General features: G+C 45.5%; 55 protein-coding genes, 1 other RNA gene and 1 pseudogene (1 of these 57 running past the window's edge). 37 read left to right on the top strand and 20 right to left on the bottom strand.

The window, feature by feature from the left end; translation table 11 throughout:
- Positions 1-7, top strand: the 3' portion of a protein-coding gene (locus JWH17_RS15305; protein ID WP_205223503.1) for a YfbR-like 5'-deoxynucleotidase. The gene continues 593 nt to the left of window position 1, outside the view; only the last 7 of its 600 coding nucleotides appear in the window; the start codon falls outside the window, past its left edge; the stop codon is at positions 5-7.
- Positions 8-16: 9 nt separating this feature from the next.
- Here the strand turns inward: JWH17_RS15305 and JWH17_RS15300 are convergent, their stop codons facing one another.
- On the bottom strand, positions 17-790 hold the full coding sequence (locus JWH17_RS15300; RefSeq protein WP_205223502.1) for a hypothetical protein: 774 nt from the start codon (positions 788-790) through the stop codon (positions 17-19).
- Between the two features lie 163 nt (positions 791-953).
- Entirely contained in the window at positions 954-1997 is a 1044-nt protein-coding gene (locus JWH17_RS15295; protein ID WP_205223501.1) for an OmpA family protein, read from the bottom strand.
- A 552-nt stretch (positions 1998-2549) separates the two neighbouring features.
- Between JWH17_RS15295 and JWH17_RS15290 the strand changes: the two genes are divergently transcribed.
- Positions 2550-3731: an aldo/keto reductase gene (locus tag JWH17_RS15290; protein ID WP_205223500.1), complete on the top strand. Its 1182-nt coding sequence runs from the start codon at positions 2550-2552 to the stop codon at positions 3729-3731.
- Positions 3732-3766: 35 nt separating this feature from the next.
- Here the strand turns inward: JWH17_RS15290 and JWH17_RS15285 are convergent, their stop codons facing one another.
- The 6 genes from JWH17_RS15285 to JWH17_RS15260 all read right to left on the bottom strand — a co-directional run bounded on the left by JWH17_RS15285 (position 3767) and on the right by JWH17_RS15260 (position 12303).
- The gene (locus JWH17_RS15285) at positions 3767-5497 is read right to left on the bottom strand and encodes a ParB/RepB/Spo0J family partition protein (protein ID WP_205223499.1); all 1731 of its coding nucleotides are present in this window, start codon (positions 5495-5497) and stop codon (positions 3767-3769) included.
- Positions 5487-6869 carry a YihY/virulence factor BrkB family protein gene (locus JWH17_RS15280; RefSeq protein WP_205223498.1) on the bottom strand — a complete coding sequence of 461 codons (1383 nt, stop codon included), beginning with the start codon at positions 6867-6869 and terminating at the stop codon, positions 5487-5489. The genes JWH17_RS15285 and JWH17_RS15280 overlap by 11 nt, the downstream gene beginning before the upstream one ends.
- 289 nt (positions 6870-7158) lie before the next feature.
- Positions 7159-9312: a response regulator gene (locus JWH17_RS15275; protein ID WP_205223497.1), complete on the bottom strand. Its 2154-nt coding sequence runs from the start codon at positions 9310-9312 to the stop codon at positions 7159-7161.
- A gap of 4 nt (positions 9313-9316) precedes the next feature.
- Positions 9317-10159 (bottom strand): HDOD domain-containing protein, encoded by an 843-nt coding sequence (locus JWH17_RS15270; RefSeq protein WP_205223496.1) that lies wholly within the window; start codon positions 10157-10159, stop codon positions 9317-9319.
- A 283-nt stretch (positions 10160-10442) separates the two neighbouring features.
- The gene (locus tag JWH17_RS15265; RefSeq protein WP_205223495.1) at positions 10443-10805 is read right to left on the bottom strand and encodes a molybdenum cofactor biosynthesis protein MoaE; all 363 of its coding nucleotides are present in this window, start codon (positions 10803-10805) and stop codon (positions 10443-10445) included.
- Positions 10806-10815: 10 nt separating this feature from the next.
- Entirely contained in the window at positions 10816-12303 is a 1488-nt protein-coding gene (locus tag JWH17_RS15260) for a lytic transglycosylase domain-containing protein (protein WP_205223494.1), read from the bottom strand.
- Positions 12304-12361: 58 nt separating this feature from the next.
- Here JWH17_RS15260 and JWH17_RS15255 point away from each other — a divergent pair, with 58 nt between their 5' ends.
- The 5 genes from JWH17_RS15255 (at position 12362) to rny (ending at position 16068) form a co-directional block, all read left to right on the top strand.
- Positions 12362-12850, top strand: a complete 489-nt coding sequence (locus JWH17_RS15255) for an NUDIX hydrolase (protein WP_369125063.1) — start codon at positions 12362-12364, stop codon at positions 12848-12850.
- 382 nt (positions 12851-13232) lie between these two features.
- The gene (gene zapB, locus JWH17_RS15250) at positions 13233-13559 is read left to right on the top strand and encodes a cell division protein ZapB (RefSeq protein WP_205223492.1); all 327 of its coding nucleotides are present in this window, start codon (positions 13233-13235) and stop codon (positions 13557-13559) included.
- Between the two features lie 14 nt (positions 13560-13573).
- Entirely contained in the window at positions 13574-13861 is a 288-nt protein-coding gene (locus tag JWH17_RS15245; RefSeq protein ID WP_205223491.1) for a cell division protein ZapA, read from the top strand.
- A gap of 63 nt (positions 13862-13924) precedes the next feature.
- Positions 13925-14095: non-coding RNA, 6S RNA (ssrS, locus tag JWH17_RS15240), on the top strand.
- Positions 14096-14502: 407 nt separating this feature from the next.
- A complete protein-coding gene (gene rny / locus JWH17_RS15235) occupies positions 14503-16068 on the top strand; it encodes a ribonuclease Y (RefSeq protein WP_205223490.1) in 1566 nt (521 codons plus the stop codon).
- A gap of 188 nt (positions 16069-16256) precedes the next feature.
- Here rny and JWH17_RS15230 read toward each other — a convergent pair whose 3' ends face one another.
- Complete coding sequence (locus JWH17_RS15230) at positions 16257-16679, bottom strand: Fur family transcriptional regulator (protein WP_205223489.1); 423 nt, start codon at positions 16677-16679, stop codon at positions 16257-16259.
- A gap of 82 nt (positions 16680-16761) precedes the next feature.
- On the opposite strand from JWH17_RS15230, the gene JWH17_RS15225 reads away from it, so the two are divergent.
- Positions 16762-17832, top strand: coding sequence for a tRNA dihydrouridine synthase (locus JWH17_RS15225; RefSeq protein ID WP_205223488.1), 1071 nt, complete (start codon positions 16762-16764; stop codon positions 17830-17832).
- On the opposite strand, the gene JWH17_RS15220 is transcribed toward JWH17_RS15225, so the two are convergent.
- From JWH17_RS15220 to glgP, 3 genes are all read right to left on the bottom strand, one after another.
- The gene (locus JWH17_RS15220; RefSeq protein WP_205223487.1) at positions 17810-19105 is read right to left on the bottom strand and encodes a radical SAM family protein; all 1296 of its coding nucleotides are present in this window, start codon (positions 19103-19105) and stop codon (positions 17810-17812) included. The two genes, JWH17_RS15225 and JWH17_RS15220, sit on opposite strands and share 23 nt — an antisense overlap.
- 11 nt (positions 19106-19116) lie before the next feature.
- Positions 19117-19539, bottom strand: coding sequence for a hypothetical protein (locus tag JWH17_RS15215; protein WP_205223486.1), 423 nt, complete (start codon positions 19537-19539; stop codon positions 19117-19119).
- Between the two features lie 154 nt (positions 19540-19693).
- Positions 19694-21901: an alpha-glucan family phosphorylase gene (gene glgP, locus JWH17_RS15210; protein WP_232371111.1), complete on the bottom strand. Its 2208-nt coding sequence runs from the start codon at positions 21899-21901 to the stop codon at positions 19694-19696.
- Positions 21902-22086: 185 nt separating this feature from the next.
- Here glgP and JWH17_RS15205 point away from each other — a divergent pair, with 185 nt between their 5' ends.
- From JWH17_RS15205 to rlmB, 7 genes are all read left to right on the top strand, one after another.
- A complete protein-coding gene (locus JWH17_RS15205; RefSeq protein ID WP_205223485.1) occupies positions 22087-22596 on the top strand; it encodes an OmpA family protein in 510 nt (169 codons plus the stop codon).
- 272 nt (positions 22597-22868) lie between these two features.
- Positions 22869-23402 carry an OmpH/Skp family outer membrane protein gene (locus tag JWH17_RS15200; protein WP_205223484.1) on the top strand — a complete coding sequence of 178 codons (534 nt, stop codon included), beginning with the start codon at positions 22869-22871 and terminating at the stop codon, positions 23400-23402.
- A 30-nt stretch (positions 23403-23432) separates the two neighbouring features.
- Positions 23433-24431, top strand: a complete 999-nt coding sequence (gene rfaE1, locus JWH17_RS15195) for a D-glycero-beta-D-manno-heptose-7-phosphate kinase (RefSeq protein WP_205223483.1) — start codon at positions 23433-23435, stop codon at positions 24429-24431.
- A 57-nt stretch (positions 24432-24488) separates the two neighbouring features.
- Positions 24489-25370 (top strand): YicC/YloC family endoribonuclease, encoded by an 882-nt coding sequence (locus JWH17_RS15190; RefSeq protein ID WP_205223482.1) that lies wholly within the window; start codon positions 24489-24491, stop codon positions 25368-25370.
- A gap of 49 nt (positions 25371-25419) precedes the next feature.
- Positions 25420-25728, top strand: a complete 309-nt coding sequence (locus JWH17_RS15185; RefSeq protein ID WP_205223481.1) for a DUF370 domain-containing protein — start codon at positions 25420-25422, stop codon at positions 25726-25728.
- Positions 25721-26317, top strand: a complete 597-nt coding sequence (gene gmk / locus JWH17_RS15180) for a guanylate kinase (protein WP_205223480.1) — start codon at positions 25721-25723, stop codon at positions 26315-26317. The genes JWH17_RS15185 and gmk overlap by 8 nt, the downstream gene beginning before the upstream one ends.
- A 195-nt stretch (positions 26318-26512) precedes the next feature.
- Entirely contained in the window at positions 26513-27328 is an 816-nt protein-coding gene (gene rlmB / locus JWH17_RS15175) for a 23S rRNA (guanosine(2251)-2'-O)-methyltransferase RlmB (RefSeq protein WP_205223479.1), read from the top strand.
- A 220-nt stretch (positions 27329-27548) separates the two neighbouring features.
- On the opposite strand, the gene rpsA is transcribed toward rlmB, so the two are convergent.
- From rpsA to JWH17_RS15150, 5 genes are all read right to left on the bottom strand, one after another.
- On the bottom strand, positions 27549-28706 hold the full coding sequence (gene rpsA, locus JWH17_RS15170) for a 30S ribosomal protein S1 (RefSeq protein WP_205223478.1): 1158 nt from the start codon (positions 28704-28706) through the stop codon (positions 27549-27551).
- Positions 28707-28741: 35 nt separating this feature from the next.
- A complete protein-coding gene (locus JWH17_RS15165; protein ID WP_205223477.1) occupies positions 28742-29287 on the bottom strand; it encodes a YfcE family phosphodiesterase in 546 nt (181 codons plus the stop codon).
- A 184-nt stretch (positions 29288-29471) separates the two neighbouring features.
- Entirely contained in the window at positions 29472-30182 is a 711-nt protein-coding gene (locus tag JWH17_RS15160) for a LolA family protein (protein WP_205223476.1), read from the bottom strand.
- Complete coding sequence (gene murI, locus JWH17_RS15155; protein ID WP_205223475.1) at positions 30175-30963, bottom strand: glutamate racemase; 789 nt, start codon at positions 30961-30963, stop codon at positions 30175-30177. Before murI ends, JWH17_RS15160 begins: the two co-directional genes overlap by 8 nt.
- Positions 30964-31044: 81 nt before the next feature.
- On the bottom strand, positions 31045-31482 hold the full coding sequence (locus tag JWH17_RS15150) for a Ros/MucR family transcriptional regulator (protein ID WP_205223474.1): 438 nt from the start codon (positions 31480-31482) through the stop codon (positions 31045-31047).
- 373 nt (positions 31483-31855) lie between these two features.
- Between JWH17_RS15150 and JWH17_RS15145 the strand changes: the two genes are divergently transcribed.
- Positions 31856-32155, top strand: coding sequence for an FmdB family zinc ribbon protein (locus tag JWH17_RS15145; RefSeq protein WP_205223473.1), 300 nt, complete (start codon positions 31856-31858; stop codon positions 32153-32155).
- A gap of 78 nt (positions 32156-32233) precedes the next feature.
- Positions 32234-32887 carry a DUF2959 domain-containing protein gene (locus JWH17_RS15140; protein ID WP_205223472.1) on the top strand — a complete coding sequence of 218 codons (654 nt, stop codon included), beginning with the start codon at positions 32234-32236 and terminating at the stop codon, positions 32885-32887.
- A 179-nt stretch (positions 32888-33066) separates the two neighbouring features.
- Here the strand turns inward: JWH17_RS15140 and queA are convergent, their stop codons facing one another.
- The gene (queA, locus tag JWH17_RS15135) at positions 33067-34227 is read right to left on the bottom strand and encodes a tRNA preQ1(34) S-adenosylmethionine ribosyltransferase-isomerase QueA (RefSeq protein ID WP_332468420.1); all 1161 of its coding nucleotides are present in this window, start codon (positions 34225-34227) and stop codon (positions 33067-33069) included.
- 131 nt (positions 34228-34358) lie between these two features.
- On the opposite strand from queA, the gene mqnB reads away from it, so the two are divergent.
- The 3 genes from mqnB to mobA are packed head-to-tail and all read left to right on the top strand — an operon-like array spanning position 34359 to position 36812.
- The gene (gene mqnB, locus JWH17_RS15130; protein WP_205223471.1) at positions 34359-35024 is read left to right on the top strand and encodes a futalosine hydrolase; all 666 of its coding nucleotides are present in this window, start codon (positions 34359-34361) and stop codon (positions 35022-35024) included.
- A complete protein-coding gene (locus tag JWH17_RS15125; protein ID WP_205223470.1) occupies positions 35011-35862 on the top strand; it encodes a 1,4-dihydroxy-6-naphtoate synthase in 852 nt (283 codons plus the stop codon). Before mqnB ends, JWH17_RS15125 begins: the two co-directional genes overlap by 14 nt.
- Positions 35862-36812, top strand: a complete 951-nt coding sequence (mobA, locus tag JWH17_RS24390) for a molybdenum cofactor guanylyltransferase (protein ID WP_205223469.1) — start codon at positions 35862-35864, stop codon at positions 36810-36812. Before JWH17_RS15125 ends, mobA begins: the two co-directional genes overlap by 1 nt.
- A gap of 51 nt (positions 36813-36863) precedes the next feature.
- Here the strand turns inward: mobA and extKL are convergent, their stop codons facing one another.
- Positions 36864-38075 (bottom strand): multiheme c-type cytochrome (seleno)protein ExtKL, encoded by a 1212-nt coding sequence (gene extKL / locus JWH17_RS15110; protein WP_350297502.1) that lies wholly within the window; start codon positions 38073-38075, stop codon positions 36864-36866.
- Between the two features lie 402 nt (positions 38076-38477).
- Between extKL and JWH17_RS15105 the strand changes: the two genes are divergently transcribed.
- The 14 genes and pseudogenes from JWH17_RS15105 to JWH17_RS15040 all read left to right on the top strand — a co-directional run bounded on the left by JWH17_RS15105 (position 38478) and on the right by JWH17_RS15040 (position 55300).
- Entirely contained in the window at positions 38478-41465 is a 2988-nt protein-coding gene (locus JWH17_RS15105; protein ID WP_205223466.1) for a PEP/pyruvate-binding domain-containing protein, read from the top strand.
- A gap of 177 nt (positions 41466-41642) precedes the next feature.
- On the top strand, positions 41643-42992 hold the full coding sequence (gdhA, locus tag JWH17_RS15100; RefSeq protein WP_205223465.1) for an NADP-specific glutamate dehydrogenase: 1350 nt from the start codon (positions 41643-41645) through the stop codon (positions 42990-42992).
- Positions 42993-43009: 17 nt separating this feature from the next.
- The gene (locus JWH17_RS15095) at positions 43010-43747 is read left to right on the top strand and encodes an arginyltransferase (RefSeq protein WP_205223464.1); all 738 of its coding nucleotides are present in this window, start codon (positions 43010-43012) and stop codon (positions 43745-43747) included.
- 288 nt (positions 43748-44035) lie between these two features.
- Complete coding sequence (locus JWH17_RS15090) at positions 44036-44842, top strand: ABC transporter permease (RefSeq protein WP_205223463.1); 807 nt, start codon at positions 44036-44038, stop codon at positions 44840-44842.
- Positions 44843-45016: 174 nt separating this feature from the next.
- Positions 45017-46390 carry an ABC transporter ATP-binding protein gene (locus JWH17_RS15085; protein ID WP_205223462.1) on the top strand — a complete coding sequence of 458 codons (1374 nt, stop codon included), beginning with the start codon at positions 45017-45019 and terminating at the stop codon, positions 46388-46390.
- Positions 46391-46440: 50 nt separating this feature from the next.
- Complete coding sequence (locus tag JWH17_RS15080; RefSeq protein ID WP_205223461.1) at positions 46441-49014, top strand: hypothetical protein; 2574 nt, start codon at positions 46441-46443, stop codon at positions 49012-49014.
- A gap of 117 nt (positions 49015-49131) precedes the next feature.
- Entirely contained in the window at positions 49132-50094 is a 963-nt protein-coding gene (locus JWH17_RS15075; protein WP_205223460.1) for a UDP-glucose 4-epimerase family protein, read from the top strand.
- 16 nt (positions 50095-50110) lie between these two features.
- The gene (locus JWH17_RS15070; protein ID WP_205223459.1) at positions 50111-50659 is read left to right on the top strand and encodes a sugar transferase; all 549 of its coding nucleotides are present in this window, start codon (positions 50111-50113) and stop codon (positions 50657-50659) included.
- Between the two features lie 59 nt (positions 50660-50718).
- Positions 50719-52296 carry a C39 family peptidase gene (locus tag JWH17_RS15065; RefSeq protein WP_205223458.1) on the top strand — a complete coding sequence of 526 codons (1578 nt, stop codon included), beginning with the start codon at positions 50719-50721 and terminating at the stop codon, positions 52294-52296.
- 36 nt (positions 52297-52332) lie between these two features.
- Positions 52333-52959: a hypothetical protein gene (locus JWH17_RS15060; RefSeq protein WP_205223457.1), complete on the top strand. Its 627-nt coding sequence runs from the start codon at positions 52333-52335 to the stop codon at positions 52957-52959.
- A gap of 285 nt (positions 52960-53244) precedes the next feature.
- Positions 53245-53589 (top strand): hypothetical protein, encoded by a 345-nt coding sequence (locus JWH17_RS15055; RefSeq protein ID WP_205223456.1) that lies wholly within the window; start codon positions 53245-53247, stop codon positions 53587-53589.
- A 460-nt stretch (positions 53590-54049) separates the two neighbouring features.
- A pseudogene (locus JWH17_RS24140) lies at positions 54050-54286 on the top strand (IS66 family transposase); the annotation flags it as partial.
- 282 nt (positions 54287-54568) lie between these two features.
- Positions 54569-54859: a hypothetical protein gene (locus tag JWH17_RS15045; protein WP_205223455.1), complete on the top strand. Its 291-nt coding sequence runs from the start codon at positions 54569-54571 to the stop codon at positions 54857-54859.
- Positions 54860-54988: 129 nt separating this feature from the next.
- A complete protein-coding gene (locus JWH17_RS15040; RefSeq protein WP_205223454.1) occupies positions 54989-55300 on the top strand; it encodes a hypothetical protein in 312 nt (103 codons plus the stop codon).
- Between the two features lie 200 nt (positions 55301-55500).
- Here the strand turns inward: JWH17_RS15040 and JWH17_RS24135 are convergent, their stop codons facing one another.
- On the bottom strand, positions 55501-55653 hold the full coding sequence (locus JWH17_RS24135) for an integrase core domain-containing protein (protein ID WP_438941066.1): 153 nt from the start codon (positions 55651-55653) through the stop codon (positions 55501-55503).
- On the opposite strand from JWH17_RS24135, the gene JWH17_RS15030 reads away from it, so the two are divergent.
- The 3 genes from JWH17_RS15030 to JWH17_RS15020 all read left to right on the top strand — a co-directional run bounded on the left by JWH17_RS15030 (position 55652) and on the right by JWH17_RS15020 (position 57489).
- Complete coding sequence (locus JWH17_RS15030; RefSeq protein ID WP_205223453.1) at positions 55652-56776, top strand: sulfotransferase family 2 domain-containing protein; 1125 nt, start codon at positions 55652-55654, stop codon at positions 56774-56776. The genes JWH17_RS24135 and JWH17_RS15030 overlap by 2 nt on opposite strands.
- A 97-nt stretch (positions 56777-56873) precedes the next feature.
- A complete protein-coding gene (locus JWH17_RS15025; protein ID WP_205223452.1) occupies positions 56874-57203 on the top strand; it encodes a transposase in 330 nt (109 codons plus the stop codon).
- 1 nt (position 57204) lies between these two features.
- Positions 57205-57489 carry a hypothetical protein gene (locus tag JWH17_RS15020; RefSeq protein WP_205223451.1) on the top strand — a complete coding sequence of 95 codons (285 nt, stop codon included), beginning with the start codon at positions 57205-57207 and terminating at the stop codon, positions 57487-57489.
- The last annotated feature ends 182 nt before the right edge of the window (positions 57490-57671 follow it).

The following is a 57671-nucleotide window of genomic DNA, read 5'->3' as shown; positions in this document are numbered from 1 at the left end:
ACCATAAGCGGCGCTCCTATTGCTTTGTGGAACCAAGTTCTTTGTTCACCTGAGTCCACCACCTTTGTTGTATCTTCGGTGAATAGTAGAGCGATGTGTCCTGATCGAATGTAGTATGTTGTTTCAGTATCTCTTCGTTATAACTGTTGATAATATCTTGAATCCAGACAATGGCAAGCCGTTGCGCCTCCATTGCCGTATTGCCCACGATGGGTAGCCCTTTGCGGTAATGGCTCTTTTCTTTGGTTATCTTTTGCGCTGTAATTTCCAGTAACGCAAAGTGAATTTGTTCGTGTTGAAGGACGTAGCCTTTTTTTGCTGCAGGTATGTTTGGATTCCACCAAGAATTTTCCGGTATGAAAACAGCTTCAAATGCAAGATTGTCGATGTCGGCAAAGTACAGCGGAACCCCATTGAAAGAGCTTTTCCTTACCATGATTTTCGTGGAACTTTTGGGACGTATTTGTACACTGGAACGGGCATTGAAATGTTCTTCCTGCCCGTTTGTGCCTTCTTGCAGCGATGGCGCACGAAAATCTTTTTGTTGCAGTTGCCGGTATGCGAAAAAAGTTGTGGGCTGTTTTGATGCCGGCCGAATCTTCGGGGCCGCATACTCAGGCAATTGGGTACAACTGGATAAAAGTGCTACTACAAAGAGCAGGGAGAAAAGGCGAGCTTGATTGGAAAAAGCAAAAGGCGTGGGAGCCCGCGAGCTGGTTGCAAGAAACAAGCGCAGTAGAGTGCCGGGATTGTCAGGGGGACGATTTGCTGCTTGTTTCCAGAGGAGCATTGGTCTAAGCTTGTACGCAGCAAAAGAGAGAAGTGATGTGTGTTAATTGAGGACAGTGCTTCTTTTTTTGATAAAAAAAAAGAGCGTAGAAAACAATCTACCAAACAGGCATTGTTAGCGCCTGCCTGGTAGATTAAAAAGGCTTTGGTAACGTAATGAGGTGTTACATGCCGGTTATGATACTTTCTACACGGCGATTCTTGGCACGTCCTTCTTCAGTGTCGTTACTGTTGGTAGGTTTAGCTTTACCGAACGAGCTTAAGGTGATTCTTTTGTTGTCAATGCCACCTTTTTCGACCAGGTAGGCACGCACACTTGCTGCGCGTCGCTGGGAAAGCTTGAGGTTGTACTCTTCTGAACCAATATTGTCTGTATGACCAGCCAGGGTAACGTGAGCTTTTGGATTTTCCTGAAGGAGAATTGCAAGTTCATTCAGTGCCACATAGTTTTCTGGTTTTACAACGTCTTTGTCAAAGTCAAAAAGAACGTTGTTGACGCTGGTGCCTACAACTTGTGCTTTGGGCATTTCTCCCTCTTTGACCATGAAAAGAGGGTTGGTCAGCCATTCCGGATGACCGAGAAGTTTGGAGAATTGAATAACTTTTCCACAATCACTGGCGCTAGCAACAGCGTTGACAGCTTGGTCACCGTTGGTATCGTCGTCGGTGTCAATAACGTAAAAGCAGACTTTATATTTTTCTGCAAGTTGTTTGGCGATCATTCCAGGGGCGGGAAGTCCACGGTTCGCTGTGAACTGGCCATCGGTAAAAAGAAAGACAACTGTTTCACCCTGCAGTTTGGCAAGGATAGGCTCCAGAGAAACGAGTCCGTTTTGGAGCAACGTTGTTCCTGAGGGCTTGGAAGGGAGCGTGTCGATGGTAGAGGTAAAGGCTCCTTTGTCGTATGTCTGCATGGGTAAATAGCTTTTGAATGCTTCTTTACCAAATCCGGGCGTAAAGGTATAAATACCAGCCTGCCAGTCAAGTGCGGGTAACGTAGAATTTTTTTCAGTTAGTATCTGCCGTTCGATGTCCAGTCGCATTTGATCGCCACTTTTGGCTTTCATGGAACTGGAAGAGTCATAAAGGATAATAAAGTTGTCTGCCAGTTTCACAAAGACCACTTCTTTTGCAAATGCCGTGGTGGATAAACATGAAGCAAGCAACAGGGTCAGGCCGACAATAAAACTCTTGTGGATCATCCTCATTGTGTTCTCCTTCGTTGATGTTGTAGAAAGTAAGATAACGATTTGACTATAAAAGAATAATGCAGGAGTGGAAATAGGTCAATCTTGAATTTACAGAAAAAAAGACCTGGCCTGTGAAGTATTGGCCCAGCTCAGGTTGATCGTAACTGAGCCATTGCCAAGCTTAGATATGGTGATACGATATACTCGTTTTGTGTGTTATATTGTTGTTGACAAGAGGTTGATTATATTTGCCCTATCTGACACACTTCACAATGCTGATTCTGATTACGTACAAAACTCAGCCAATTATCTACTGAAACAGACAGGGGACTGATTTTATTTCTCTTTTAAACCCGGGAGACAGATTAATTTTCATAAAAAACCATGAAAAAAATCAGTCCCCTACCTCAGTACTGAGAAATTTAATCTGTCTCCCGAGTCCCAAAAAAAAATGCTGAGTTTCATTGGTAATCAGAATGCTGATACCGTCTTGTACGCAGTGTTTTCATCATAACCGGAATGCTGACAGATTCCTCTGTTTTTTATTTTCATTAAATACGACTCAGTAATATGATTTATCGACGATTTGGAAAGACTGAACTGGAGATGCCTGTTTTTTCTGCTGGTGGGATGCGATTTATGCAATCCTGGCAAGATGTTGCACAGAAAGACATAGAGCAGGCACAACAAAAAAAGCTACAGAAAATAATTGCCGGGGCTTTGGATCTGGGGATCAATCACGTCGAGACTGCGAGAGGATACGGGTCTTCAGAACGACAGCTTGGTCTTGTCTTGAAAGAATATGAGAGAGAGAATTTTATTGTTCAAACCAAAGTCGAGCCTGTTGCAGATCCCTTACTGTTTCGTGAACATGTGCTTGATTCCTTGCGCAGGTTGCAGGTGGAAAGGGTAGATCTTTTAGCTTTACACGGGATTAATTCGCATAAACAACTGTGGCATGCTTGCCGACCCGGCGGTTGTCTCCATGCTGCAAGATTGCTGCAAAAGCAGGGGAAAGTGGATTGGGTTGGTTTTTCCGGGCATGCTTCAACTGATGTTTTGCTACAGGCAGTCAATCATGACCAGGATGGCGGTTTTGATTATATCAATTTGCATTGGTATACAATTTTTCAGCGAAATGAAAAGGTATTAGAGGCTGCTTCCGTACAGGACATGGGGACTTTTATTATTAGCCCTACCGATAAAGGAGGGATGCTGCACACCCCACCACTTCTTCTAGAGGAGCTTTCCGCTCCACTCACTCCAATGCAATTTAATGACCTTTTTTGTCTGCAGCATAAGGCGATACACACAATAAGTATTGGAGCCGCAAAACCTGATGATTTTACCGATCACGTTTTGGCTTTACAATATATAAAGGATCTTGATCTTGTCGGAAATATTTATCAAAGGTGGCAAAAGCGCATGTTGGCGGTAAGTGGTAATTGTTCTCCAGACAGCCATTGGGAGATGTTTCCCGGCTGTGGGGAAACACCAGGATGTATGAACATACCAATGATATTGTGGTTATATAATCTTGCGACAGGGTGGGATTTGCTGGCCTATGCCCAGGCAAGATACTTTATGCTGGGGAAAGGAAACCAGTGGGTGCCAGGCAATAACGCAGCCTGTATTGTGGAAGACGATGTACAGGTATTTGCAGAAAAGTTCCACCTACCGGCCCGTGAACTTTTGCTAAAGTTACAACAAGCTCATGAGCTGCTCGTGAAAAAGGAAAAGGAGAATGTGTAAGCACCTGTTTTTCGCATGCGAAAAGGTAACTTTTTTTATTCTGTAAACAGATCTTCTTGATGGAGTAGCCTGCTAACTTTATCAAGCATTTCGTGATAATTTTTTTGGTTGATCCGCAGGTTAAGGGTCAGCTCTCCATTTGCTGTTCCTGAATCAGGCGTAAGGTTGAAATCTTTCTTGCTTGTATGCCTGCCAAAGTATTGCTGCCTTATTTTTGTAATCTTTTTGGTGAACTGTTTTTGGTTGGTAACAGCTGATTGTGTTCCTTTCTGCTGCATGAGGCGGATAAAAGTCGCTGCTTTTTGCGGGGTATCCATTGCCTTGGTCAGCAGTAGTTGAACGTCCTTATGCGCGATGGCTTTACTCAAGCCTGTTTCCCTCTCTTTTAATAAGGTAAGTATACTTTGGAGTTGTGGTCGTGTAGGAGCAAGTGGTTTTATTATTTCCAGGTAGAGGCTGTCTCGGTCATGGGGGTCTTTGATTGGGGCGAGGATTTCAGCTGCTATGGAGAACTGGAGCTTTTCATTGATCACATCGTTGATAATCTCTGGTGATTCGTTGCGCGTTCGAATTTGATTAACTTTGCGGTATTTATGAATCGTAGTGTGGGAAACTTTCTGGCCTGGAGCACCAATACCCAATGTCTCGCCGAATTTTTCAGCAAGCATGGTGTTGTTCAAGTGCATGGTATCACTGGCAGTATCAAGAAAATTCCCTATTTCAACAGGGTTGAGGTTTCTTCTTTTGGTATTTTCGGCAAGTGAAATATTAAAAAAATCTTCAGTGGTGAAATCCCGCTCCTGAAAAATTTTGGCTTCTATCCACACTCTCCCTATGCGTTTGGCTGCTTGGAATCTTCTGAAACCACACAGGATTTTGTAATAACCATCATTTTTACGCAGTAAAACTAAAGGGTGGAGTAATCCGTTTTTTTCAATGGATCCTGCGAGTTCGTCAATATATGATTCTCTGGTGAGTTCATCGTACTGTGCGTCGTTATGAATACGGAAGATATATTGTAGATCCTCCTCCTTTTGTGTCTCTATACTTTTGAGCTGAACTTTTCTTACCAAAGGCATTTTTTGTTGAAACTGCTGCATAGCCCGCCACAGCTTTTCCGCCGTATGTTCGGCAATCCCTTTTTCTCTCACAAGTTCCGGAGCAAGAGTCAATAGTATTGAGCTTACATTGGTATTGTAAAAACCCTCGAGATAGTTTTTTTGGCGATAAAGTTGGTTGAGATGGTCGGGAGAGTGCCCGCAGTAGATGGATCCTGGAGGTGCCAGGTCTGTAGTTATTCCCTGGTCCTCGATGGCGACCCTGTATTTACTGATCTGCGAAGGGGAGATGGTTGGATTATGTGGTTTTTCAGGTACGCCTCGTTCTCCTTGACCATAACCGAAAAGGATGTGTTTCCCTTGCGGTAGTGTGGTGTCGGCGACCTGAACAATAAGAACCAGCGGCGCCATATCATTTTCCAGTATCTCGTCTGTGAAACGTTTGATATGGACTAGAAAGGTATCTGTAACTTTTTTTCGTGTTTTCACCGCCTGCATGTCTGTCAGATCAATAAGTGTTTTCTTGTATTTGTTATTAATAACGGCATAACTTTGAAGCTGTTGAGCCAGCACAAAGCCCAGATCGGTGAGAGAGTGTTGGTCCTCCTTGTTTGTGTGGCTCGGCAATCCGTTAGGCACGAGGAGCAGGATATTATTGTTGCCGAGAAAAGTGCTGATCGATCTGTTTTTTTGCTGGTTACTTTTCATCTTGTTCGTTTACCGGTATCTGGAAAGTTATTTGAGCAAGCGCCTTATGAGCCCCTTCAAGTGCAAGGTCTGCCAAGTGTGAGCCGTATGTGGAATTATTTGTACGACCTACTATTGCATCAAGTACTTCACCTGGCTTGACAAGCTCTGCGGAAGTGACCGGCAAAAAGGCAGGCTTGTCATTGTCATCGTTGCTGTGCAGTAAATTTGCGGTAACCAGGTTTGCTGCGATTGCCTTAATCACACTGGTTGGAGTGCCTTTGAGCCTGTCGGCCAGTGAAGTGACGGTAGTCGTGCGTCTGTTATGAAAGTCTGTATAAACATGGTGGAGAATATCAAAAGCAAGCTGCAACCGTCGCTGCGGCACAATGGTATCTGTAAAAGGGAGGTAATTGTTTCGATGTTGTATCCCGTAAGCGAGGGCCGCACCTGAAAGAATAAAATTCCATCCTAAGTAAACCCATACAAGAAAGAGGGGGACCGTCGCAAAGGAACCATAAATAGCATTGTATTTAGCTACCCCTACCTGAAGAATGATATATACTTTTTGGGTCAGAAACCAGAATATAGAAGCAAAGAGTGCGCCGGTGAATGCGGCGGATGTTGTGACCCTTGCCCTTGAAAAAAAGAGGTAAACCAGCATCAGGGTAATGATGATAAAAACAAAAGGCAAAAAATTAAACAAGGCGGCTATCATCCAGTCCAGTGGGATGATAGTTTGGATGTAGCTCATCATCCGTTCGCTGGCGAGAATGGTCTCACCGGCAAGTGCCATATTGATGGAAATTGGGAGCAAGATGAGCAGTGCCAGGTAATCCATCACTTTGCGAAACAGAGGGCGCCCTTTTTCTTCCCTCCATATATCATTCATGGCGTCTTCAATTGTGCTGAAAACCATTATGACAACTAGTAGAGTACCGCCAATACCAAAAATACCCAGCGCCGCAAAATTGGTTTTGTCAACATAGTTAAATATGGTGTCGACTGCTCGGTAAAGGTGTGCAGTCATCGTGTTTTGGACTGGTTTTTCAAGCAGATCAGGACTGGTGGACTCAGGTTGTGTTTGGTGAACAGTTGGGCGTGGCTCCACCTGCTCAATAAAGCGAATAGCTGCAACTCTCAGTTGGTCGCCACTCCCAAGCCCCTTGAGAACCGCAGTGCTCATGGCAAGTAAGGGCACCATCGACAAGATGACTGAGTAGGTGAGGGCGGATGCTCTAATGGAAATTTTCGCTCTGGTTGCTTCTATGCAAACAATGATGAGAATTCGTGCAGCGCAGCGTAATCCTCTGCTCAGGGCGGTGCTTGTAGCGGTCTCTGTGAAGGCCCATTTGATGATTGGGGTTGACCAGTTTTGAAAGTTACCTGTCATAGTGCTCCACTGACTAGCCCGAATCTCTCATGAACATTTTGTCATTTTCCGGAAAGATATGTAATTTCAGTTTGATACTATAAAAATAAATTAGATACAAAATTAACAAAATGTTCACCACAGGTCAGTCCATGCGGTACCATCTTCTTCAGTATTTTGGCAGTATATATAGCCTACTATCGGAGTCTGCGCTTACCTATTTACTACCAAAAACTTTGAACCTGGTACCGCCTGAACTGATGAGAAATCCGGGCTAGTGTCCCGTTAAAAGTATTACGTACTGGATGGCCTATTTACCCATTTCCCGGAAGAGCCATTTCTCTATGATTTCAAAAACTATTTCACGCTTAATAGGCTTGGAAATATAATCGTTCATCCCTGCATTCAAGCAAATTTCTCGATCACCTTTCATTGCATTTGCAGTCATTGCGACGATTGGAATGGTATTGAATCCACGTTCACGGATGATTTTGGTCGCTTCCAGTCCATCGGTTTCCGGCATCTGAACATCCATAAATATGAGATCAAATTCATCGGGTGCAGAGGTAAAGGTATCAATGGCTATTTTTCCATTTGCCGCTACTTGCACATTGTATCCGGCCTTGGTGAGAATGAGGGTTGCCAGCCTCTGGTTCACCGGATTATCTTCTGCCAGAAGAATTCGTATCGATTGTTTGAGTTCCTCGCGAACGCTATACTGGGTGATGAGTTGTTCTTTGGAAGGGTCTTTAGTCTCCTTCTGCTCTTCTCCCAGAAGTTTTTCCATGGTTTTAAAAAGAATCTCGCGACGGGTCGGTTTGGTAAGAAATGCATTAAATCCAGCCTCATTGCATTTTTGGGCATTACGATCATTTGATGAGGTGTAGGCAAGCAGTGGTGTCCTTTTAGCCGTTGGTATCTCATTGCGAATCATGTGCGCGAGCGCATATCCATCAGGTACAGGCATCTGGATGTCAAGAATGATCAAATCAAAATTTTTGTTTTGCGCTACGGATTTTTCCATGGCCGCACGAACCTGACTGCTATCGTGTATTGCAACAACATCAAGGCCTGCTGTGTCAAGGATATGCTTGAGGATATTGAGGTTTGTCAGATTGTCATCGACAACCAGTACCCTTTTTCCTGTGAGGGAAACCTTGCCGAAATTTTTTATGTGTTGCTGTTTTGATTTTTTGAGTTTGGTCGTGAAATGAAATGTACTTCCTTGACCAGGCTGACTCTCTGCCCATACATTGCCTCCCATCAGTGAGGCAATCTTACGGCATATGGAGAGGCCCAATCCGGTGCCGCCGTATTCCCGGGTGGTTGAACCGTCAGCTTGGCGAAAGGCCTCGAATATGGATTCTACTTTGTTGGCCGGTAACCCAATACCGGTGTCACGCACATGCGCATGAATCTCAATTTGGGTATCTGTTTCCCGGTCGACTCGTATTGCCAGCTCAATTTCGCCCTGCTTGGTAAATTTTACAGCATTGCCCATGAGGTTAACAAGGACCTGACGAAATCTTCCTGGATCCCCCATCACGTTTGCGGGGAGGTTGTTGTCAATTCGGCAAAGCACTTCAATCGGCCTGCTTTCCACTTTGGGCCGGATCAAGTCGCAGACATCCTGTGCAGTTATTTCAGGATCAAAATCAATGCACTCCAGGTCTAATTTTCCTGCTTCTACTTTTGAAAAATCGAGGATGTTGTTGATCAAAGAAAGTAGAGCGTCTGCACTACGCTTTATGGTTTGTGCAAATTCTTTCTGTGCTTCATTAAGAGGGGAGTCTAACAGCATGTCGGTAAAACCAATGATGCCATTCATTGGTGTCCGTATTTCATGGCTCATTGCAGCAAGAAATTCACTCTTGGCTATATTTGCTGATTCGGCAGCTTTTTTTGCACTGCGAAGTTCTGCTGTCTGTTGCCTAATTTCGGCCTGGAGGGTTTTAGAGTAATTGTGCTGCTGTTCTTGTATTTTCCTGTAATTCTCTTCGTTTTCGACCATTATATCCTGGAACTTTTTTTCGAGAACTCCGGATTTTCTGTCGAATTGTTTTTTTTGGATTCGCAGGCGGCTGATCGTGTCTTCGGTCTCTTTATGAGCAAGGAAAAGCCGGAGACTTAAGCGGACGACGGTGGTCAGCCAATGGGGGGGGAGTGTCTCTTCAGGCGTTGCAGGGGTTGCGAGTACAACGCATTGGAGATCAGGAACGGCATGCAGGGCAAAACATCGCCTTTTGTGCTGAATCCCTACTTCAGAAGATTTATCAAGGCTGTCAAAGATGAGCTGCCTGGCCTCATCCGAGGTAATGGGGTAATTTCCTGATGCCTTATGATTGCCGTCATGGTCAGCACAGAAAAATAATAACTGTTCGGTTTCCTGTTCAAGGTGGTTGCACAGAGTGGAAAGTGTCTGCACAGGATCGACCAGATCAGCAAATAAATTCTTGAGAGCCATGGATTTATTTCCCGTACATGCTGGTTATTTTTTCCAGTTCTTCCGGCAAATCTTCGGCGAGTACTTTGTATTCAGCTATATTTTTCTGTACATGGGCTGAAAGTCCTGGGGAAAGCTGCGGATATTTATCATCTTTGACGGAAAATCCAAGCTGGTTCACTATATACTCCGCAATTTGTAAAATCGCGGTGGGTGAGTTAGGTGCTGGTTCGTTGTTGTCAAGGTGATGATCTCTGATCGCTTCGGCTAAAGGTTCGGCAATTTGCCATTCAAGTGCAAGTAAATAACCGATTTGACAATGATCTGTGTTTAGCTCCCTTTGTTCGAGTGCAACAATATCCGGTGAGTTTTCCTCCAGCTGGTCGATTATTTTAAAAAAAGAATTACGTGCTGTCTCAAATTCAACAATTAGCCCTATATCATGCAATATTCCAGTGAGATAGGCGTCGTCGCCGTCTATTGACAAAATTCGTTCTGCAATCATTTTGCAACATAGGCCTACAGCCGCACTGTGAGACCACAAACGCTTAGGTTCGAACCCCGGATTGTCTGTGTCTGTATCGATCATGCCCTGTATTGCGTCGGTAACGGCAATATTATGCAGGTTTTTCATGCCAAGGAGTGCAACGGCCCTGGAAATGGAGTCAACATTGCGTGACATTCCAAAAAAAGAACTGTTGACAAGGGTAAGGAGTCTGGCAACAAGGGCGGGGTCCAGGCGAATGACTTCTTCAAAATCCTGGAGGGTTGAGTCTTCATCGTTTATAAGTTGAGCCAGCCTGGTTACAATATGCGGCAGCGTCTTTGTTTTTTTAAATTGTTGAATGAATTTTTCAGCCGCATCCATTGTGCATCTCCTTGTGCTTGGATTTTATCCAACTGCCAGTGGGGTGTAGAGGCTCAGGAGGCTTCCTGGCTGCTCTTTGGTATTGCTAGTTAAAATGACAACTGTGGTTGATGATGGTGCCAACCACAGTTTCCAGTGCGTCTTGAATCATTGCTTTTTCCGCCACTCTCCCGGGGTATTGCGCTTACCTGCTGCGAGGCTTGTGCCTTGCCCTGCGAAAACTTTATTGATGAGAAAGCGCTGGGCTAGAGTGAGGAAAGAAAAGGAATTGCCCAAGGTGGCTTTAAGCCTTGATTTCCTTTTTTGTAACTGCCTCTGCCTTGATGCGATCAAGCAACTCTGCCAGCACAGGCTTTATGTTTTCGCGTAAGTCACCGGCAACGATAATAAATAGGAGGTCGTCGCCAGGTTGAAATTTTCCAGAGTGGGCCTCGACAATAATTTCGTAAATTCCTTCTTTTGCGAGATATTCCTGGCGAAGTTTGTCGATTTTTGCATGGTCGACGATGGTTTCCAGAGCCTGGACCTGTTGTTTGTCAGCTCTGGACCAATTGCGTACGGTCCCATTGTGAATAAGGATCATTCCGACGTTATCTGTGAAATCAGGTCTTTTTTTCAGGGATTGAATCGTTTTTGTGATATCCATGGCTTCCGTTTTAGATAGGTTTCTTTTTAGAAATATTTTTTAAGATGACAATGTTGCCCTTGGAGGAGGGAAGTGCCAGTTTTTGGCCGATTTTAATGATTGAATGACGGTTGAGGTTATTAAGTGTTTTTAGCTTGTGGGTCGTTGTTCTATATCTCTTGGCTATGGTGCTTAATGTATCACCTTTTTGCACCGTGTAAAGCGTATCCGGAAGTTGTCTCGCGGCGTACATTGATTTTTTCCATTGGCTGAGCCTTAGTCGAACCTGTTTGGTAGCGGGCAAACGAAGCAGGTATCCTTCTGGGATGAGTTTGGTGCCGTCGAGCAGAGGTTTTTTGAGTGCAGGATTTAAGCGAGCAAAGTCCTGTTTAGAAACACGGAAGAAAGACTGTAAAATTTGACTGGAAGCATAGCCCTCTAAGCGCAACGTTTTGGTCGCTTCCGGTCTGTCAGGTAATAGTTTGCGATCACGGCCCAACTTTCGTGCGACCTTGGTTGCTGCCAGAAATTCAGAGTAAAAGTTTCTAGATGCAAATTTAAAATGCCCTTTTCGGTAGTTGGAGAAAATAGAAGGATAGTTTTTTTGCTCCTTAACTGCCCTGAGCATTCCGGAACGTCCATAATTATAGGCTGTTAGCGCGAGGGGCCATGTCTCCAGTCGGCTGTAGTTTTCTTTAAGGAGTTTTGCTGCTGCATGGGTTGCGAGGAAAGGGTCAAGCCGTTCATCGATCAGTTGATTAATACGCATGTAGTCTTTTCCAGTTGCACGTGTAAACTGCCAGAGTCCGGCTGCTCCTGCTTTGCTTTTTGCATGCGGATTAAAAGAAGATTCAACATGGGGCAAATACGCTAACTCGGCGGGTAAGCCGTAATGGCGAAAAATTGTCTTTATTTGGCTAATGTATTTTCCGGAACGAATAACACCCTGTTTAAATCTATCTTTTTGACCAATTTGGAGCCGTATATTTTCCCGCGCTTTCAAATAGCGAGTGTGCCGTTGTTTCGGAAATAGGGCCGCTATACGCTTTTCTTCTGTCGTGGCTGGTTTTTTGCCGTGGCCAAGTTCTGAAAGGATATTTTTGACACGCTGCCTGGCAAGTTTTATCAATTTTTGGTTGATTTGCCTTGATTCAGGCGCATCCCAGTTCACAAGATCAATAACCGTATAAACGATGTTAAGGTCGTTGCGGTCATGCAATATACCTTTTCGCGAACTATACGTGCCGTAGATGTCTTCCCAGAAAGCAACATTAGGTTGTATTACTTTGTAAACAGGAAAGTTGTTTTGCGCTCCAGCAGGGGCGATAGGTATAATCAGTGACACCATGCATATGACGAGAAAGAATATGCTGGATTTTATAAACGTAACCCGAATGTGAAAAGGAAGAGCATTGCGCATAGAGGTTAAGGCTACCTTGTAGTATACTGTGATTTTTACTCGTACGGCTCCTGAGCCATACCGTTTTGAGACTGCTGCAAAATATCTTTTGCATTTCATTATACAGTGAAACACCCATCTTCAAAATTAATAACTATAAAAAATGAAGAGTGCCCGCATTATGTACAAACCGATTATTGGAACTTTAGGATATATTCTTTCTCCTGACAAAAAAGAAACGTTGCTGGTTCATCGAAATGCCCGTGAAGATGATCAACATCTGGGAAAATATAATGGTCTGGGTGGAAAAATGGAGGCTGGAGAGGATGTTGTAAGCTGCATGCAGCGAGAAATCTTAGAGGAGTCAGGTTTGCAGTGCAAAACGATGACTCTTCGGGGGACTGTGAATTGGACAGGATTTGGTCCATATGGTGAAGATTGGTTAGGGTTTATTTTTTTAATAACCAGCTTTACAGGTGACCTAAAGAAAAAGAATAATGAAGGTGAACTGGCTTGGCATTTGATTGATAAAATACAAGAATTGCCAATGTGGGAAGGGGATCGTTTCTTTCTCCCTTTGGTTTTTGATGATGATCCTCGTGCTTTTCACGGTTATATGCCCTATGATAACGGGCGTCCAATTTCGTGGCACTTTAGTCGTTGCTGACCCTCAGCTTAAGGATTACCATATACACGTAGAAAGAAATCAGACTTACCCGAATTTCCCTTGCACATCGTGTCAATTTATTAAATGACACTCAATTTGTGTATGATTTGCAAACTCACACAGAGTTGAAAAATCTGCACAGTGTTCACCAAAATCAGGTCGGCCAGGATCATTTTCTTCAGTATTTTGGTAATGAATAGAGGCTCCTGTAAATCATAGTTAAAAACTTTGAGCCTATCGCCGTCTGAACAGATGAGAAATCCGGGCTAAAAAACTTGCGCTTGGAGTTTGTCGTCTGTATAGTTGGTCACTGTTAAACTACAGCTTACTTGTAAAAGGTTTTTTTTATAGTTTTTTCGAAAAGTTAAATCGAGGAATGGATATGGAGCAAAATGCGGAATTATTGCGCTTGGAAGAACTTGTTGATCAAGTATTAAATAAATATAATCAGCTGAAATCCGATTATCAAGCTCTGGAAGAAATGTTGCAGGAACGCGATATGGAATGTGCTGAGCTTAAAGGAACCATTGAAAACCTCAGCGACGAAAGGGCCGCAGTAAGTAGTCGGGTTTCCGGTTTACTGGACCGCATCACCCAGTGGGAAGATGAGCAGGGTAGCGATTCTGGAAAAAATAATGAAGATGATGATGGCCGGGTCGAAAACCAAGGCTCGTCGTTTAATAATGAACATGAAGAGTATCAGGGCTAAAATTACGGGATCGAATGAAAGATCGTCTCGTTCGTTTTAATCTGTTCGGTCAGGAGTTTGCCTTTTACAGCGATGCTCCGGACAATGAAGTGGAATTGGCTATACGCCTGCTTCGCCAAGAATTGGAAGAGGGGGAGAAGCTCAGCCGCAGTGCAATTCCTTCGAGTAAAATGCTCGTGCTGGGCTGTTTACGCCTGGCAGCAAAATATGTGCAGTTAGAACACGAGTTCCAGGATTTTAAAAAGCACCAGGATCAAGCCATAGACCAGCTCTCTGAAAAAATATCGGGGGCAATGGACTGATCCAAAGAGATTGTTATTTAGTTTAATGTAGCGTTCTGCTATACTACATGTAAACAAGTGATGATACCCCTGCTCTGTTTGTGATCAACGGAGTATTGAGCCAACTCTCATGATTAGGGTAGCTGTTTTGTCGTACGATGGGAAACTTTACTGATTCCCTGAGGCGGCAATTAGCATTGCCCACCTATTTGTTTAGGTTTAATCATTGCGTTGAAACGGCAGAGCGGGGGTTTTTATATAATCGCAGTGGACAGAATCCGCTGCGACGCATTAGCCATCTAACGTATTGAAACGGGATGGAAGTAAGTGCAGAAGCGGACGCCAACTGGTTTAGTGAAATAAGACAACTCTGATGAGATCAGGTTTATTATAGATGTGAAACTCTCCGCCGGGCTGATTTTACGAGAAAATTGATCGCACACCATTATTGTTTTCTCTCTGTTTGAACTGAAGAGAACCAGGTAACTGCTATGGTTTGGGCAGTTTTGTCAACATTCCTGTTACTGTTTAGTCTGACTGTGCCCTCTAAGCGGTAATTACCATCGAATTCCGCTCTACCTCCCCTCCCTTTATATTTTTTACTGCAGTTGTTTGTTATTCATTATTGTTGGTAACAAATTGCGCAACATACAGGTAATTTCATGGAACTCAATATGATGACCATGTTTCTGGCGGTGATAAATTTTTTTGCCGGTCTTGGGATTGGAATATATCTACGGAAACGACTTGTCGAGGGGAATCAGCGGAATCTTGAGGCCCAAGGACGACAGATAATTGAAAACGCGATAAGTGAAGCTGAACAAATAAAAAAAGAAGCACTTCTTTTGGCCAAAGAAGAGGCGTACAAGGCGAAACAAGAAGCGGAACGGGAAATTAAGATTAGTCGCCAGGAACTAAAGGATGACCAGCGTCGGCTTAGTCGAAAGTTTGATGAGGTTCAAAAGGATTTTCAGTTATTGGAAGATCGGCAGACTAAGCTTCGTGAAAGAGAAGGAAATGTCGGCTCGGCCGAAAAGTATGTTGCTGAGCAGAAATTGAAGTTTGAATCCCTTGTCGATGAGCAACGGTACAAGCTTGAACAAATAGCAGGTATAAATCGGGAAGAAGCCAAAGAGGAGTTGATGCAATCCATCGAAAGTGAAGCACGCATGGATTGTGCAAAACGGTTGTCCCGTATTGAGAATGAAATGAAAATGGAGGCAGATAGGAAGGGGAAAAATATCCTTGCGCTTGCCATTGCCAGATATGCCGGTGATTATGTGGCTGATAAGACAGTGTCCATGGTGCCGCTGCCCAACGATGATATGAAAGGGCGGATTATCGGCAGGGAAGGGAGGAATATTAGGGCCATTGAGGCCGCAACCGGAATCGATATTATTATTGATGATACCCCTGAAGCGGTAATCTTGTCAGGATTTAATCCTATCCGGCGAGAAGTAGCCAGACTTGCGCTGGAACAGTTGATTTCCGATGGTCGCATTCATCCTGCGCGTATAGAAGAGGTCGTACAGAAGGTAACAGAGGAACTTGAAGTCGAAATTCGTGAAGCTGGGGAGCAGGCTACCTTTGATGTTGGCGCCCATGGGATGCATGTTGATCTCATTAACCTGATCGGCAGGCTGAAGTTTCGGACAAGCTACGGGCAAAATATTTTACAACACTCACTTGAAGTGGCTTTTCTCTGCGGGGTAATGGCGGCTGAGCTCGGACTGGATGTCAAAAAAGCTAAACGCGCCGGCTTGCTGCATGATATCGGTAAGGCTGTTGACCATGAAGTGGAAGGGTCGCATGCGATTATCGGTCGCGATCTCGCCAAAAAATATGGTGAGCCTGAGGATATTGTCTATGCTATCGGCGCCCATCATGAGGATCAACCTCCTAAAAGCGTTCTTGACGTGCTGGTGCAGTCTGCTGATGCATTGTCCGGTGCCCGCCCGGGGGCCCGTAAGGAAATGCTGCAAAGTTATGTGAAGCGCCTTGAAGATCTAGAGAATATAGCTAACAATTTCAGTGGAGTAGAGAAGTCTTACGCTATTCAGGCTGGACGGGAGCTGCGCATTATCGTGAATAGTCAAAAGATTAAAGATAATGAAGCAACAATCATGAGTCGTGATATAGCCAAAGCAATTGAAGAGCAGTTGACATATCCAGGCCAGATACGGGTAACAGTGATCCGTGAGACCAGGGCTATTGAGTTTGCCAAGTAGTTAAAACAGCATAACCTTGGGAAATTGGTCAGTGCTGCTTGCTACTGAAGGTAGGGGGGGGCAGGCTTTACAACACGCAGCACACCAGGGATTAAAGGGACTACGCAAATGCATGAAAAAAGCGGCAATCTTTAAAAGGATTGCCGCTTTTTATTTCGGGCCGTTTCGAAAATAGACTGCGCCGTTCTTTAGTGCTGCCTTTCATCCTCGGCATGCAGTTTCTGACATTCACTGCAAATACCTGTGAATTCAATGTGGTGACCAATAATCTGGTAAGAGCTTGTTGAGGATGCTTCTTTGACAAGGTCAGTTATAACCGGCATGTCAATGTCATCAACTCTTCCACATTGTGAACAGCGGATATGATAATGGGTATCGGTGGTCGCATCAAAGCGTTTTTGGGAACCTCCGACTTCTATTTTAAGAATCATCCCGTTTTCGGCCATTAATTCCAGATTCCTGTAAACCGTGCCTAAGCCGATCCGCGGTAGCCGTTTGCGAACCATATCGTACAGTTCATTGGCAGTTGGATGGGTTTTTACTTTGGTCAGTTCTTCGAGGATAACCTGGCGCTGTGTTGTCAGGCGGAGCATTGGTGATGGCGCATTCATTATAGTTTACTTGTATTAGTTATTAAATAAGATAATTATTCTCACAATATTAATCCGACCACCTTTTTTTTTCAAGGTACAAATGAAGGACAAGCAAACACCATCTCCCGGCAGTGGCCGGCAGTTGACCATTGGCGCGCTCAATATTTGGCCACCTCTTTTTTTGGCGCCAATGGCAGGGTTGACTCACTCGGCGCTACGAACGACCATCCTTTCTTTTGGCGGTGTAGGGCTGCTCAGCACCGAAATGCTGGCAGCACAGTGCCTGCCTAAAGAAAATGCTACTATTTCTCCATACCTTATACGCACTGAACAGGAACACCCACTTTCTTACCAGTTGTTATTGAGTCAACCTGGTGTGCTTAAGCCTGCAATTGCAGCTCTTGAAAAGCTTTCTGCTAATGCTGTCGATATTAACTTGGGTTGTCCTGCACCAAGGGTGAGAAAGGCGGGTGGCGGTTCACAGCTAGCTGCCAACCAGCAATTGGTTAAAGCTATCATCAAAGAGGCGAGAAAAGAGACGACCTTGCCATTAACAGCGAAAATCAGGTTGGGGAAGCAGCTCAATGCTGATGCTCTTCGTGAATTTTGTCTGATGCTTGAAGGTGAAGGGGTGGACTTGCTGACCGTACACGCACGCCTCGACAGTGAATCATTTTGCCGCAAACCTCGTTGGGGAGCAATCGCGGATATAAAAAAGAGGCTTGCCATTCCGGTTGTTGCCAATGGAGGCATCGATTGTGTCGAGGCAGCTAAGAGGTGCTTGGAAGAGAGTGGTGCCGATGGCCTTATGATTGGTCGTGCTGCCGCGGCAAAACCCTGGATATTTTCAGAGGTTGCAAAAGAAGTGTATGGTTATGAGTTCCAATTGACGCAGATGACCTCTCTGCCAAGGGTGTATCACGATTTTTGTCAGGCTTTGCAGGAACGGTTCAGGGTGGAAAGGCGTCTCGGCCGATTAAAGGAATTCACCCATTATTTTGCCACAAACTACGCTTTTGGTCATCATTTGGCCAGCAGAGTGCAATCAAGTGCGTCAATGGGAGAGGCACTGGGAAGAGCGGCTGATTTTTTTAGTCGCAGCGATGCAGAGGCATTTACCGTTCTCCAAAAAGAATGTGGGGATACATTTATTTTTTCACCTGCGGATTAAAATAGCCAAATTGCAGGTCTGGATGAGCGGTCTGTAATTGCCCCAGCCAGTTTCGGATGCCCAGTGGTGCTTGTGTCGGTTGATGCTGGATTGCCCTGAGGTATACTTCCGGATCTATGTTGAGGTTACGGAGTTGAATAAAATCAGGGTGGCATTTGTCAATAAGTGCTGAGAGTGCTGCCAATTCATCCGGGTCGTCAGTAAAGCCTGGAAAAATGAAATAGTTCAAGGAAACATGACGCTGATAGCGTTTCATGATTTGTATTGAATGTTCAACATCTTTGAGAGTGAATCCCTTGGGCCTGTAATAAAGGGTATGCTTTTCAAGTTGTGCGCTGTTCATGGATATGCGAATGGAGTCTAGTCCAGCCTTGGCCAGTCGCTCAACAGCATGAGGTAAACTACCGTTGGTATTCAGGTTAATGGTCCCTTTGGAGGTTGCCTTTCTTATGGCTTTAATACTTCGCTCCATGAGATCAGCCTGCAGTAAAGGTTCTCCTTCGCAGCCTTGGCCGAAACTGACGATTGGAAGGGGAGCCGTAGTGAGGTGTTCAATGGCTATTTCCGAGACTTCTTTGACTGTAGGAACAAAGGTAATCCGGTCTTGGGTTGAAGCACAGCAGCCTGAAGGTTGAAGAGAGATGCAGCCGACACATGTTGCATTGCAGACCGGTGAGCATGGCAGAGGTGCTTCCCAGCGGTTAAGGAAAAAGTTTCTCGCTGCTGGGCAGCAATAGGTCAGGCAACATTTCCCAAGATGCTGGATAAGCCTGTTATGGGGATGTTGTTGCAGCTTTTTTCGGGTTCGAAGGGTAATAAGGTCTTGGTCGAAATTGGCAGTGTCTTGGCGCTTATCACGGTCACTTCGAAAGCCTGTGACCCAGAATTTACCATCATACCAGCCGACAGCGGTGTAGGCAAAAAGTGGAAGCTGGGGGCTGTGTTGATCCTGAGTCTGGTACGCTGTCGTGTAGAGGGATGTATAGGCCGGCGCCATGAAGGCTGCAACTGCCTGAACCGTACCTGTACCATCATATGGATCAGTGTCCAGCAGAGCCGGCTCACCGCTCTCTTTCTCTATGCCGACAGGTAACCTCCCTGGCAGCGTAAAAAGTTCGCTGCCTTCGGGAAGTTCGATCAGGTCTTCTAGATTGGGTTTGCAGTAGTTTGCTGCAGATTGAGCAGCCATCTGCAGCCCTTCGTACTCCTCTATTTCTCCCTTACTGTTTGCAAAAACAAGAAAGGGTAATTCTTTTGGATGTTGAGACCTCATGCCTTGTAAAGTTACCGCGGACGGATCGCTGAGAGAATGGAGTCTACGGTACGGTATACTTCCAGGTCATCACCAAATATATCCTGAATATTAGGATGATCTATCAGGTTTTCAATAATGAATTGGGTGATGAACAGGCTGGCAATGTTGGGATCTTGGGTAAGGTTGCGAATAGGAGCAATCTTATAGCGCATTTCAAATTCTTCCAGGTCACCCATGGCTCGGAGTTGTTTTTCAAGCGATTCCTGGATAGCGCTTACATCGTTGGTCTCAATGATATGCTGATCAAGCAGTCTTTGTACCAGCGCCACCGAAAGCTCGCTGCTGTTTTCTCTGGCTTTTTTCAGTAAAAAGAGACGTTCCCTGTCTCTTTTGCGGTCAATAGCGTCAATGGTCTTGTTGGTTGAATTACTAGGATTTATGTGACGGGCCATGGTTATGTACTCCTGTACAATCGACTGAGTTATTACAGCCGGTAAACTGATAAAAAAATATGACTTCTTTACAAGGTACTTAAATAGTCTCTTTGTCTGCGTAGTTTCGGTTATTTAAGCACTGCTCATTGCAGGTTTGTTGTTTCTCCAATTCCTATTCTTCAGCTGACTCACTTTGATACAAGCTGCGAAAGATGTCAATCTTTGTTGCTTCCTGTTTGGTGAGTTTGAGATCATATGTGTGAATGTACTCAGCTGTCATCCGGTGTGTATTGAAAATGGGAACATTAAGTTTAAGATTGTTTATCGCTTTGGTGAGGAAGACCTCTGGCTGCGAGTAAAAAATTTCAAGAATGTTTGGGAGCAGTTGGTAAAAGGAACTTGAGTCTTCGGCATAGAGCAGTGTGCTGGGGTCTTCACTTAAATCCGCATCATCTACGGGGCCATCATAACCGAATTTCCATCCGGTTTTTCCTTCATGGTAGCCTTCAGCCCACCAGCCATCGAGTACGCTGATGTTGGGGACCCCATTCATGGCTGCCTTCATACCACTTGTACCGCTTGCTTCAAGGGGTCGTTTGGGGCTGTTGAGCCACGCGTGCACCCCGGAAACCATGCGCTTGGCAATGAGCATGTCGTATCCAGGAATGAAAACGAGTTTCCCTAACCCATTACTTAAGGTGTACAATTCTTCTTGGCAGTCGAGGATCAGTTTTAACACTGATTTACCAGGTTCATCTTCGGGGTGTGCCTTTCCTGCAAAAAGAAAGTTAACAGGCCAGTCATTGTCGACAAGTATTTTGGCTAAGGCGGGAATGTCGTCAAAAATCAGGTCTGCACGTTTATAGGTTGAGAAACGCCTGGCAAAGCCGATAGTAAAGACATTCGGTTCCAGCCAGTCCGGCTTGTTGAGTCGGGAAAGGTAGTTGGGCGGATCAATCCAGGTTTCGGTCATCTGCGTACGATGATGTTCCAGCATTTCATTGATGTAGGCTATGAGATGATGGTTATCTTCTTTCCATGCCTTCTGTAGTCCGGTGGTTAATTCGGGGTAGTCTTCAATGGCCAGAGAGGCGAAGCAACCGGGAACATCGCGCCAGTTACGAATAGAAGGCACCGAGTCAAACAGGGCGGCCCGTGCATCGCTGATCCACGTGAGATGATGGACACCGTTGGTTATCGCTTTAATTTTTTTGGCAAAAGCAGGGAACTGTTGCCTGGTGACATCTCTGTGTAATCTGCTGACGCTATTTATACTGCGATTGATGCGCATTGCCATGGCGGTAAAGTTGTACTCATGGGCATTGTCATCATCAAGAGCTACGAGATTAAGTATGCGCTGAAAAGCAGCATGACTAATGGATGAGTACATTTGTCTCGAAAAACGGTCATGCCCGGCTTTTACAGGGGTATGAATAGTGTACACTATTTTTTGAGATACGCGTTCTGCTGCAGATAAGATATCGTCATCGGTGACGATTGAAGCGAAGTTATTGCCGAAAATGCTTTCCAGTTCCTGCAAAATAAGGTGCAGCGTAACTGTTACGCCGTGTTGCTCATTGAGATGAATGGTCTGTGAGGTAAATCCGAGAGCAGAGAGCAATGGCAACACCGCACTGCCAAGCATTCTACGCTGATTCGCTTTGACAACATCGGAAGTGGCATTATACAGTTGACCGGCTGCTTCGGTGATCCAATCCGGTGCACCCGGCAGGCTATAATCAAAGAGAAATTCCGGCGTGAAGTAGTCCAGTTGTTCGGAAATTTCCATTTTCATCCAGACTTGGGCCGTAACTCGAAGAGGTTCAGAGCGACCATTGAAAAAAGGCACCTCAATTTCCAGCGGCTGTTCGGGATGTTTTGGGTTGCAAAGAGGGAAAAGGGTCGGGGTGCTTTCAGGATTCCACTGCGTAGCATGATCTATCTGCCCGACTTTTGAATCTACAATTTGCGAAAAATAACCGCCGCGGTAGAGCAGACTGATCCCAAACACCGGCATATGTAGATCGGCAAAGCTTTTAAGCGTGTCGCCGGCAAGTACACCCAGTCCGCCACTGTAATTTGGGATTTTACGAGGGCCGTTGAGATATTTTTGCAGAATTGTATTGGCGAGGAGGTGTTTGCTCTGCTGTATGTCTTCTTTTAATAACAACTTTTTAAGTGGTTGAAAGACATCCGGGTCAGCACCTATTTCCATGGACACATATCCCACGGAATTACCTTCTGGTGCTGTTAACTTCTGCCACACAGTGTCAAATATTTCCTGGGATACGCCGAAAAAAGTGCCGAAATTACTGGAGCACAGTAGTTCTGCAGCTGGATCTGCTGGTGAAGCAACGTTGATATTGTGTTTAGCGTTCAATGTAATTTTCTCAAAAGGTGATAATGTTCTGATGTCAGCCGAGTGTAGAAAGGCTGGTTTGGTTTTGCAAGTGAATTCCTTTTCCTGGAAAAAAATGTTGTATTCCTTCACGGGTTGAGTAAAATCTACCGATTCCTATGTATATTGTAACCGGTTAATTTATAAAATTGTTCAAGGAGGGCGTAATGCGCATTGATAAAACCTTTTGTCTGCTCGCCGTGATGGTGCTTTTGACAGGGTTCGGTTTGAGCGGTTGTGGCAAAAAAGCTCCTGATGTTTCATCCGAAATGAAAAGCGAAGGACTGGGTCCTGAAGAGTCTTTGGAAAGCAAAGAAACAGAAATTATGGAAGGACGGACCTCCGGCCCGATGTTGCCGGTATATTTTGAGTTTGACAGGTCAGGTGTGGTCGGTGAGCAAGTGCAACGTATTGAGGGAAATGCTGATTTTCTCAAGTCTGCTCCTGATGTAAAAGTGCGCATTGAAGGTAACTGTGATCCACGGGGCACAAGAGAGTACAACCTGGCCCTCGGAGAACGAAGAGCGCAGAGTGCAAAAAAATATCTCATCAATCTGGGGATAGCTCCTGAGCGACTTTCTACCATTAGTTGGGGAGAAGAAAAACTACTTCTTTTCGGTCATGATGAAATATCATGGGCACAGAATAGACGTGATGATTTTGTCATTGTAAAGTAGTTCCATTTAATTTCTAACGCAAAACCGGACAGGTGATTAACCTGGGCCGGTTTTATTTTTTTGAACAGAAAATGTACGTTAAAAAGAGTCTGTGGACTGACTAGCATTTTCTTTCAATGTCGTAACATGCTGGAAAGATAACCAAAGGCATATTATTGATATCGGCATTTTCGCATTTTTGTTTACCTCAAAGGATTATTTTTTGCATAACCAAGAGGTTGGTCGAAAAGAGAGAAAAGCAACAGGCTAATTAAACACGAAAGGAGAGTAACGTGAGCAAACAAAGTAGAGCTTTAAGCGTGATATGGACAGTGCTTTTTATGGGATGCATGCTGGTTGGTGTCACTGGGGCAATGGCTGCTGATGTCAAAATCGGTGTTATCAACATGCAGAAAGTACTTGCTGGTTCCGACGCCGGAAAAGCTGCACAGTCAGTGGTTGCTAAAAAGATGGAGGCATTACAGGCTGATTTTCAAAAAGACGAAAAGGCGCTGATTGCCTTGCAACAGGAAATAGAGAAGAAAAGCTCTGCCTGGAGCGATGAAATGAAGCAGGAAAAGGGTATTGAATTTCAAAAGATGCGCCGCAACCTGGCTGTTAAGCAAGAAGATGCCAACCTGGAGTTGAAAAAGCTGCGCGAAGATAATGTCGGGCCTATTTTAAAGAAACTGCAGAGTGTTGTCAAAGAAGTTGCAAAGGAAAAAGGCTTTACACTGGTTTTGCCGCATAATGTCATCCTCTATGCTAGCGATAATGCTGATCTAACCGAAAGCGTCACCAGTGCCTTAAACAAGGCTATGAAGTAATCCATAGATACTGCTTAATCGTATATAAACATGTCAGTTCATTCTTTACGTAAGCTGGTCAGCAGATTTTCCTCGGCACGGGTTCTGGTCATCGGTGATATTATCGTTGATCATTTTGTGTGGGGAACGGTGACCAGGATATCGCCGGAAGCTCCGGTGCCGGTTGTCAATGTCGGGCGCGAGGAGCTTCTGCTCGGCGGTAGTTCAAATGTTCTTAGAAATATAATTTCACTTGGTGGCCGAGGAGCCATCTGTGGATTGATCGGTGCAGATGCAATGGGGCAGCAGATAAAGGACTTGGTACATGATCTTGGTGCCGACACCGATGGCATTGTCTGCGGGCAAAGGCCCACCACCGTAAAAACCAGGGTTGTTGCCCAGGGGCAACAGGTCGTTCGTTTTGACAGGGAACAGACCGGAGAACCCTCCAAGCCGACGTATAATCAACTCATTGAGTATCTTGAGCAAAATGTGGATACTTTTGATGCCATCATGGTTTCTGATTATGCAAAAGGGGTTGTGAACGAACAGATGATGATCAGGCTTCGGCAGATACTTGATGATGTCTATCGTCAGTCAGGAAAGAAGCTACCTTTGATAGTTGATCCCAAACCTGCCAACATGCACTGTTTTGTTGGGGCGACCGTGATTACCCCCAATCACCATGAGGCCGGGTTGATGAGTGGTATTGCCATTCATGATGAGCATACACTGCTCGCTGCGGCTCATCATATTATTGAAGATATTGGCTGTGAGGCTGTACTCATAACCCGTGGAGAGGCTGGTATGGCTTTATTTCAGCAGGGACAGCCAATGGTTACCATCCCTACCATGGCAAAGGAAGTGTATGATGTGACAGGGGCCGGGGATACGGTTGCGGCAACGCTTGCTCTGGGCCTTGCTTCTGGTTGTAGTATGGCAGATGCCGCAGCCCTTGCAAATTATGCGGCAGGTATAGTTGTCGGCAAAGTCGGTACTGCTTGTGTAAACAATACCGAGCTTGAAAAAGCTTTGCCTGGTACCACTTAATCGTATTTGAAGTAATTCAAGTAACAAGAAAAAAATAACGCCGGAGGCGATTGTGTAATGCGGCCAAAAAGCATGACCGGGTTTGGGCGAGGAGAAATCTCCGCCGACGGTAGAACATGGACAGCTGAAGTTCGGACCGTTAACCATAGATTTTTAGACCAGCGGGTTGTTATACCCCGTCTGTTTGCAGGGTTTGAAGACGCTGCAAAAAAGAGGATCGCCCAGGCAATAGATCGCGGCAGGGTGGATATTACGTTTACTGTCCAGGGAAAACTTGCCACCAATCCGAAGCTTGTCATTGATGATGCGGTTGCATCACAATATCATAGTTGCCTCCAACAGTTGATCGAGAGGTATCAACTTAGTGGTTCGGTTAGCCTGTCGGATATGTTGACCATGCGTGATGTAATCAGTCAGGAGGAACAGAGCCCGGATATGGACGCAGAGTGGGAGCTTGTTGCTTCAGCTCTTGATCAAGCCGTTGTTGAGTGTGACCGTATGCGCGAACAAGAGGGGGCAACGCTTAAGCTGGATCTGTTGCAGCGGCTGGGTTGTTTTGAGCAAATTGTGCAACGTATTGCAGCTGATGCGCCACAAATACTTGCTCAACGGCATGCGGATCTGAAGCTGAAACTTGAGAACCTGCTTGATGGCATCCAGATAGATGAGAACCGCTTAGCGCAAGAAGCAGCAGTGCTTGCTGATAAAAGCGATGTAACTGAAGAAATAGTCAGGCTTGAGAGCCATATTGACCAGTTTAGAGTTTTTTTGGAAGGTGACGAGCCGGTTGGTAGACGACTCGATTTCCTGCTTCAGGAATTTCTGCGTGAAGTGAATACGCTTGCTTCCAAAATTTCCAATGCATCCATCGCTCATCTCGGCGTGGAGATGAAAAATGAGATTGAAAAAATACGCGAACAGGTGCAGAACCTTGAATAGGTCACTCCTGCACCCAGGTTTTTCCCGTCATGACGTGAGATGAGCAGCGATGGATAGTTTCAGGCTTGTGAATATTGGTTTTGGTAATGCGCTGAAAGTCAGCCGGATTCTGGCAGTTGTCAATCCCGGCTCTTCGCCTATACGAAAATTAAAAGATGACGCCCGGGTTGAAAAGAAACTAATTGATGTGACGGAAGGACGACGTACACGGGCAATTATCATTCTTGACTCAGGGCACCTTGTCCTTTCCTCGGTTCAGCCGGATACCATTAATCAACGGCTGGCTGCATTAGATGCAGAGCAGCATAATCCAGCCGCCATCCTTGACAGACAACAGAACGGGGACACCGATGAGTAGTGGAACGTTATTTGTTTTATCGGCACCATCGGGTTGCGGAAAAACAACTATGGTCAGAGAGGTGATGCGTCAATTGCCAAACCTGGTCTTTTCCATATCGCATACCACTCGTCAGCCACGCAACAAAGAGCAGCACGGAGTGAATTACTACTTTGTTTCCCCTGATGCTTTTATCGAGCTGCGGGATCGGGAACCATCAGGCTTTTTAGAGTGGGCTGAAGTGCATGGTAACTTTTATGGTACGAGTAAACAAGAGGTTGAGCAACAGCAGGCGGCCGGGAAAGATGTTATCTTAGACATAGATGTCCAGGGAGCTGGACAGGTAATGAGCAAAGCCTCCCCGGTGACCATTTTTATTGCCCCTCCGTCCATGCAGGAGTTAGAAAGAAGGTTACGTGGAAGAGGGACGGAGGATGACGCCACTATTTCTTTGCGAATGCAGAACGCGAAAAAAGAAATGGAGGCTGCGGTCCTGTATGATTATCTGATTGTGAATGACGTGCTTGAAGAGGCTATCGATTGTTTAAAAAGTATTATTATTGCGGAGCGTTGCCGGTGTCGGAAAACTACATTGGTGCAGGGATTATAACTGAGCCTGTTGATTTACTAGTATTTTCGTTCAAGGTCGAGACATGCCGGCAAAAATAACCACAGGCATATCGTTAATATCGGAGTCTTCGCTTACCTCCAAGGATTATTTTTTCAGTATAACGAGGTAAGCGTTAGACTCCGAGAGATTGGGCGAAAAGACAGTAAAGGAACAGGCTTATAACTGTGGAAGTAGATGGCTAAAGAAAAAGTATCTCCCAAAGGCAGAGCAAATGCCGAACAGCAACACGAGAATGATTCCGATTTTATCTGGGGAATTAATTCGGTTTTTGAGGCGCTGGCGCAGCGGCCTGAGAGTGTATCTGAGCTTTCGGTGCAAAAAGGAAAGGCCGGTCCCCGTATTCAACAGCTTGTTGATCTTGCCCGGCAACATAGGATAAAGCTTCGATTTGTTGATCCCCAGCGTTTTGGGGTACCACGTAATTGTAACCATCAAGGTGTGGTTGCAAGGGTTGCTGCTGCACCCTTGTTTGCCTTTGAAGAGCTATTGGCGTTGTTCGGTCAAGCTCAGGGTGCAGAAGCGCCAAAGGTCCTTGTCCTGGATTCTATTCAGGATCCACACAATTTGGGATCCATACTTCGATCGGCATTGGCGGCAGGGTTTACTGATATTATTCTTACTCGGGAGAGGAGTGCGCCTCTTGGCGGGACAGTTGCCAAAATTTCCGCCGGGGCTGTTTCCCATCTGCGTATCTGCCAGGTTACCAATTTGTCCGATAGTCTGCAGAAAATGAAGGATGCAGGTTTCTGGGTATACGGGGCGGTGGTCGATGGAAATAATGTTGGTTCGATTTATGACATCGAGTTTTCCGGTGCCTTATGCCTGGTTATCGGCAGTGAAGGGAAGGGGATTCGTCCTTTGGTACAAAAACAATGTGATCAATTGGTCACCATTCCCATGGATAAAACATTCGATTCTCTCAATGCAGCAGTGGCGGCAGCTGTAATCATGTTTGAGATCAGACGGCAGGTATCAGCTCGAAATTCCTGACTGCCGGAGGCCGTTAAGCTTTTTTCAAGGTGTGTAGACACAAAAAGCCCTGAACTCGGATAGCCGAGTTCAGGGCTTTTTGTATTGTTCTGCTATCGTGCAGGGCTGTAGTGGCGTGAATAATCCTGCCGAGCCCGAAGGGTGAACTTTTTGATTGAAAACGAAAAACAGACTGTTAATTGAGTTTAAAATCAAAAAGTTCATGAGAAATTTGGGCTAGCTATTTTTTCTTTATCTGTGCTTTGAGGAGATCCCCTAGCGTGCCCATGGACTGAGGCTTAGTTTCCGATGGCTTGGGGATAAATTTTTCGTCACTTTGTTCTTCTTTAGTGTAATCATCGGGAACCAGTGAAATGCGCTTTTTTTCCGGGTCAACAGCGTCAATTTTAATGGTGAACTCCTGCCCAGGCTCCATAATTTCGCGAGGGTGGTTGATTCTTCGTCCTCCTCCCATCTTGGAGATATGCAGCAAGCCGTCAATGCCTGGTTCCAGGGTGATAAAGGCACCAAAGGCTGCCAGCCTGGACACTACTCCCATGTGGGTACTGCCGAGGGCATATTTTTCAGTGACCTCGTCCCATGGGTCGGGGGTGGTTTCGCGCAGGCTCAGGGAGATCTTATCATTTTCCCAGTCTAGCCGCTTTATCAGAACTTCGACTTGCTGGCCGATATGGACAACATCTTCCACTCTTTCGGTCTGCCCCCAGGCAAGTTCCGAAACAGGAATAAGTCCGTCAACACCGCCGATGTCAACAAACGCACCAAAATCTCGAATAGACATTACCGTGCCTGGCACCTGCATCCCTTCCTCAAGGGTTTCCTGTAACTTTTCTCGTGCTTCAAGGCGCTGTTCTTCCAGCAGCGCCCTGGCAGACAGGATAATATTGCGGCCCCGGTTGCCAAACTCGATAATTTTAAAGGACAAGGTCTGCTCAAGATAATCTTCAGGGTTTTCGATCCGGCGAATATCCATTTGTGAATACGGACAAAAACCTCGCTGTCCTGCAACGGTTACCGCAAAACCACCTTTGATCTCCTCCAGGACTTTACCTTGAACGGGAATTCCTGAATGAAAGGCATCCTCCAATTCTTGTGAAGAAACCTGGCCTGAGCCGATTCTGGTGGTGAATGTCATCTCGCCGCCTCTGGCGGAGAGAAGAAAAACGTCAATTGTGTCGCCCACTTTCACAGACAGCTCGCCATTTTCGTCACGAACCTCAGCAGCGTTTAACAAACCCTCACTTTTTACACCGACATCAAGGAAAATGTTTTCGCCATTGATGGCTGCGATAACCGCCTGGACGCGATCACCGGGCTTAAGGGCGGTGCGGGTAACTGTTTTTGCCTGAAAAAGATCTGTAAATTTTTCGTCACTCATTTTTTCATACTCGGTAAGGTGCCTTGATGGCTTTATTATCTAACGGATTGTGATATGGGGGTAAATTTTGTTTCAAAGTTCATGGCATCACCAACAATAATATGGCGTACTGCCATTGTACTGGTATCGACAAGTAAAAAACCTGGTGGATTGTCCTTGCCGAGCAAATCGCCGGGATTGAGCAGCAAGCAGCCGTTCAATTTTTGTACTGCACAAACATGGTTATGGCCACAACAGACAATATCATATTTGCCGGTTTCTGCGACGCCACAGGCAAGTTCCGGATAATGGTGAAATGCGATCTGTAGTCCGTTTACGGTAATGGCACCAAAAATACCATGATGTCGGATGTTGTCTATTTGCGTTTCACATCGTGAGGAAATGAGGTGCTGATCACCGACGTTATTGCCGTAGATAAGGTGTACCTGTCCATTGAACTCGGCAAGGTAGGGGAGCATAAACGGTGAAATGAGATCTCCACAGTGAATCAGTATGCCGGCTCCTTGCCGGTTAGCGTGCTGAACTGCACGCTGCAGGTGCAAAATCTGATCATGGCTGTCAGAAAGGATTGCAATAAGCATATTTGAAAAGGAAAATTAGGTATTGTGCCTGTGATTCAGAATAATATGAGAAAGAGTAAGAAGCATAGGCGTATCCTTCTTTACCCCGCTTATGGCAGTTCTTCAACCCATTTCTTGTCAGTCAAAAGAGGAGCTTCTTCCATGGTCCTGTTTGCCATTGAAGACAAGCTTGGTAGAGACAGTGCTATTGATGTATCACTTCTGTGTCCTTGGGAAGATCCATATGCACAATTTGTTGGATCTGCACTGTGTCGTCCGGTTTGATCGTGTTGAGCCGGATGCTTGTAAAGAGGATGGTGGTTACAGAACCAAAATGGTCTTCCATGGCAAGCTTGTGGATGAGGTTGTCAGGGGCGTACCAGATTTGCAGTCGTTGCAGTTGCGAGTGGGGTTTTGTCGGTGTGAGCTGCAGTGTTTGCAGATTATTACCTGCAGATATCGAGTTTCCGCCGTTTTGTTGTGGTACCACCTGAAAGGTATCGAGAATGTCCGCCTTTCCTGAAAATAAAGTCAAGGTTATGTCTGCGTTAAGCTGATCCATCTTGGTGATAAGGAGCTGCTTATCATCCTTGGTGTAGATGGAAAGTTTATCGCCCGTGTTCAGTATTATCTGTTCTGTCGGAGCAACGTAATTCCAACGCATTATGGTGTCGGCACTGCTTGATGTTTTGACGAACACGGCATTGCCATTACCGGATCTCACTCTACCGCTGGTAGTGGTTTGTTGGTGGAAATCGAAGCAGATACTTGTGATGGAATTATACCGGGCCTGAATTTTTTTTACCTGTTCCTCACCTGTTGTTGCTTTGACCGGGAGCGATAGGAAAAAGGTTGTGCAGGTCAGCAGCAGGCACAATAGAAAAAATTTTGTAAGTGGGTATTGTTGGTTAAGCATGGACTTTCTCCAGATGAACAGGACGACCAAAGATAGATTCGGCAAGTGATTGGGTTGGAAGTGGTAGATCTGATACAAAAAAACGATTGTTTGCTTTCTGTGCAGCAAGTTCTTTTGCGATTCCTTTATTTTGAAGAAGAAAATTTTGAAGAAACAGCGCTGTTTCAATGGATGAGTCTACAATTTTTACTCGTTTACCAATGCGCGGTTGAATTATAGATTTAAGCATGGGATAGTGAGTACAGCCGAGAATAAGTGTGTCAACCTGTTTGCATCGAAGCGGTTGCAGGTATTTTTTGCTGATCATCTTGGTTTCTTTGCGATTGAGCCATCCTTCCTCAACAAGCGGCACAAGCAGCGGGCATGCCTGAGAGTACACCCTATAGTTGGGGCACCTGGCAAGAATGTTTTTCGCATAAACATTAGACTTTATCGTTGCCTGGGTGCCGATAACTCCAATGGTCCCGTTTTTGCTGGTGGAGATAGCTTGGTTTACTGCTGGTTCGATAACATCAATTATGGGGATGGAAAATTTATTGCGCAATGCGTTGCCGGCAATACTGGCTGCAGAATTACAGGCAATAACGATGAGGGCGGCTCCTTGGGCAATAAGAAATTCGGTATTACGAATGGCGTATTCGGTGAGGGCCTCGCAGCTTTTCGATCCGTAAGGAGTATGTATGAGGTCACCGAAGTAGAGTAAAGGATAACCTGGACAGAGTTGTTCGATGGCACGGGTTACCGTCATTCCGCCTAAGCCGGAATCAAAAATACCGATCATGATGTATTGTGTAAAAAAAATATGGAGTTTTGAGCGCTACAATCTCTCCTTCCTGAACAGAAGGAGAGACCGGGAGGGAGCTTATTTGCTTTTCTTTTTGGTGCGGGCTTCGATTGCTTTGCGCAGATTCGGGGGAAGACCGCGTTCTTTTCCTGATTGGGAACGTCTTTCGGAAAGAGATTTGGCACACAGTGGCTGCCGGGCTGAGAAGCCATATTTTTTTCTGTATTCTTTTGCGGTCAGTCCATGTGATTTAAGATGCTTGGGAGAGAGCATTTTAAATTCCTGACCACATTCAAGGCAAACAACTTTGTTTTTTTGGATAGATTTTTTGGGCTCCATTACCGGGCCGCTTTCCTCTGCCGGCATTTCAGCGCCGACGGCTTCAATGTCCTGAAGAGATTTTAAGGTCTGAAAGGTATCTTTTAACGCTTCCTTGACCTCATCTGTAGTCATCTCAGTGCTGCTGATTTGGGACTGAATGATTTCAGCAGTCATCTCGACCAGTGATTTAGTCATTATTTGCTCCTATGCATAAAAAGAAAATATTCTGATTCAATATGAAAATTACAATAGGGTCAACAATAGAACATGTATAATGACAAATCAATTTTTTTTAATCTATTTGTGGAAAAGCTGTAAACTGCTTTTCAGGGAGGCCTTTTTTATAAATGCAGTGTATGTGTTCTTTTTTAGTGTAACTGTTTGATTATACACATGTCACTATCTTGGTAGATTGCTGTGTTTTGCAGGATTCGTAAAAAAAATGCCTTTGCGTGAATCCTGGCGGTGAAGGTTGACACAGAACAGCGGAGACATTACTATTGGACCCGTTATCCCTATCCTTTTAACTTTAACCAGAAGTGAAAAATATTTTTTCCGAGGTAGTAAAATGCCAGTTTACGAGTATGAATGTCCTGCGTGCGAGAAAGTCTTTGAAATGCAACAGCGAATTGCCGATGCTCCTGTAGAAATATGCCCAGAATGTGGCGGTCCTGTGAAAAAACTTATCTCAATGAGTTCTTTCCAGTTAAAAGGTGGCGGCTGGTACGCTGACGGATACAGTCAAACTTCAGGAGGGGCTGGTAAGAATGCCTCATCCGGCACTGCCAAGACCCCCACCCCCACCCCAGCACCTTGCCAGACAGGCGAATCCTGTAAAAGCTGTCCTGCTGCTACTTCAAGTTCCTGAGCAATACGCCGCCGATTTACAATATAGCTATATGCCTGGGGCCAATAGGTCCCAGGCCTAGTTGATGGGAGATCAACAATGACTCGCTCTTTTATTCTTTCTTTATTCTTGTTGTCGTTGCTGGCATCCCTGTCCGGTTGTTCTTCCACCTATTATAATACATTGGAAAAGTTTGGTGTCCACAAGCGAGATGTCATGGTGGACCGGGTGGGTGAAGCTCGGGACGCGCAGGAAGAAGCCAAACAGCAGTTTCAGTCGGCTTTTGAACAGTTCTCCAGTGTAGTTGAAGTGAAAGGTGGCGATCTTGAGGAACAGTATACTGTCCTTAAGGCAGAATATGACAAGAGTGAGAAAAAGGCGGAAGCGGTCCATGATCGCATTGCCGGTGTAGAGTCTGTTGCAGATGCACTCTTTGATGAGTGGGAAAAAGAACTGGATCTTTACTCAAGTGCTGCCTTGCGAAGAGACAGTGAGCAAAAGCTTGAGCAAACCCAGGTGCAGTATAAGCGGTTGATAAGTGCAATGAAACGGGCGGAAGAAAAGATTCAGCCTGTGCTGATTGTGTTTCATGACCAGGTCCTGTACCTGAAACATAATCTCAACGCCCGTGCTATAGCTGCTCTCCAGGGAGAACTGGTTAGCCTGGAAAAAGATGTTGCCCGGCTTGTCCGTGAGATGGAAACATCTATCCGCGAAGCTGATCAGTTTATAACCAAGCTCCAAAACGGATAATCCAACGACAAAAAAACTAGTGTCACGACAACGATGAAATGTTGGAATATTGCGTTGTAATTTTTTACATCAGCCTTGCCGGGTTATGTGTCGCATAGTGTCTCTATGGGGCACATGGCCTGGCAAAGCTGATGCGGAAAAGGGCACGCAAGATACAACAGAGCAGCGTTGCCGGGACACTACTCTTTGGTTATAATAGCCATTGCATCGCCATAGGAGAAAAAACGATAACCTTGCTCTACCGCATGATTGTATGCGTGCAGCATCCGTTCCCTGCCTGCTAGTGCTGAAACCAAAAACAGGAGAGAGGATTGGGGGAGGTGGAAATTGGTGATCAGGTTGTCCACCGTGCGAAACCTGTATCCTGGATAGATAAAAAGATCGCACACACCATCAATGGGTTGTACCTCTCCTTGTTCATCGGTTGCATACTCCAGTGTGCGTACACTTGTTGTTCCTACTGCCCATATCCTCCCGCCATTTTTTTTTGTTCTGTTAACAGCTGCCGCTGTTGTTGGAGATATGGAAATATATTCTCTATGAATGATATGGTCGCGGATATCGTCGGTTCGTACCGGTGCAAAGGTGCCGTACCCAACATGCAGGGTTATATGTTCGACTACAACACCTTTTTGCTGAAGCAGGGTGAGTACTTCGGAGCTGAAGTGGAGTCCTGCGGTTGGAGCAGCAACCGAGCCCGTGTGCTTTGCATAGGTCGTTTGGTAGCGCTTGGAGTCTTCCCTTGTGCTACCCTGACTGCGACTGATGTAAGGCGGTAGCGGCACTTGGCCATGGGCTTCCAGGACCGATTCCAGGTCTGTGGTGGACGCGGTGAGGCGATAATGCAGCCGCACATTTGCTTTGCCGTCCTCCTGGTAACTTTCAACTGCTGCCGTGAGCGTTGGGCTGAAGTGGAGTGTAACGCCGGGTTTGGGGCGTTTGGAACTTTTAAGAAGGGCTATTGCCGTGGCCTCATGCCACCCTTCCCCCTCTGGACAAGGGGATAATTGGCGCGGAAACTCCAGGAGGAACAGCTCAACCCGTCCACCTGTGATTTTTTTGCCGAGTATACGTGCCGGAAAGACCTTGGTGTCGTTGACGACAATCAGGTCGCCGGGACGGAGGTAGTCTATGATGTCTGTGAACTTTCGGTGCTCCAGCATGTCGCCTGTTTTGTCGACCACAAGAAGGCGGCTATGGTCACGTTTGTGGGCAGGGTGCTGGGCAATGTTTTCCTGGGGCAGGTGATAATCATAATCACTTAACCTGTACGACTTGTCTGGCATGGAATAGATAAGGGTAAAGAGTAATGGGTAATGTTGTTGGAGTGTAACTACCACAGGGTCGCTAACTCTTTGATTTATTATGTCTAAAATCTGTAACCTGCTCTCAAAATGCAGAGCACGCTAATCTACTCTATATTGTCTGGAAAGTCTTGTGTCGTCTTAGCCCTTTTTGCTGAGGATATATTATGAATATTGTGACTGCCGCCACTGATTTTGAGATGGCGGCTTTTTGTCGTCAGTACGGCGAGAACGAGAAGGTGACAACTTTTGTTACCGGAATTGGGCCGGTTGAAACAGCTACCCGACTGGCCTCTTTTCTGGCAACCTTTCCCCGTAAGGTGAGCTGTGTGCTGAATATCGGCATTGGCGGTGCCTATCTGGGGCGGCAAAATGGGGTGGGACTGCTGGATCTCTGTCTGGCCAAGCACGAAATTTTAGGAGATTTAGGCATCTGTTTTGATGATCGAATTGAACCTTTGCCAGGGGAAGGGCTGGGGGGCAAATATACCTTTGAACTCGATCAATCCTTGTTACGGCAGGCGTGTGATATTTTGGATGAACATGAGATAGTGTATAAAGTGGGTAATTTTGTGACGGTTAACGGTGTAAGTGCAACCGAACGACGGGGGACGATGCTTGGCAACCTCCATCAGGGGTTGTGTGAAAATATGGAAGGAGCCGCCGCTGCCAGGGTTTGTGAGGAATTTGCCGTGCCGCTGGTTGAACTGCGCTGTATATCAAACCTGGTGGAGGATCGAAACCGCGAAAACTGGCAAATTAAGCCGGCTGCAGATAAATGCGCTGAGGCCGCAGCCATGGTACTGAGAGGAATGCTTGATGAACAACGATAAGCCGCTTACCCTGGGCTATTCTCCATGTCCTAATGATACCTATATTTTTTATGGTTTGGTACACGATAAAGTACCGTTACAGCAGGTGGAGATAGCTGCACCTGTTCTTGATGATGTGGAGACGCTAAATAAGTGGGCCATGGCAGGGAGGCTGGATGTTACCAAACTTTCATTTCATGCCTTGGGCCATGTGCTGGAAGAGTATGCCTTGTTGCATGCCGGATCAGCACTGGGGCGTGGTTGTGGGCCTCTGCTTATTACCGGGTCTCAGCCGAAACCTGCACATATTAAAGACTGGCGGATAGCCATTCCCGGGCGTTACACCACTGCTGCCATGCTGCTGCAGCTCTTTTCGCCCAAAGTGACCAATCTGGAAGTGATGCGCTTTGAAGAGATCATCACCGCTGTTGCGGCAGGAGCTGTAGATGCCGGTGTCATTATTCATGAGAGTCGGTTTACCTACCAGCAGCAAGGACTGGAGTGCGTGCAGGATCTTGGCGAATGGTGGGAGGATACCACCGGTTTACCCATCCCTCTTGGGTGTATTGCTGCTAAAAGGTCATTGACAAATGAGGTGGTTGCTGAACTTGATCAGGCTATAGCTGCCAGTCTTCGCTGGAGCATGGCAAACCCCGATGCCTGCAGTCAATATATCAAGCAGCATTCCCAGGAATTGGAAGACGATGTTGTTCGCAGTCATATTGATTTATACGTCAATGAGTTTTCGCTTGATCTTGGCAACGAAGGCGTTGCCGCAGTTGAAGCATTGCTCCGTAAAGGTGTAGAGGCAGGGGTTTTCGAGCAACCCCAATCAGGGAATTGGAGGTTGTTTCGATAGTGCGGGAAAAGGAACCGGCACCTACCGGGTTGCTGCCGTTGGAAGCCTTACCACTGTTGGGAATCTGTGGTGGAGAGACTGCCCACCGGAGAGCTTTTATTGCTGGAGTAACGGCAAAATGTGAGGCTCTGCATCTCTCCTGTGCAGTGTTCAAGTTGCAGGCTCCGGTAACAGAAAAAGTTTGCGACCAATTGCATGTATTGTGTCGGCAGTATGATGCTGTGTTGGTGGAGAGTGAGTTACCGGTCTCATTTCATCACCTGTGGTTGAATGACACTTGCAGAGGCAATACTGAGCAGTTGTTCACTTTTGATCATCGTGAGCTTGCCAATGGCAGTGTCACTGACAAGGTTGTCGAGTGGTTACGTCGCCGGTGGTTGGATGCTCCTGTCTGGGGGTGCGTTTTGGTAGGCGGCAAGAGTCGTCGTATGGGGCGGGCAAAGCACCTCATCCGTCATCAGGGGAAAACCTGGCTGGAGCGGACAGTGGAAGTGTTGCAGAACCAGACCAAGAAGGTGGTCGTCTCCGGGGCAGGGGAGTTGCCTGATTCTTTGGCGGAACTGGATCAGATCGCCGATGTAGAAGGGCTTGCTGGGCCTATTGCCGGGATACTCGCTGCCTTACGGTACCAACCTGAGGTGTCATGGCTGATTGTTGCCTGCGACCTGCCGGAGATGAACGAACAAGCTTTGCAATGGTTGCTGAGTCGGCGGAGGATTGGCCGGCATGCAGTGTTAGCCGATCTTGAGGGGAATGGAAGGGTTGAGCCGCTGCTTGCTTACTATGACTATCGTTGCCGAAAGGCTGTGGAGGATATTGTGGCAGCAGGTTCGTTGCGCATCAATCGATTACAGGGGGTGCCTGGGGTGTTTATTGATCAGCCGCCTGCGTCGCTTCGCAGATGTTGGCGCAACATAAACACGCCAAGTGACCTTGCAAGACACAGGTGAAAAAGAAACGGTCTTCTTTTTCACCTGCAGGATTTAGCCTTCTACGTTTTGTTAATACTCAAGGGTCCGCGTCTCCTCATACACAATTTCACCCTTGCCGCCTCTAATAAAGTACCAAAGCTTTGCATTGATGGTGACTTCATCCGTATCCGTATCAAAATGAACCAGGTACTGCTCGCGCTGGGTTTGTAGCGGGGGAAGGGTCAGGTCAATAATTTCTTTGATTTGCCATGCCCCGTAGCGCATATCCTTGTCCGGGTCAATCCCGATTTCAAACCATTTTTTTTCTTTTTTGAACAGTTCGTTGTCTTCTGTATCTTTTGCGGTCACTTCCAGGACCACTTTGCCTGACCACAGTCAGCCGTCAGGAATGCGGTGGCCGGCCTTGTTTTCAACAAAGGCGGTGATGACCGCGCTGGGGACCCATCCCTTCGGATTCTTCACCCCTTCTATCTGGCCGGGAAGGTGGTTGTACTTGGCGATTTCGAGGTTAAAGCCCAATCCTTCTTTTACCGTATCCAGGTCATGGCCACCGGGGAAAAGGTGCCCCTTGTTAAGGTGACATTCCTGGCAGGTCTTGCTGCCGCCGGCGGCGAGATAACCGTGCCGGTAGCTTCCTGAAAGGGTGTTGCATTGGATGGTTTCTCCATCCGGGGCATGGTAGACACCATGACACTGCATGCAAAAGGCGGATGTCGAGATATCAACAGATTCAATAGACTCGTGAAAGTCATCCCCATCCTCTCCGTTGGGGCCGTACATTACACCTTTTTCGGGTTTCCCGCGGAGGCCGGGAGCAATGCTTGTAGCCTTGATGTTGTGGCAGGAGTAGCAGCCGACATTGAGCTTGGCCAACTCTTCAGCAGCTTGAGATCCTGCAGGAGATCCTTTTTTTTCAAAGGCAGTGACGATCAGGTTGCCGATTTCTACTGCCAGTTCTTCGGATGCATAATTAACAGCTGGAGCATGACAGTCGAGACACTTGAGGACTTCCGCCTTGGTCAGCGGGGTGTCCCATTCCTTGGCCAGCCCCACAGCTATAAAATTTCGCATTCCTTTGAGCGATGAGTTGATAGCTTTTGCATGCCAGGATGCCTGCCATTCGCTGTAGATCTGCTCATGACATTCAGCGCATTTCTTGTCGTCAAACATGGCAACAAGCTCATCAATGCTCTTCGCCTCCTTGGCATTGGCCATTGAAAACGTGGCAATGAGCATCGACAGGGTAAATATGCCGACCTTGTGTAGAACGGTTAACTTCATAATCCCTCCTTTTTTGTTTGCAGGTGTAACCAAAAGGTGCGGTGCATACTCCCATGCACTGACCTTGTAATTCATTTCGGCAGCTCGGCAACAGGGGTGCTCGGGAAATATGGCGTGAGAGTGATAACGCGTTAACTGGCTGGTCATGCAATTCTGTCGATTGGTCACCTCCTCAATGGAAAAGCGGTTTGAGAATTGTTGTTGATTATAAAAATATTATCCTTCAATGTGGTTGAAATGTAAAGTTTATTTGTGGTTGGGCAAGGAAGGTCTTGTCGTGATTATACAAGGTTTGTATTTTGGATGGATACTCTCTCTATCCTGGAGAAAATTTTTCATAAAAAGAAAAGGATAAGGTACAATGGTGTATATGTCCTGTACCCTCACACTTTCCGGTGTCCCATGACTGGTGTTCAGCCCTACTCAAGAGCCTTTGGCTATGATCCGCACTTTAAGATTTTTCACGAACTAATGCGCTATAAGGTGCGTGAAATTCTTCTCGTTTCCAGTCCCTATGATGCCTATATCATGGAAGAAGACGGCAGTCTTGCCTCCCGGATTATCAATGAGTATTTTGGCCATAATCTGAGCCAGCCTCCTCGTATCACCCGGGTGGCGACCAGCGAGGAGGCTATGGCTCTTCTGGCGGAGCGAGAATTCGACCTGGTGGTAACCATGCCCCATCTCGGCGGCATGGATGGCTGCACCTTTAGTTCCCAGGTGAAAAAGCAGAATCGTAAGATACCAATCGTCCTTCTTTCTCATACCAATCGTGATGTGATGATTGATCCACATGGCGATTCTTTCAGCTGTATAGACAATAGCTATGTGTGGTGTTGTGACTCAGATGTTTTGTTGGCCATAGTCAAGAACGTAGAAGATCAGCAGAATGTGGATTTTGATACTGAAAAGGCAATGGTCAGGGTTATCTTGCTGGTAGAGGACTCTCCTGTATATCGCTCTCGTCTTCTGCCGCTGCTCTATAAAGAATTGGTGAAACAGACCCAGTCGGTGCTTGGAGAAGGGCTCAATGAGCAACATCGTTTGCTGAAAATGCGTGCCCGGCCTAAGATATTAACGGCTGCCACCTATGAAGAAGCATTGGATATTTTTTATCGCTATAAGCCGTATGTGTTTGCCGTTATGTCTGATGCTCGTTTTCCACGCTCAGGTGAATTGCAGGATGATTCCGGGTATAGGTTGCTTCAGGAAATACGAGAGGAAAAAAAGGATTTACCTCTGCTGATGCTGAGCACTGATCCGAAGAATGAGGCGGTGGTTGATGAGATACCAGCGGTTTTTGTTGATAAAAATGCTCCGGATATTGAGGAGCAGGTTCATGATTTTTTTCTTCGTTATCTAGGGTTTGGCGATTTTGTTTTTCGGCTGCCGGATCTAACCCAGGTAGGCCGGGTGTCCAGTTTGTACGAATTTGAAAAAAAGCTGCGGGAAATACCGCTGGAATCGATCCGGTACCATGCGGAACACAACCATTTTTTTAACTGGGTAATGGCACGGGCAGAGGTCGCACTGGCGGCCAGACTCCATAAACACCATTTTTCGCAGATTACTGATGATGAGCAGCTGCGGGAAGATATCTTATCCAAGGTGCATGCTTTGCGTAAGCTGAGACAGCAGGGAGTTGTGACACAGTTTAAACGGGAACGTTTTGATCCGCGTATCACTGACTTTGTTCGTATCGGCAGGGGATCGATGGGAGGCAAGGCCAGGGGGATTGCTTTTATGTCTTCCATACTCCATCATGTGGAAAAAAATAAAACGACCTTGTCTGCCTACACGGTAAAGATCCCGCAGACCTGTGTTATTGCCAATGTCGGCTTTGATGATTTTATCCATCAGAACCATTTGAAACCCATCGATGGTGAGCCGGATGAGTCCATTGCCAATCGGTTTCTCAATGCTGACTTACCGGAGTGGCTTCTCAAGGATTTAAAGGCCTATCTGAAAGAGGTGTCTTTTCCCATTTCGGTACGGTCATCGAGTATGCTCGAGGATGCACAGTTCAGACCCTATGCCGGACTGTATAGTACCTTTATGCTGGCCAATACCCATCCCTCTTTTGAGCTTCGTCTGTCTCAGCTTATGGATGCGGTCAAGCTGGTTTACGCTTCTACCTGGTTTGAGGCGCCGCGGGCATTTTCTCACTCCATCGGCCAAACCCAGGAAGATTCCATGGGGGTGATTATTCAGCAAGTGGTTGGTTGTCGGCAGGGCGATTTTTACTACCCCGCCATTTCCGGGGTGGTCCAGTCCTACAACTATTATCCTGTAGGTAAAATGGCGGCGGAGGAAGGGATTGCTCACTTGGCCTTGGGGTTTGGCAAAACCGTGGTCGAGGGAGAAAGCAGTCTTCGTGTTTCTCCAAAATATCCGGAATATCTGCCCCAATTTTCAACAGTGGAAGATATCCTCAAAAATAGTCAGCGCTGTTTTTACGCGTTAGATTGTCGACAAGACAGTTCCCTGAACAGGGCAAACAGTAACCTGGTTCGTCGTCAATTGAGTGATGCTGTCACCGAGTATCCTGTTCGTCTGCTATGCTCGACCTATAACAGTCAGGAAAACCGCATCCGGGATACGGATATTCCCGGTCACAAAGTGCTGACCTTTGCCCCTATCCTAAAGTATGATGTGTATCCGTTGCCCGAGTTGCTGGCTGAGCTGGTTGCTGTTGCTCGAGAGGGCATGGGGTGTGAGGTTGAGGTGGAGTTTGCTGTTGATTTGCACCAGGAACCGAAAAAGAGTGAGCTGTATTTTCTGCAGGTGCGACCCATTGTCACAGGGATGGAAAAGCAGCAGACCCGTATATTGCCTGCAGAGCGTAAGCGGGCAATAATAACCTCAGTACGTTCTCTGGGACACGGTGTGTACGAAGCGATAGGTGATGTGGTGTATGTGAAACCTGAATGTTTTGACAGGGCCGCCACCCGAAAGATTGCTGAGGAAATCGGACAATTCAATAGGCGGTTGCATAAAGAGCAGCGATCATATCTGCTTATTGGGCCTGGAAGATGGGGCACAGCCGACCCGTGGCTTGGTATTCCTGTACAATGGCATGATATTTCCGGCGTAACCGCTATCATTGAGGTGCAGGATTCCAGCGTGAATGCGGAGCCGTCGCAAGGCTCTCATTTCTTCCAAAATATCACTTCCCTGGATATCCCCTATCTGATGGTGAACTCAAAACAGGTTGCGGGAGCAGATAATGACGATAAAGATAACGAGCATATCGATTGGGAAGTGCTGAAACAGCAGGAATTGGTTATAGAGGGAACGTACATTCGCCATGTACGGTTTACTCAGAGATTTACCTTGAAGGTTGACGGGACAACATCAGAAGCCATAGGTTTCCTTGAAGAGGAAACCTAAGAGGCAATTAAGCACATCTGTGCCGTAGGGTGGATAAGCGCAGCGCATCCACGCGGAATCCGAGGGTTGAAATTAGTGGATGCGCTACGCTTATCCACCCACACTTCTTTTGGCACCGTTAAATAATGGCACCTGGTGAACGATTTATTTTCTGCATAAGAGGGGAACTAAGAGGAAATGGACAGTATACTGGCAAAGATCATTCAACGTGATCCTGAGCAAAAAGAATTTCACCAGGCCGTTCAAGAGGTAATGGAAACCGTACGGCCTGTGCTGGAAAGAAACCCGGAGTTTCGGAAGCAGGCTATCCTGGAGCGGATAGTCGAACCGGAAAGGGTGATTATGTTCCGGGTCCCATGGATGGATGATCAGGGACAAGTCCACGTAAACCGCGGGTTTCGGGTGGAAATGAACTCCGCTATCGGCCCGTATAAGGGTGGGCTTCGCTTTCACCCTTCAGTGACGCTTTCCATTATTAAGTTTCTTGCTTCTGAGCAGGTTTTTAAAAACAGTCTGACAACGCTGCAAATGGGTGGTGGTAAGGGAGGGGCGGATTTCGACCCCAAGGGACGTTCCGATGCCGAGGTTATGCGTTTTTGTCAGGCCTTTATGGCTGAACTGCAACGGCATATCGGTCCGGATACCGATGTGCCGGCAGGTGACATCGGCGTCGGTGCCCGCGAGATAGGCTATCTCTTCGGCATGTATAAGAAGCTGCGCAATGAATTCACCGGGGTCCTCACCGGAAAAAGTCTTGCCTGGGGAGGGAGTTTGATTCGACCTGAGGCAACCGGGTACGGCGTGGTCTACTTTGCTGCTGAAATGCTCGGTACCCGTGGGGAAACCTTGGAGGGGAAAACCTGTCTGGTCTCCGGTTCCGGCAATGTGGCCCAGTTTACAGCGGAAAAGCTCTTGGAGCTGGGTGGGAAGGTGCTGACCCTGTCGGATTCGTCAGGCTATATTTTTGATGAAGAGGGGATCGATGCGGAGAAGCTTGAGCATGTAAAAGATATCAAAAATATTCGTCGTGGACGTATCCGAGAATACTGTGAAAAGTATCCGCAGGCCATTTATGTAGAGACTGATCCTGGATTGGATTATAATCCGATTTGGACGCATTCGGCTGATTGCGCCATGCCCAGCGCTACTCAAAACGAGATCAACGAAAAAGACGCGCAGACCATGATCAACAATGGGGTGCAGCTTGTGTGTGAGGGGGCGAATATGCCCAGCTCGCCAAGTGCGGTTGATATCTTTGTTGAAAATCATATCCTGTATGGGCCGAGTAAGGCCGCCAATGCCGGCGGGGTAGCTGTGTCAGGACTGGAAATGGCGCAAAACTCCATGCGTTTGAAGTGGCCAAGGGAGGAGGTGGATAGTCGTTTGAAGCAGATCATGCATTGTATCCATACTACCTGTGTGGATGCTTCTGCTGAATACGGTCTGCAAGGGAATTATGCTGCCGGAGCAAATATTGCCGGGTTTGTGAATGTGGTAAATGCCATGCTCGATCAGGGACTAGTGTAGTCGAGGGCATCATTGCTGTGGATGAAAATGGTAATAGTTTCTCTACTGATGGTGAAAGCGGCAAGAGTAACGCAGGTCATTATTTTGTTGATGTTGCCGCCCGTTGCCCCTATGGTTTGGATCAAAAAGCAGTCTACCATCAAGGGATATTCGGCTGGCTCGATGATGCGATCATGGGCAAGTTTCTTGCTCAAGGGTATAGGCGAAACGGCAACAGCATGTACACCATGCACTGCCCGGAATGTTCTCTGTGCGTACCTATTCGGCTCCGACCGGAAAAATTTCGTCCGAACCGTAATCAGCGAAGAGTCCTGAAGAAAAACAGGGATGTAACAGCGGGCATTGCTCCCTTGACCATGTCCAGGGAAAACCTGAACCTGCTGGAATCGTTTTTAACCACGCGTTTTCCTGAGAGCAATAATCACGCAGAAGGGTATTATACGGGTTTTTTTATTACGACCATTGCCCGTTGTTTCGAAATCCGTTATCGGGTAGACGACCAACTCGTCGGGGTAGCGGTGGTGGACGCATCCTTTGGCTGGCTGAATGCGGTCTATTTTTATTTTGATCCGCAGCAGAGCTGGCGCAGCTTAGGTACATATAACATCTTGTATCTTAACAACTTTTGCAAAAATCAAAAAATTGATTACCTCTACCTGGGATACTGGATTAAGGATCTTCCAGGAATGGATTATAAAAAAAGGTTTCGGCCCCATGAGTTGTTTGTTGATGGGGAATGGCAAGAGCAGCAATAAAGTTCGGACCTGCAGTGTAAAATCGCGGTAAATGCAATCAATTAAATAAATAGGGTGAAGGATAATTAGTTACCACATTAAAACCTCTTGCAGTGCCATTGTATTTCATGTATCCGTACCCACGCTGTTCATTCTATCCTTTCAATATAAGATATAAAAATAAGTGTGGACTCAATACAAATAGACTGAACCACCAGCAAGGTTGGGTTTATCTTTGCAAGGTTATTCCGGTTACCATTGGCTCCTGTTCCTTAACTTTTTATAGCAGTTAGAGCACTGTGTGATTGTATGATTATAAAAGGCTTTTGTCGGTTTCTTGAGCTGATTTTGAAACAGCGATATTTGATTGTTTCAATGGCTAAAAGAGAAATTGCTGAACAATATGTTGGTTCTTTTCTTGGATTTATCTGGACGTTTATTAAACCGCTGGTGATGATAAGCGTTTTTTGGTTCGTCTTTAGCGTAGGTTTCAAGTCAAAACCTATGGGTGATGTGCCCTTTGTGGTTTGGCTCACCTCGGGAATGGCGCCATGGTTTTTTTTCTCAGAGACTATAATGGCATCCACAGGTGCGGTTGTGGGGAATGCACCATTGGTAAAAAAAACACTTTTCCCTTCACAGATCTTACCGGTAGTTAAACTCTTATCTGGCTTGATTACCCATGCTGTTTTCCTTTCTATCCTTTTTGCACTTTTACTCTTGCAAGGTATATCTATTGGGTTTCATGTAGTGCAATTTGTTTATTATCTCTTTTGTCTTTCAGTGCTGACTCTTGGCTTTTCCTGGTTCTGTGCCTCCTTGAATGTTTTTGTTCGAGATGTCGGACAAGTAGTTGCGCTTGTGTTGCAAGTTGGTTTTTGGGGAACTCCAATTTTTTGGGATATCAATATGATGTCTCCAGAATTGCAACAATGGCTAAAGTTGAACCCTGTTTACTATATTGTGCAAGGGTATAGAGAATCATTTATTTATTACGTGCCATTTTGGCACCATAAAATGTATACGGTATATTTTTGGGCTTTTACAGGTGTTGTAATTTTATGCGGAGCGTATGTCTTTAGAAAGCTTAAACCCCAGTTTGCTGATGTACTATAGAGCTTTATCCGCTACACGCATCCTGGAGTGATTTCCATGTTTGCCCGATCGTGGTGTTGCACGCAAATATTTAATTCAGAAATATCAGCACTATTTCCCGTAAGTTTATGCGCATTTCTTGATGCCGAGCGAAATTTCTAATTGCTCAATATACCCCTTAATAATGTTACATTGATGAAAAAAGAAAAAACTGTAATAAAAATAGATAATCTTACAAAAGAATATCGATTGTACGACAAACCTATCTATCGTATTGTTGAAACATTTTTTTCTTCGGGAAAGACCTATTATCAGTCCTTTATGGCGCTTGATAATATTTCGCTAGAGATACAGCGTGGTGAGACTATTGGGATAGTCGGCAGAAATGGTAGCGGTAAGTCTACTTTGTTGCAAATAATATGCGGCATCATTAAACCTACGAAAGGTTCAATTGTAGTGGATGGCAGGATTTCTGCACTGTTGGAGCTTGGAGCTGGGTTTAACCCAGAATTCACCGGGCGCCAAAATGTTTATCTCAATGGTTCAATCCTGGGGTTAACGCAGCAGGAAATCGATTCACGAATTGATGATATTTTATCCTTTGCCAGTATCGGTGATTTCATTGACCAGCCAGTGAAATCATACTCCAGTGGAATGTTTGTCCGTCTGGCCTTTTCGGTGGCGATCAGCATAGAGCCTGAGATTTTGATTGTTGATGAGGCCCTGTCCGTTGGCGATGAAGCCTTTCAACGGAAATGTTTCGCCAAGATTAACCAGATACAAGAAAAGGGTGGAACGATTTTATTTGTCAGTCACTCTACAACCTCTATCGTTGAGCTTTGCTCGAGGGCCTTCATGTTGGATCGCGGCGAATTGCTGATTGCCGGAGAGCCAAAACAAGTGGTGTCCCGCTATCAGAAAATGGTCTATGCGCCAGATGATAAGGTTGAGGCAATGAAGAACGAAATGCGGTTGCTGGAAAATCGATTTGCTCTTCCCCTTGAAGACGAGGAACCACGTCGGGAACGCGTAGGAGGCAAAAGACAAGAGCGACAGGCCCCACAAAGTCCTAGCGCTGAAGTTTCTGAACACTATGATCCGCACCTGGTTCCTGTGAGCATCATTGAGTATGAGCGTAAAGGTGGCACCATCCTCAACCCAAGGCTTGAAGATGAGCATGGAAACCTGGTGAATATCTTGGAAAACGGTAAATCCTACTCTTATGTTTATGAGGTTAAGTTTGACCGGGGTATCGACAAGGTTAAGTTTGGGATGTTGATTAAGACGATCAAAGGGGTTGAGATCTGTGGTTGTTCTGCGGATTCGGCAAAAGCAGGCTGTGGAACCATTGCAGAAGGCAGAGTGGTTAAGGTTACATTTCCTTTTCAATGCCTTTTTTATCCTGACGTGTATTTTCTCAATGCCGGCGTCCTGGGAGAAGATAGTGATGGGGAGTTTTACCTGGATCGGCAGATTGATATTGCCATGTTCAGAGTACGAGGCGACAACCTCAAACATTGCACGGCGCTGACAACTCTTGTTGGTTTTCCCGAGGTTACTGATGAGTGATTTTGAAGAAAGGGTGCCTATGACCGGCTTATGCTTGCGGAGAGAGCTAAATGATCGATAAAACCTGTATTTTTGTTGTCGGTATGCACCGGAGTGGCACTTCGGCGTTGACAGGTTTATTGAAAATTCTCGGAGTGGAGTTAGGGGAGCAGCTCATGGAACCCCTGGCTGACAACCCCAAAGGCTTTTTTGAGAATCAACGGGTGTATGAGCTGAATGAGGAGATCATTAAACATTTCGGCTCCCGATGGGATGACCCATTTTTTTGTGGCCACGAATGGTTGCAACACAAAGATACCAAATCTTTTCAAGAGGCTATTCAAGTATTTCTTGAGCAAGAGTTTGCTGATTCGCCTGTGTTCAGCATCAAAGATCCTCGCATTAGTATTCTTTTTCCCTTGTGGCAAAAAGCCTGTGAAGAGGCTCGCGTCAAGCCCGTCTGTATCTTGCCGGTCCGCCATCCCATGGAGGTCGCGAGGTCATTAGAGGCAAGGGATGGTTTTTCGCTGAACAAAGGATTGAACCTGTGGATGAACCACAGTTTGACTGCAGAGAGGGTAACCCGTGGCTGTCCACGCCTTTTTCTCTCCTTTGACCAGTTAGTCAACGAACCGGACGGTGTAGTTGAACGAGTCATAGGAACCTTTGGGTTGCATGATGTTGTTCCTGAAAATTATTTGGAAGTAATCAAGGGGTTTGTTGATAAGAAATTGAAACACCACACTGGGTGTGAGGTTGCAACGGATGGGGGGGCTGGCCTGGTGGGAGCAACAGTCAACCTTTTGATGGCCGCGTGTGACCACGGTGAAAATGAGCAGTTGATTCCGGAACTAAATGAGCTAGGTCGGCGCTATCTCAAGGAAAAGGATTTCTTTTTGTTCCATGACCTTGAGCATGTGGTTTCTGTATACAATGGGCACCAGGAGGTGCAGAGGAAACTGCAGGCTTACCAGGAAGATAACGCCATGGTACGCAAGCGTATTGAGGCGGTAACTGTCGAAAATGCTGAGTTGGTGGGCGAGAATGACCGGTTGCGTCAGGAGCAGGCACAAGCTGTTAGCGAAATCAAACAGATGAAAGAGACCCTTGCCTGGAGACTTGCCGAAAAGGCGAGGAGAGCAAAAAATATTTTCATCAGCAAAAGCAGTGGCGTTGGGATTGAGCAACCCTTAACAGCGACGGTTGCCCCACCGAACCAATCGGACTGCCAAGAGATCAGAATTGAAGGTGATGGTCAACCGACCGCAGGAAGGATTAAAGTTGAAATAAGGTTAAAGCATACCCCTAACGAGCAGTGTCGTGGAAATGAAGCATGGCTGCTTGATATTACCGAGGAGAGCGGTGCGTCTTTGGTGGTATGGGAGCGGTTGTCCCATACTGGCCCCTTATGTCTACAGGTAATAGATGAAGATCAGCAAGGGCTGGTTTTCTCTGCTAATGACCGTGCAATTTTTGATGTTCCCGCAAAGAGCTGTTTTCAGTTTATGAAGCACCCTTGGAGTGGAATTCTTGCCGTTACCGTTAACGACCGGGAACATACCTTTGACCTCTATTCGCCGTTAAGCGGTCGGGTGGAGATTGCCCTTGTCGATCTCATTCAGGGTGATAATGATCAGGAAGTGTATATGACTAAACAGGACCGGAAGTGGTTGTCCTCCGTTCTTGAAGAGCAACCTGAAATTGTTGCTGTTACCAATCCTGAGTGGAGAGGGGTCCGTAGTTCCACTGAAAATCTTGTTCCGCATTGTTTGCTTATTAAAGATAGCCTTAATGAGTACTCTGCGCGCCGTTATGCAAATCTCCTGATGCGCTCTGGTTGCACGAAAGTGCTTATCAGCGGCTTCCCTTTATCCTATGAATTATTGGCGCAGCAACTTAAGGTAAAGACACCGGATGTCGAAATATATGTTTTTTGGCATAGTAGTTTTTTGCAATCCGATGAAGACTACGCCTGGCATTCATTTCTAACTATGAACAGGTTACATAAGGAAGGGGTGGTCAAGAAGCTCGGCTTTGCCAAGAAAGGGATGGCAGAGGCTGTGGCTCGAACAGGGGCGAAAACCGGTTTTATTGCTAATTATGTTAGGCGGGTACCGGAAGGTAAGGTGCGGCCATTAAGAGATACTCCTCATATTGGGCTTTGGGCCTTGGCTCCCATCTGGAGAAAGACACCTTATGCCATGCTGGCAGCTGCTGCCATGTTGGACCGGGCTAAGGTTCATGTGGTAGGTCAAACCGAGAGAGCAGTTGAGTTTGCCCGTTATTTTGAGCTCGATCTGGTGCACAGAGAAGAACCTGTACCCCAGGATGAAATGCCGAAGGTCCTCGCAAGTATGGACCTGAACCTTTATGTAACCTTGAGCGAGTGCTCACCGATGTTGCCCCTGGAGAGCCTTGCAGTTGGGGTGCCCTGTCTTTTGGGTCCTACCTCCCACCTTTTTGAGGATAATGTTTATTTGCATTCCAGGTTGGTGGTTCCTTACCCGGATCGTTCTGATGTTATTTTTGAGATGATTGTACAGGCGTTGGCTGAGCGGGAGCAGATAATTGCTGAATACAGGGAGTATTTTGTTTCGTATAATGAGTATGCCGAACAGACGTTGAGTGAGTTTATTAAGAAATAAAAGAGCATGTCTATTACAGAGTATGTTTGCCAATAGCCTGCAAAGGCTGTTTATAAAAAAAAATCTTTAATGAAGGTTACAACTCAACTGCGCTTGAGGAAAACCTAAACAAAAAAAGTGAAGCAAATATTAGTAACAGGTGCAACTGGATTTATTGGAAGGGGATTATGTGAAAAATTACACAATTCTCATTGTAAAGTACGCGCTGCAGTGCGTACTGAAAAGTCCACGAAGCTCCCCGGTTCATTAGATCAGAGTATCGTAGGTGATATCGGTCCCAGTACTAATTGGGAGAAAGCATTACTACACGTTGACTGTATCGTGCACCTTGCCGCATGCATTGATGTGGTACCAGGAGTGTCTGGCGATCCGTTGTCGCGATTTCGTTCGGTTAATGTGGATGGAACAATTCACCTTGCGCGACAGGCGGTTAGAGCTAACGTAAAGAGATTTATCTATATAAGCTCTATAAAGGTTAACGGTGAGATAAGCCAAACTGGCGTCCCTTTTACTCCAGATGACGAACCTGCCCCTTCAACTCCATATGCTGTTTCAAAGTTTGAAGCAGAGCGGGCATTGCTGCAATTTTCAGCAGAAAGTGGTTTGGAAATTGTGATTATCCGGTCCCCTTTAGTTTACGGGCCAGGGGTGCAGGGCAATTTTTTACGTTTAATGCATTGGATGGCTAAAGGAATGCCTCTGCCGTTGGGAGCCATCCGCAACAGGCGTAGTTTGGTGGCATTGGATAATCTTCTGGATTTAATCGTAACGTGCACAGATCATCCTGCCGCCGCCGATCAAACCTTTTTAGTCAGCGATGGGGAAGATCTTTCAACAACAGAGCTGTTGCAACAAGTGTCTCTAGCACTCGGTAGAAACGACAGGTTGATTCCAATGCCTGCAAAAGTCTTGGCGATGTTTGCGGCAATGTTTGGTCGGCAATCTACTGTTCAACGCCTGTGTGGTTCGCTACAGGTGGATATAACCAAGACTAAATCAATCCTTGACTGGTCTCCACCAAATACGGTTGGAGAAAGTCTCAGATTAACGGCTCAGGACTATTTTGATACCACTTCCTAGGGAAGTTTCGTTTATAATGTTAAGGTTTATTGATTTGTTTTTTTCTCTTTTCGGCCTACTATTACTGGCTCCTATCATGATTATCATCATTGTAATCGGGTACTTTGATACAGGTTCACCTCTATTTTTCCAGACCCGGGTTGGTCGTCATATGAAGCCGTTTAACTTGATCAAATTTCGTACAATGCTACCGGAAACTGAATCAGTTGCTACCCACTTGGTTGCAAGTAAAGCAGTTACGAAATTTGGTGCTTTCTTACGTAAAACAAAGCTTGATGAGTTACCGCAACTTATCAATGTGCTCAAAGGTGATATGAGCCTGGTGGGCCCCCGGCCATGTTTGTATAATCAATTGGAGCTGATTGAAGAACGTGAACGGCGAGGAGTGTTTAAGGTCCTGCCGGGGGTTACAGGACTGGCTCAAGTAAACAAGGTAGATATGTCAACCCCTGAAATTTTAGCTAAATTAGACCAAGAACTGAACGAAACTATGAGTGTATCACGATATTTTAGATATATTATTTTGACATTATTAGGACAGGGAACCGGTGATTGCATCCGTTAAGCTCAAGGTTCTTAGTCAGGAAAAGGTATAATTTACTTCTTGAATTTAATGGGGGAGCAATGAACCAAAATTACCTTGCGTATAGCAGCAAAGCTTTCACTATCTTAATGATAGTGACAATCGTATTGTCTATCGGTATACCGGGTTGTGGCTTGCTCAGTGGTGCTCATGCACAAAATGTTGAAAAGTTATCGAACAAAACGTCATCCCCCTCTATCAGTGTCGTTTCCTCCCTGGAAAAGAGCGAGTATTTCACTTCTAGAACCATCTCTATCTCAGGGATCCCAGACCTGGTGGATGTATATATAATTAACGCGCCATCCGTGCCCCCTCCTGGTTTCGATATTGAGCGAAGGGCAACTGCACTTCCCGTTTCAGACTCGGTGCTAGGCACTAGAACCCTAGTTGTTCCCGCTTTTAATTGGGTTTTCGGGTGTTCGTCGGTGTCTGGGGCAATGATTGCCGGATATTATGACAGAAGAGGTTATGTCAATATCTATACCGGACCTACTAATGGGGGAGTTATGCCGCTGGACAACAGCTCTTGGCCCAGATGGTCTGATGGCTACAGCACCTATCCTAATCTCCCCTTGGCTGCATCCCGTAAGGGGGTCGATGCTCGAGCAGCGCGTGGTTCTATCGATGATTACTGGGTTCAGTATAATTATAACTTTGATGACCCGTACATTTCAAATAGTTGGACTCAGCATGTCTGGGGGGAAGCTATTGGCGATTATATGAAGACGAGTCAATCTGCCTATGGTAACTCTGACGGGGCAACAAGTTTCTACAATTGGAGTTCTTCAGCAAATCCTCTTACCTGTAGCGAAATGGCTTCGTCAGGAATTAGTGACAGAGATGGCACTTATGGGAGAAAACTTTTTTATGAGGCAAGAGGTTATACAGTAACCGACTGTTACAGTCAAAAAACTGACAATACTATCGTCGGAGGGTTTTCATTTGCACAATTTAAGGCGGAGATAGATGCTGGAAGACCTTTAATGCTTAACCTTGAGGGACACACTATTGTCGGTGTGGGCTATGACGATTCCAGCAATACTGTATATATCCATGATACATGGGATTACAATACTCATACAATGACCTGGGGAGGCAGTTATTCAGGCATGCAGCTGCTCTCGGTAAGTATTGTTAATCTGCAAGAGGAAGAGCTTAGTACCCTGGCTGAGTCCCTTGATAATAGAACGCTCACTTGGTCAACAGGTGGTAATGCTGGTTGGTATGGTCAATCGAGTACAGTTTATTATGGGGGAGACGCTGCACAGAGTGGTGTTATAGGAAACAGCCAGCAGTCATATTTTGAGACGGTGGTTTCTGGCCCAGGTACAATAAGTTTTTATTGGCAAGTTTCATCGGAACTTTACTATGATTACCTACGATTTTATATTGACGGTGAGGAAAAAACAGGGGCGATCAGCGGCACAACCAGCTGGGCTTTGCAACGTCATAATATAACCACATCCGGCTCCCATGTCTTACGCTGGGTATACACAAAAGATGGTTCTGTGTCAGAATCTTCTGATTGTGGCTGGGTTGACAAGGTTACCTGGGCTCCTGAAGCCCAGATTCGGGCACCGATTATGCCATGGCTGATGCTTCTGCTTGAGGACGAGTAAATTAATGTGAACGGACAATTGAGATTTTTAACAATAATGCTAAAGGTTTTATTGAGTGCTGGGGCAGTCTTTTTTGCCGGTGAAACTTTTGTGTATTCAATGCAACCACCTCTGCCTCCATTAAATATCATAGAATTTAAAAAGCTTGTCTTGGAAGCTGAATTGATTGTACTCGGGAAAATAGAAAAAACAGAGGAAACCATTCCAGGAAAAGGAGAGGTGGAAAAAACTATTGAGATAACAGTCAATGTAGAAAAATATTTCGCTCAAAGCAATTGCGGGCAAACAGTCAACGTTCTGGAAACAGTCCCAATACTTGAGTCGGAGAAAACTCTTTCGATTCCAGGGAATAGTGGAAGTAAGTCTGGGCAAATTCTCACAGTTTTTCGGGCAGGTCCGAGTTCATACCATGGGAGGTATCTGCTTGGTGAGCGAGTCATATTGTTTCTTGCAGAAATCGGTAAAGCTTGTCAATTCAGACTATTGGGGTCGGGGGCCTATGATAAGCATCTCTGTAAATTTAGCATAACCAACAGTGGGATAACTGCAACAAGCTACTGTTTTGCTGCAGATTTGGAGCCATACGCGAAATCTGAGAAGGCTTTTATCCAATTAATTGATTCGTTCGTTGCTCTAAAGAACCATGATTTGTTGTTTCCTTAAGCCACTTGTAAGATTTGCCAAGGGAGTTGATCGGAAAAGGGATGAAATACTGGTTTGGGGCAAGCAACGGGTAACCTTTGCAAAACTTGCAGCATTTAATGTCACTATCAGCAGGATCGTTAAACGAGGACGCAGATACCGAGAGTTTGTATGTCTCTACCTGAAAATCAGACAGGAAACATCTCCTTTTGATCTGCAACTATTACAAAAAAACGAATTTTTTATGGGTTTTTATAACCGTTCCTTGATAAAAATTGCAAAAATAATCAACTTGGAGGATTAGTGTTGAAAAAAATATTATTTGTGTTCATTTTAGCTCTTATTGGATTTAGCGGTATGATGGCATCAAATTTATTTGCTGCGTGTTCCTCAACTACATGCTATGGGAAGATTCATCGAATTTACTACCATTCTTCTGGAGTGTTATATATTGAGACTGATGGTGATGAATCTGTTTTAGGTTGCACATCTCCTAGTGGAGCATATGTGACCCTCCCTAGTGACGACCCAAATTTTAATCGTAAATATGCAATGCTTTTAACTGCAATCTCTCAGCAAATGCCGATTGGATTAAGGATTTATACTGGCAGTCCTACATGTGAAATAGCCTATCTATATTTAGATGATTAGTAACCTGCTCATACCCTCTGAAAAAACCTCCTTAAATAAAAAAAAGTCTGATAGTTTTTTCGAGGGTAAAATTTAAAGCCGAACAAATTTGGTGCAACTGGCTGAAATCGTCGCACACAGAGTTGCTCAGGGGTGCGAAAAAAGCCATGGTATAGTATGGCCATGGCAACGATGAACAAGACAAGCATCCACAAAGAAGTTGATCGCCTAAAATAAGATTTCTATAAACTCTGTTCTGACGGTAAAGTGATTGCGGTAATACGAGTGGTGATGAATAGCCTGCTGGTTATTGTCGAGTTGATATCTCTGCTTTCCTGGAGAAGAAGACCCGCAAAAACAGTAAAAATTCCAGCTTACCATCATCACAAACCGAAATGGACGAAACTGCAACTACGGACACAACAAGCAACGGCAAAGGGAAGAAGGTTTTTGGTAAGGTTGGCAATACACGAGTAAAGGAAACCGTGACAGGATCGCCAAGTCCGATGCCCACAATCTACAGGAAGGGCTGAAGAAACATGAGGCTGCGGTATTGCTTTTCGCAAGAGAGCCCCATGTTCCATTCGCCAACAATAGGGCGGAAAGAGATCTTCCCATGGCAAAAGTGAAACAGAAGATATCAGGTTGTTTTCGACAAGAAAAATATGCCAAGGCATACTGTCGAATTTCAAGTTATCTGCAGACCATGGTATGCTAGGGAGTCAATCCGCTTGTCGCTATTCAACTGGCATTAGCGGGGGCGATTCCATCTGAAGAATCGGATACGGGTGAGTAGTTACAAATATTCAAATAAAAAAGAATGCGTAAGCACAGTTGGAACAATGACGATTAACTACCCTACTACGCTTGTTCAAAGTGCAAGACCGTCCATACTCCATGTGAAGATGTTCTCAATTTGAGAGATGGCAAATACCAGTATGATATTCAAAAAATAGCAGGTTTCTTTGGTGCCAAAGAAACCTTTGAAGAGGCCGAAGAGATGATGAACGAAATTTATCGTTTCAAAATCTCTCCTGATACGGTGTGTAAAATTACCAATCAAGTCGCCTCAGAAGTCAGCCTTGCCGAGATTATCCCTACTGCCAATGACGTGACTCAAATTATAGAAAATATTTCGGAAAACAATCATCGGAAACCAGTTTTGTTTTTTCTGCCGACGGAACCATGGTTCCTGTTAAGACACAAGAAAAGGGCCGACCTCATTTCTGGCGAGAAGCAAAAGGTATCCGTGGTTACTTGCTTGACAAGGACAAGATCGTCCACCTTTTAAGTTGGCATCAAGGCATCAATATCAAAGAATTTATAGGATTCTTAGCTGACCTCAGAAACCAGGGTGTCATCCCGCTCGACAAGGTTCGCCTCTGCTTTGTAGGTGATGGAGCCGATTGGATATGGAACTGTGTTAAAGAGTATTTCTGTGAATGTCGACAAGTTGTCGATTACTACCACTGTTCAGAGCTTTGAATGTGGTCGGTTGCGGCGAGGTGGTTATCCTCTTGGTAGCGGTGCAATTGAAAGTTCCAACAAGTTCATTAGTAATATTCGTCTCAAAAGATCCGGGGCCTGGTGGAAGGTTGATTATGCCAACAATATTTTGAAACTGCGCTGTGCCAAATATAATTCTAAATTTGATTCATTTTTTGAAGAATACGAGAGAAACGCCAAAGACAAACGAGTTTCACGGAAAAAGAGAATCCGGGTTGTTAAATAATTCCATAAACTTCGGATGCTCCCCATTGGTGGTGCCCTCCCGCCCCTTGCCATGGTCCCTTGCAGAGGTTGCTACTGTTTCAACAGGCGGTTTGAGTTGCACGCCATGGTTGATCGGCTAGAATGCGGTGTAGTGATGAGAACGCTATCGATGCCGCAACAGCCCCAGAAACTGGCTGGAGTATTTTGGTAATAACGACTTTAAGAGAAACCGTACAATGAAAATTCCGACTGATTTTCCTGCAGGTATTCTACAGGTGTCAGGTTGCCCAGTGACTCGTGTGGTCTCTCTCGATTATACTCATCAATCCAATTAGAGAAAAATCTGGTAACCAGCCAATAGGAATTGCACATGCTTTTATCAAGTAAATATAGATTCTGCTTTATCGCCACCCGCAAAACCGGGAGTACAAGCGCACAGAACATCCTTACTCCCAATTCTGAAGTGGCACTCCTTAGGCCAGATACAATAAGTAATTTGCCCCTTTGCACACATGCTATACCCCAAGAAATTGACGCGTACTTCTCAGAAAATTTAAGACAAAATTTTCTGACCCTAACTATAGTCAGAGACCCAATTGAACGATTTGTTTCAGGTTATTCATACAACAAAAGACCAACTTTAGCTGACAAAACGCATCCAAAACACACGTATTATACTGGCAAAATTTCTTTCGAAGAATATGTAGATCGTTTTGAGAGCGGTGATTTACCGGATTTTCAAATGAATTGTTGCGCTGAAGATTTCGATGCTATCCTGCGTCTGGATTGTATTGAGGAGGATGCTGCTTGCATTAGTGAATTCTTGCCCTCTGATTTTTGTTCTCTAATTAAAGCTACGAAACTCAATCGGAGTAAATCTCGTTTTAACTTCGCTGATATGAGTACATCGTTATACAAAAAACTTAAGAGGATTCTTGCAAATGAATACGAATTATACAACAATTATGGAAAAATTACAGCGAGAGCTATCCCCCCCAAAAATAATTTGACCTTAGTAAGCTTGAAAAAAAAATACCCCGACATTTACCATGAAAGTGTTCTTGGGCACGCTATCAACCTGAAAAGAGGTAAATGTATTCATGAAGCTGCAGGAAAACTAGAAAGACTTGAGTCTCAAAGATGCCTTGATAGCTGGGGACGATCCATGCTAGCAGACTGCTATATGGAACTTGGTGATGAAAAATCATTCTCAAGTATCGTTGAAAAATTAATCGACACTGACTCGCAAGATCTTGGTGTATGGTTTCAAATTGCACGTTATCACTATATTAATAAAAGATTTAAAGAGAGTTTCAACATTCTAACTCGTGCGATGGAGCGTTGCTTTCTACCTATGAAATATTATTACTTTGCATTCCAGAGCGCTAAAGGATTGAAATCGTTGAGCCAGATGAAAAGGATTGTCGAGTTGTCGTGTAAGGCTCATCCTGGTGATAAACGATTGGTAGATTTATTATCTAAGGAGACGAGGTGATGGTGGGTGAGTGACAGTGTCAATACCCTGTATTGGTTCAGCGGGAATTGGTAATTTTCGATGTCTGAGTTAACATACTCAGCCACAGGAGATTTTTATGAAAAAGAAGCGTTATAACTATCAACCAGAAGAGAAGGTCGCCATCCTCAAGCGCCACCTGGTTGATAAGATACCGGTATCTGACATTTGCTATCAGCATAACTTGCAACCGACAACATTCTATCGATGGCAAAAAGAGTTTTTTGAAAATGGTGCTGCAGCTTTTCAAAAGCCTAGAAAGGGCAAAAAGGACAAGAAAGCAGAGCAGATAGAAAGACTTGAGAGTAAGTTGCAGACCAAGAACGAAGTGCTCTCGGAGTTGATGGAAGAATATATAAAATTAAAAAAAATCTTGGGGAACTTTAATTGGTGTATGGGGTCCCCATGATGTGCGTGATAGCATCGTTGATTTCATCGTATACTGGGTTGAGCGAGCAGAGATCCCTGCATGCCGCCTGCGAGGTTGGCTTGGATTAACTGCCGGAAAGTACGCTAATTGGCAGAATCGCTACGGCAAGGTCAATGAGCATAATGGACTCATCCCTCGTGACTTTTGGATTGAGAAATGGGAACAGCAACGGATCATTGACTTCTATAAGACAAACCCTCATGAAGGGGTGCATCCGACATTTATGGAATGCGTAAGCCGACTGCGTAGTAAGATATTTAGCTAATAATTTCAGATGGTTAAGCTAGTTTTTTAATTCAAAAACAAGCGCCTTTGTGGTATAATGTTCTGCAAAATCAGGAGGTTATGCCATGGCGACAGCGCAAAAAGCACAGACTTGGAAAGAGAGCTATAAAGACATGTACGATACAAGTCTTGATCGAAAAATTGATCATATTATCCAGTGTG

It is taken from the genome of Desulfogranum marinum (assembly GCF_016918565.1).
Classification (GTDB): domain Bacteria; phylum Desulfobacterota; class Desulfobulbia; order Desulfobulbales; family Desulfobulbaceae; genus Desulfogranum; species Desulfogranum marinum.
This window is presented reverse-complemented; position numbering and strand designations above follow the sequence as displayed.

Excerpts from the sequence above, each read along its gene's own strand:
- JWH17_RS15300 (WP_205223502.1), bottom strand. The coding sequence starts at position 790 with ATGCTCCTCTGGAAACAAGCAGCAAATCGTCCCCCTGACAATCCCGGC.
- JWH17_RS15295 (WP_205223501.1), bottom strand. The coding sequence starts at position 1,997 with ATGAGGATGATCCACAAGAGTTTTATTGTCGGCCTGACCCTGTTGCTT.
- JWH17_RS15290 (WP_205223500.1), top strand. The coding sequence starts at position 2,550 with ATGATTTATCGACGATTTGGAAAGACTGAACTGGAGATGCCTGTTTTT.
- JWH17_RS15285 (WP_205223499.1), bottom strand. The coding sequence starts at position 5,497 with ATGAAAAGTAACCAGCAAAAAAACAGATCGATCAGCACTTTTCTCGGC.
- JWH17_RS15280 (WP_205223498.1), bottom strand. The coding sequence starts at position 6,869 with ATGACAGGTAACTTTCAAAACTGGTCAACCCCAATCATCAAATGGGCC.
- JWH17_RS15275 (WP_205223497.1), bottom strand. The coding sequence starts at position 9,312 with ATGGCTCTCAAGAATTTATTTGCTGATCTGGTCGATCCTGTGCAGACA.
- JWH17_RS15270 (WP_205223496.1), bottom strand. The coding sequence starts at position 10,159 with ATGGATGCGGCTGAAAAATTCATTCAACAATTTAAAAAAACAAAGACG.
- JWH17_RS15265 (WP_205223495.1), bottom strand. The coding sequence starts at position 10,805 with ATGGATATCACAAAAACGATTCAATCCCTGAAAAAAAGACCTGATTTC.
- JWH17_RS15260 (WP_205223494.1), bottom strand. The coding sequence starts at position 12,303 with ATGAAATGCAAAAGATATTTTGCAGCAGTCTCAAAACGGTATGGCTCA.
- zapB (WP_205223492.1), top strand. The coding sequence starts at position 13,233 with ATGGAGCAAAATGCGGAATTATTGCGCTTGGAAGAACTTGTTGATCAA.
- JWH17_RS15245 (WP_205223491.1), top strand. The coding sequence starts at position 13,574 with ATGAAAGATCGTCTCGTTCGTTTTAATCTGTTCGGTCAGGAGTTTGCC.
- rny (WP_205223490.1), top strand. The coding sequence starts at position 14,503 with ATGGAACTCAATATGATGACCATGTTTCTGGCGGTGATAAATTTTTTT.
- JWH17_RS15230 (WP_205223489.1), bottom strand. The coding sequence starts at position 16,679 with ATGAATGCGCCATCACCAATGCTCCGCCTGACAACACAGCGCCAGGTT.
- JWH17_RS15225 (WP_205223488.1), top strand. The coding sequence starts at position 16,762 with ATGAAGGACAAGCAAACACCATCTCCCGGCAGTGGCCGGCAGTTGACC.
- JWH17_RS15220 (WP_205223487.1), bottom strand. The coding sequence starts at position 19,105 with ATGAGGTCTCAACATCCAAAAGAATTACCCTTTCTTGTTTTTGCAAAC.
- JWH17_RS15215 (WP_205223486.1), bottom strand. The coding sequence starts at position 19,539 with ATGGCCCGTCACATAAATCCTAGTAATTCAACCAACAAGACCATTGAC.
- JWH17_RS15205 (WP_205223485.1), top strand. The coding sequence starts at position 22,087 with ATGCGCATTGATAAAACCTTTTGTCTGCTCGCCGTGATGGTGCTTTTG.
- rfaE1 (WP_205223483.1), top strand. The coding sequence starts at position 23,433 with ATGTCAGTTCATTCTTTACGTAAGCTGGTCAGCAGATTTTCCTCGGCA.
- JWH17_RS15190 (WP_205223482.1), top strand. The coding sequence starts at position 24,489 with ATGCGGCCAAAAAGCATGACCGGGTTTGGGCGAGGAGAAATCTCCGCC.
- JWH17_RS15185 (WP_205223481.1), top strand. The coding sequence starts at position 25,420 with ATGGATAGTTTCAGGCTTGTGAATATTGGTTTTGGTAATGCGCTGAAA.
- gmk (WP_205223480.1), top strand. The coding sequence starts at position 25,721 with ATGAGTAGTGGAACGTTATTTGTTTTATCGGCACCATCGGGTTGCGGA.
- rlmB (WP_205223479.1), top strand. The coding sequence starts at position 26,513 with ATGGCTAAAGAAAAAGTATCTCCCAAAGGCAGAGCAAATGCCGAACAG.
- rpsA (WP_205223478.1), bottom strand. The coding sequence starts at position 28,706 with ATGAGTGACGAAAAATTTACAGATCTTTTTCAGGCAAAAACAGTTACC.
- JWH17_RS15165 (WP_205223477.1), bottom strand. The coding sequence starts at position 29,287 with ATGCTTATTGCAATCCTTTCTGACAGCCATGATCAGATTTTGCACCTG.
- JWH17_RS15160 (WP_205223476.1), bottom strand. The coding sequence starts at position 30,182 with ATGCTTAACCAACAATACCCACTTACAAAATTTTTTCTATTGTGCCTG.
- murI (WP_205223475.1), bottom strand. The coding sequence starts at position 30,963 with ATGATCGGTATTTTTGATTCCGGCTTAGGCGGAATGACGGTAACCCGT.
- JWH17_RS15150 (WP_205223474.1), bottom strand. The coding sequence starts at position 31,482 with ATGACTAAATCACTGGTCGAGATGACTGCTGAAATCATTCAGTCCCAA.
- JWH17_RS15145 (WP_205223473.1), top strand. The coding sequence starts at position 31,856 with ATGCCAGTTTACGAGTATGAATGTCCTGCGTGCGAGAAAGTCTTTGAA.
- JWH17_RS15140 (WP_205223472.1), top strand. The coding sequence starts at position 32,234 with ATGACTCGCTCTTTTATTCTTTCTTTATTCTTGTTGTCGTTGCTGGCA.
- mqnB (WP_205223471.1), top strand. The coding sequence starts at position 34,359 with ATGAATATTGTGACTGCCGCCACTGATTTTGAGATGGCGGCTTTTTGT.
- JWH17_RS15125 (WP_205223470.1), top strand. The coding sequence starts at position 35,011 with ATGAACAACGATAAGCCGCTTACCCTGGGCTATTCTCCATGTCCTAAT.
- JWH17_RS15105 (WP_205223466.1), top strand. The coding sequence starts at position 38,478 with ATGACTGGTGTTCAGCCCTACTCAAGAGCCTTTGGCTATGATCCGCAC.
- gdhA (WP_205223465.1), top strand. The coding sequence starts at position 41,643 with ATGGACAGTATACTGGCAAAGATCATTCAACGTGATCCTGAGCAAAAA.
- JWH17_RS15090 (WP_205223463.1), top strand. The coding sequence starts at position 44,036 with ATGATTATAAAAGGCTTTTGTCGGTTTCTTGAGCTGATTTTGAAACAG.
- JWH17_RS15085 (WP_205223462.1), top strand. The coding sequence starts at position 45,017 with ATGAAAAAAGAAAAAACTGTAATAAAAATAGATAATCTTACAAAAGAA.
- JWH17_RS15080 (WP_205223461.1), top strand. The coding sequence starts at position 46,441 with ATGATCGATAAAACCTGTATTTTTGTTGTCGGTATGCACCGGAGTGGC.
- JWH17_RS15070 (WP_205223459.1), top strand. The coding sequence starts at position 50,111 with ATGTTAAGGTTTATTGATTTGTTTTTTTCTCTTTTCGGCCTACTATTA.
- JWH17_RS15065 (WP_205223458.1), top strand. The coding sequence starts at position 50,719 with ATGAACCAAAATTACCTTGCGTATAGCAGCAAAGCTTTCACTATCTTA.
- JWH17_RS15060 (WP_205223457.1), top strand. The coding sequence starts at position 52,333 with ATGCTAAAGGTTTTATTGAGTGCTGGGGCAGTCTTTTTTGCCGGTGAA.
- JWH17_RS15045 (WP_205223455.1), top strand. The coding sequence starts at position 54,569 with ATGATGAACGAAATTTATCGTTTCAAAATCTCTCCTGATACGGTGTGT.
- JWH17_RS15030 (WP_205223453.1), top strand. The coding sequence starts at position 55,652 with ATGCTTTTATCAAGTAAATATAGATTCTGCTTTATCGCCACCCGCAAA.
- JWH17_RS24135 (WP_438941066.1), bottom strand. The coding sequence starts at position 55,653 with ATGTGCAATTCCTATTGGCTGGTTACCAGATTTTTCTCTAATTGGATT.
- JWH17_RS15025 (WP_205223452.1), top strand. The coding sequence starts at position 56,874 with ATGAAAAAGAAGCGTTATAACTATCAACCAGAAGAGAAGGTCGCCATC.